This is a genomic window from Micromonospora sp. C97, assembly GCF_018070385.1.
GTDB classification, from domain to species: Bacteria; Actinomycetota; Actinomycetes; order Mycobacteriales; family Micromonosporaceae; genus Micromonospora; species Micromonospora parva.
In genome coordinates, this window is record NZ_JAGPXU010000035.1 from 1 (window position 1) to 57,671 (window position 57,671).

Below are 57,671 nucleotides of genomic sequence, written 5' to 3' on the forward strand. Positions count from 1 at the left end.
GGGGCCCCCGCCACCGCCGTCGTATCGGGCCGGACCGTCGCGAGCTGCGCTTGCGTGGTGTTTCCAGGGACTTGGATATCGGCATGGAGGGTGGTGTTGGCAGCGCGCGAATTGTGTCGGGCTATCAGGCGGCGGACAGCCCGCTAGTGTTTGGTGACGGCGGCCTGGCCGCCGATGGTCTGTCCTGCGCTACGAGGAGGCCCGTGATGGATTCCTTGCCGGAGTTGACCTTCGGGCAGCGGTTGAAGGTCTACCGCGAGCGGTCCGGAAAGACCCGTGCGGTGCTCGGTGGGTTGGTCGGGCGCAGCGCTGAGTGGGTCAAGGCAGTGGAGACCGATCGCATTTTGCCGCCGCGCATTCACATGCTGGATCGCATCGCGCGTGCGCTCAAGGTCGAGGTGTCTGCCCTGGCCGGTGAGTTGGGCGCCCGGTCTGCTGTGGTCAACGGGCCGGAGCATCCGGCGCTGGCGTCGGTCCGGGATGCGGTGAACCGTTTCGTCGTTTCCGAGGAGGCTTCCCCGGAGTCGTTGACGAGCCTGAGGGGTCGGCTTGCGACGGCGTGGCGGGCACGTCATCAGGCGTCGGATCACCGTACGGTGCTGGGCGGGTTGTTGCCGGGGCTGCTGCGCGACGTGCAGCGCGCCGCGTTGGCGTACGAGGGTGATGAGCGTCGGCAGGCTCAGGCCCTGTTGGCGGAGACGTTCGGGTTGACGCAGATGTTCCTTGCCTACCAACCCGCTGCGGAGTTGTTGTGGCGGGTCGCGGACCGGGCGATGGTGGCGGGGCAGGAGTCCGGCGATCCGGAGGCGCTGGCGTGCGCGGGGTGGTTCCTGTGCCAGGTGCATCGGGATGCCGGGGACTGGGACACCGCGATGGTGGTGACCCTGGACCTTCTGTCGGTGCTGGAACCGCGGACGGCCGACGGGAACACGAACCTGTTGGCGCTGTGGGGTGCGTTGAACTTCGAGGCTGCCTACACCGCCGCCCGCGCCGGTGAGGAAGGGCGGGCCTGGCGGTACTGGGATCGCGCGGACCGGGTGGCGCAGCGACTGCCGCAGGGCTTCTACCAGCCGCAGACGTCGTTCTCGCAGGTCATCATGGGCGCTCACGCGGTGACCGTGGCGGTGGAGTTGCAGAAGTCGGGTGAGGCGGTTCGGCAGGCACGCCGCCACGATTCGGCGGCGATTCCGTCGAGGCCGCGCCGGGCACGCCATCTCATCGAGGTCGCGCGGGCGCACTACGGCAAGGACGACAAGGAAACGGCCGTGGCGACCCTCCGTCAGGCGTACGAGTCGGCCCCGGAGACGATCCGCTTCAACGGGTACGCCCGACAGATCACCCTGGACCTGCTCGACGGCCCGCGGTCCACCCGCGATGATGCCCGTGACCTCGCGGTGAAGGTTGGCCTGGTCTCGTGATCTAAGGGGTAGGAACCTTACCCATTCCGCACTGCGACGGTACGTAGCGTCGCCCTCACGGGATGCGGCGGGCGGTGCGGCAATCGCCTGGTCGCCGCGTCCCCCTCAGGAGAGGGCGATGATGCCGCCCTCCTGATCGACGAGGGAGGGCGCATGCGGCGCGTCTCGTACGACGAGTACCTCTCGGCCACCGCGTTGACTTTTGCCCGGCGGCATCGGCCGGTGTGGTCGTGGGAGCTCTGGCGGCGTGTCTGCCGCTGCGGAGCCGACCTGCCCTGTCGCGGCCGGCACCGGATCCCGATCAGTCGAGGGCACTGGCCGCAGGTGGACGAGGAATGAACGGCGGCCAGGAGCAGACGATCCTCGCGGTGCACGTCCGAGGGCTGGACGGCATGTGTGTTGGTTGCCGGGCGTGGTGGGCTCGGCTCACGCCGTACCCGTGCTGGCAGGTCGACTGGGCGACCAGCCGGCAGGCACGGGCGATCACTGATCGCTTCCTGGCGGGTGTGCGGTGACCGTCCACGGTCCGGTCATGCCGATCTGGAGCTGCGGTGGCTGCGGCCTGCCCTGGCCCTGCCGGACCCGCAAGCGCGAGCTGCGGGCGGAGTATGCGGATGCCCCCGTGTCGCTGACTCTCTACCTCGGGTCCTACCTCGTGCAGGCGACCGAGGACATGCCGTGGACACCGGCCGGGGTGCTGCACCGCCGGTTCCTCGGCTGGACCAGGGATGCCGACCTGCCGAATCCAGCAGTGCCGCAACAGTGCCGGTCCGCCCGAGCCGAGCCCTAGTCGACCGACGCCCTGGCCGGACCCGTGCCGCCACCCGGCCTGTGCTTGTGTCGCGGCCGGATACCCTGAGCCGCGGTGTCGCGCACCACGTGAGCAGAGGAGTCGATGCGGGATGACGACGGGGCGACCGATCCCGACCCAGGACGACGTGCTCGGATACTTCGACACGCTGTCGAACTGGGGACGGTGGGGCGACGACGACGAGCGCGGAACGCTGAACCTCATCACCGACGACGTGCGGCTGGCGGCGGCGCGGGCCGTACGCCACGGCAGAAGCGTGTCCTGCGCGTGGGAGGTCGCCGTACCGGGCGACATGGACCGGTCGACGACGGTCTGCCCGTGCGCCGCCGACATGCCGGGCGCCGAGAACATGCCGGCGCACTTCCACGCCGACCGGCACTGGGGTTTCTCATCCGAGCGGCTCGGCATCACGTTCCACGGCAATACCCTCACCCACCTCGACTCGCCGTGCCACATCTTCTGGGACGGCTCCCTGTACAACGGACGGCCGCACTCGTCTGTCGACGCCGCGACGGGTTCGGCGTGGGCGGCCGTCACGGCGGCGGCGGACGGGATCGTCACCCGGGGTGTCCTGCTCGACGTGGCGGCGGCCCGCGATGTGCCGTGGCTGACGCCGGGGCAGGGGGTGTTTCCCGACGATCTGGACGAGGCCGAGCGTCGCCAGGGCGTGCGGGTGCGTCCCGGCGACGCGGTCCTTCTGCGCACCGGCTACGGCCGCTTCCGGCACGAGAACGGTGCGGCCAGCGGTTTCACCCAGGCAGGCTGGCACGCGTCCTGCCTGCCGTGGCTGCACGAACGCGGCGTCGCGCTGATCGGCGCCGACACCCCGCAGGACGTTCAGCCGTCGGGGTACGACGCCGTGTTGATGCCGGTCCACGCCGTGAGCCTGGTGGCGATGGGCCTGTGGCTGCTCGACAACTGCGACCTGGAGGCGTGCGCGGCCACGGCCACCGAACTCGACCAGTGGGATTTCCAACTGGCGGTCGCGCCGGTCCGCTTCGCCGGCACGTCCGGCAGCCCGGTCAACCCGATCGCCACCTTCTGACCCGGCTGGCCGGAGGTCTCCGGTGTCCGGTTCGGCAGGATCGCTGAACCGTCCACCGGAGACCTCGACGATCGCCGACCCGCGAGGGTCGGCCGGGCCAGGTCAGCTCAGAAGTTGCCTGCCGAGTCGCACTTCACGCCCTGGTCGAGACAGTTGCGCACCCGTGCGGCGAGCGCCTCGTCCCGCCACGCGTTGAAGAAGTCCGCGTGCATGGAGAAGGACGTGCCGGAGGCGAGGGTGATGCCGTCAGTGTTCGCGCTCAGCGGGTACGAGATCACGAAGGACACCGACGGCACTGGCACCGGGTGGCTCTTCGGGCAGGCCCCGGTGTGGTCCCCGTTGGCCATGTGCGCCTTGTGGTCGGGGCTGTCCAGGTGCTTGCCGTCCCAGCAGTCCGGGAAGGTGATCTGCCGGACGATGTTCGCGGTCTTGGCGCAGACCGGGAACGTCTTGTCGGCGCTGCGGCCGATCTCGCCGCCGATGCCGGCACACCAGAAATGGTTACCCTGCTTGTCCGGGGTGTCGACCTGGTTCTTGGCGTCACCGGTGATCATTCGCAGGCCGAACGGGAAGGGCTGGGTTCTGCTCGGGTCCTTCAGGCGGGAACCGTAGTAGACGGTCACCTCCTTCGGGTCCACGACCTTGCCGTTCTGGTACATCGTCGGCACCCAGTAGGCGGACTGGTCGTCCGGCGAGTTGCAGGTGGTCGCCTTCGACGCCCGCAGCGACTCGGCGGTCGAGGTGGCGTCTGTCGACCTGTTGCCCCAGAAGGTGTGGTTGTGCGAGGCGCCCACCAACTTGGGCAGCACGATCGGGTCGTCGCTGTTGTGGTGACTGGTCGTACAGCCGACGTTGAACTCGGGCACCGTGACCGGGTTTCCGGTCACCGGCTTGGGTTTGCGGGCGAAGAACGCCTTCGTCGCGGCGGCCTGCGCGGCCGCGTCGACCGTGATCCAGCCACCGGAGGCGGTGGGTGGGGCGGTGCTGGTCGCCGGGGTCGCCGGGGTCGCCGGTGTGCCCGGCGCGGACGGGGTGGCCGACGGGCCCGGGGCGCCCGCTGTGGCCGACGGGCCGCCCGGTGCGGTGGCCGTCGGCGCGTCCGGGCCGGGCGTGATGGTGCCGGTGCCGCTGGACGGGCCGGACGCGCCAGGAGCGGCCGGCGTTTCCTTGCAGCCGGCGGCGAGCGCCACGCCCACCACCAGCAGGGCGGTGACCCAACGGCGGTGTCGAGGGGTGGATAGGAAGTTCATCAATGGGGGCGCACCTTTCTTCCGAGCCCGAAGAATACGAGTCGGCCCCCTGCTCGTTTCCCACTGAAACGATTAATTCTCGCTTAAATAGCGCTCAGCGATCGCCTGTTCGGCTTTGTGGAGTCGTTTCGATGTCGACTCCATCTCAATTCTCTGTCTCTCTTCGAAAAACTGTAATCGGCGGCTGCGGCGGCACTCCACCTTCCGGGCCGGTCGGCGGGGCCCGGTCAGCAGCTGTCGCGCGCCTTGCGCAGGAACGCGTCCCGGGAGACGACCTTCGTCGAGTCACGTCCGTGCGGCGCGAGCACCTGGTCCGGCCCGATGCGCGGCAGGTCCGCGAGGGTGAAGTCCACCGAGATGGCGTCACGGCGACTCGACCCGCTGACGCTGTAGGTGACCTCGGGTCGAAGTTCGGTGAGTGGCTCGACGTCCACGTCCATGCCTGCCTCGGCCGCCGGAAGGTCGACAGGGTCAGCGACCTCCCAGCCCTGTGGCGGTTGGCCCAGCAGGGCGACCTCCACGACCTCGGTCGTGGGCCGGCCGGTGACTTTCCACCTGATGAAGGGGCGAGCGGACGCGTCGTTGGGGTGGTCGTTCTCGAACACGTCGAGCTGAGCGAAATCGTCGTCGCAGGTGACCAGCACGCCGACCGGTCGGCCATCCTGGACGGCGAGAGCGACCAGCGGCTCATGCGCCGGGGTGCAGGCGGTCAGCAGGAGGAGGGGGAGCGGTAGCAGAATCCATTGACGTCGTCTTCTCCGCATGTCGGCAGCATTCCATGGCACCATCACGCTTCGTTGTCCCGCGGGTCACGAAAGGGCGGCGCACCGGCGGCCGTCTCCGCCGGACGGTCCCACCTTCGTTGCGTGATTCCCGAGAAACAGCGCACCGCGTCGTCGGCGCGGAGAGAATTGCCGCCACGGAGAACACGAAGGCCGGGGGACGGTGGATGGGGATACGAAGGCGCATGGCGCTGGTGGCGGTGACCGTCGCGGCGACACCTCTGGTCCTCGGCGGGTGCACCGCCGAGCGGAAGCCTGCCGCCCGCCCCGCCGAGCGCGTGGCCCCGGCGCCGGAGTTGACCGTCGCGCCCGCCGACCTGTCCCGGGACGTGCCGCTCAGCGCCGAGGTGGTGCCGCTCGTCACGGGCGGGAAGATCACCGCCGTACGCCTGGTCGACGAGACCGGCGCGCTGGTCAGTGCGGAGCCACGGGAGGACCGCTCGGCCTGGGTGCCGACCGCTGCGCTGCGGCCGCGGCACACCTACACCGCGATGGTGACCGCCACCGCCGACTCCGGGCGGACCACCACCCGCACCACCACCTTCACCACTGCGGCGGCGTCGACGAAGCCGCAGGTGACCAGCACGTTGTCCATCGCCGACAAGCGGACCTACGGCACTGCCATGCCAGTGACCATCGGCTTCGAGCCACCCATCGCCCGCGAGGCCCGCGCCGACGTGCAGCGTCGGTTGTTCGTCACCACGAACCCACCCCAGCCGGGGGTGTGGTCCTGGGTGGACGACGGCAGTCAGGTCTACTACCGGGCTCGCGACCTCTGGCGGCCGGGCACGACCATCAGTGTCCGGGCCGGCCTGGCGGGTCTGCCGATCGGCGGGAGTCACATCGGTGACGCCGACCGCACCGCGACGTCCCGGATCGGACGGCAGGTGGCGCTCGACATCGACAACGCCACCAAGCAGATGCGCGTGCTGCGCGACGGCAAGCTGATCCGCACGATCCCGGTCAGCCTGGGCAAGCGGGGCACCCCCACGTCCAGCGGCAAGATGGTGATCATGGAGAAGCACCAGCAGACCACGTTCGACACGCGCGGCGAGCCGAACGGCGGCTACGTGGTGGACGTCGCTGACGCCCAACGGCTCACCTGGGGCGGCGAGTTCATCCACGGGGCGCCCTGGTCGGTGTCGGATCAGGGACACCGGAACGTCTCGCACGGCTGCACGAACATCTCGCCGGCCAACGCCGACTGGCTGATGGGCGTCACCCAGGTCGGTGACCTGGTCACCGTCACCGGCACCGAGGTCCGGCTCCAGCCGGGCAACGGCTGGACGGCCTGGAACACCAGTTGGGCCCAGTTCATCAAGGGCAGCGCACTACCCGTACCCACGGATCTTCGAGCGGCGCCGCCGGCCCGCGCGGTAGCGGACGGTGCACCGACGCCGGGGCCGTCCGCCGCCGGCGGCTGAATCAACCGGCGTCCGGCGGCGGACGCACCGCTTGTCCGGCGGCTCTACCCTCCGGGCCATGACGTACGAGCCGATGATGGTGCCCGGCCCGAGGCCCAACCGGACGCTTCGAACCGTCCTGATCGTCGTCGGCGCCCTGCTGGCGTTGTGCTGCGTTACTTCGCCCGGGTCCAGGGCGCGCAGTTGAAGGTCCGCAGTTACGAGATCACCGGGGTGAACGTCAGCAACTACAACGGTCGGGTCACCGCGACCGCCCACGTCGAGGCGGTCCAGGAGGTCACCGGCGCGCAGTTCAGCCAGGTGATGACGCTGGTCAAGGAGGACGGCGAGTGGCGGGTCTGCCAGTGAGGCACCGCGCCGTCGCGGCGCCTGCCTGACGGGCTCCCGGCCGGGTTGGGGACGAGCACCATACGAGCTACGGTGAAACCTGACGTTCATGTGAGGGGCGAGGTTGGGTGACTGCCGTCACCAGCCGGGGGAGGGGTCCATGCGGATCGGGGAACTCGCCACGAAGACCGGGGTGTCGGTACGAGCCCTGCGCTACTACGAGGAGCAGGGCCTGTTGACCGCCGCCCGAAGCGGTGGCGGCCAGCGCCACTACCTCGACGAGGCCATCGACCGGGTACGCCTGATCCAGATGCTGTACGCCGCCGGCCTGTCCAGCCGGACCATCCTGGACCTGCTGCCCTGCGTCGACGCGAAGGTCAACACACCGCAGTCGCGGGCCATGCTCCGCGCCGAACGCGACCGCATCGAGCGGCAGATCACCCAACTCCAGCAGGCGCGCGAGCGGCTCGACAGGGTCATCGCGCTCAGCGAGGGCCCGGCCAGCGGTTGCGCCTACACGGACACCGGTACACCGGACTCGTAGCGGTGCCGGTGGTCGGTGGTCAGCTCGCTGCCAGCGCCGGGATGCCGTAGTGCTGGTCGAGGACCTGTATCGCGGCGCCCGCGGCGATCACGTCCGCGCCCAGGCTGGACACTGTCACCCTCGTGCTGAGCCAGGCCGCACGCCGTGCGTCGGCCTGCACGGCCCCGGTGACCGCCGAGAGGTAGGTCTGCGGGTGCCGGAGGAGGTCCGCGCCCGCCAGCACCACGTGCGCGAGATCGAGGGTCTGGAGCAGGTTGACCACGCCCACGGCCAGCACCCGGGCGGCGTGTGCGACGTCCCCGGCCTCGGCGGCGTGCTGGTGCACGATCTCCAGACACCCGTGCCGGCCGCAGACGCAGCGGGGCCCGGTCAGGTCGACGACGGTGTGGCCGAATTCGCCCGCGTTGGTGTGCGCCCCACGGTGGGTCGCGCCGCCCAGCCAGAAGCCCGCGCCGATGCCGGACTCGACCATGATGAGGGCCGCGTCGCCGAACGTCGCGCCGTGCCGCCAGGCCTCCGCCGTGATCCCGGCGGTGACGTCCTTGTCCAGGTGGACGGGGAGGCCCAGGTGCTTCTCGGCGATCTCGCGCAGCGGTACGTCGTGCCAGTGCCGTAGGCCGTGGGCGTCGCGGACCAGGCCGTTGGCGTGGTCGAGTGGGCCGATCATGCCGATGCCCAGCCCGGTGAGCCGGCCCCGCAGGTCGCCGACGCCGGCCATCGTGTCGACGCCGGTGGCCAGGGCGTCGAGGAGCTGCTCCGGGGTGAAGTCGCGGGGCAGCGGGCTGACCGCCGAGTGGTGCACGGTGCCGGCCAGGTCGACCAGGACGAGCCGCAGTGTGCGCCGGGCCACGTGCGCGCCGATGGCGTACCGGCTGTCCGGGACGAGTTCGTAGACGACGGCGGGCTTGCCGATGCCCGGACGTCGGACACCGGCGGGGCGGATCAGGCCGTCGGCGGTCAGCCGGGCGATGACCTTGGAGACCGCCTGTGGCGTCAGGCCGGTGGCCTCGACCACCGTGGCGCGCTCGAAGGTGCCGGCGGTACGCCCCACCGCCATGACCAGTGCCTGGTTGTAGCCGCGCAGGAAGGTGACGTCGGCAGTGACGCGAGTCATCTCACCACCCTATTACGCAACGCTGTTGCTAAATTTTTTCGGTGATCGAGTTGAGCAGAGGTCGGCGGTTGGCGGCACTGGCCGCGCTGGCACTGGGTGGCGTCGCGGTCGGCCTGACCGAGTTCGTGGCGATGGGGCTGCTGCCCGACATCGCCCGCGGTCTGCTTCCGCACGAGTACGCGCAGTCGTCGTCGGACGCGGTCGCCCGCGCCGGATGGATGATCACCGCGTACGCGCTCGGTGTGGTCGTCGGCGCGCCGCTGATCGCCGCGTTGAGCGCGCGCCTGCCCCGCAAGAAGCTCGTCCTCGGGCTGCTCGTGCTGTTCGCCGTCGGCACCGTCGCCTCCGCGCTCGCCCCCACCTTCGACCTGGTGCTGGTGGCACGGTTCGCGGCGGCGCTGCCGCACGGCGCGTACTTCGGTGCGGCCGGTCTGCTCGCGGCGACCCTGATGGGCCCCGGCAACGAGGCGCGTGGGTTCGCCACGGTGCTCGGTGGTCTGACCGTGAGCAACCTGGTCGGCGTACCCCTCATCACGCGGCTCGGGCAGGCGGCCGGCTGGCGGGTGGCGTACCTGGTCATCGCCGGCTTCTTCCTGCTCACCCTGCTGGCGGTGCTGGCGGTCGTGCCGGAGGTCGCCGCGGCGGTCGACGGCTCGCCGGCGGCCGAGCTGCGGGCGCTGCGGACCTCGCAGGTCTGGCTGGTCGCCGCGACCGGCGCTGTCGGTTTCGCCGGCTTCTTCGCGGTGAACACCTACATCGCGCCGGTCACCACCGACGTCACCGGTCTCTCCGCCGCGACGGTGCCGTGGGCCCTGGTGGCGGTGGGTCTCGGGATGACCGTCGGCAATGCCCTGGGCGGTTGGTTGGCGGACCGCGACCTGCGGCGCAGCATGGTCATCGGCTTCGTGGCGATGATCGTGAGCATCGCCGTGTTCAGCCTCGTGGCGTCGACCCGCGTCGGTCTGTTCGTGGGCGCGTTCCTGGTCGGCGCGACCAGCCTCTATCTCGGTCCGGTCCTCCAGGCGCGCCTGATCACCGTCGCACCGGGAGCGCAGCTGATGGGCGCGGCGCTCAACCAGTCGGCAATGAACATCGCGAACAGCCTCGGCGCCGCCCTGGGCAGCGTTGCCATCGCCGCCGGCCTCGGTTACCTCGCGCCGGCCCGGGTGGGCGTCGTCCTGGCGGTCGTCGGGTTGGTCCTGGGGCTGGTCAGCTTCGCCGTCGGACGACGACAGCGGGTGCGCGTCCCGGCCACCGTCTGACAACCCCCCGGGCGGGTCCCGGCCATCCTCGCGGTTCGAGGTGGCCGGGCCGCCCCGGGGGACGCCGTCAGAAGTCGTCCACCGTGACCGTCACCCGGTCGGTGCTCGACTTCCAGTTCGGCACGTTGATCACCTCATGGCCACCACCGCGTTGACCCACGGTGATCCGCACCAGGCCGAGGTGTGCCGGCGTCGCCGGGATGAAGACGTCCATGCCGGTGATGAAGGTCTGGCTGAAGAACTCCGGCAGCGGGGCCGTCAGGTCCGTCACGCCATCGCTGCCGTCGTCGAAGGCGAAGATGCCGATCGTCCGCTTGGCGCGCGGGGTGTTCGCCGCGTTCAGGACATCAGTGCCGTTGATCCAGAGCCGGTCACCGGCGTCGCCCTGGTCGCCCCACCACTCCTTCTGCCGTTGGATGGTGAGCGCCGTGTGCCGGTCGCTGGTGTCGACCAGGGCGCTGAGGCCCTCGCCCGGCACGCTGGTCGCGAGGCGGACGAACGAGTCCGAGCGCAGGAACGGCTGGAAGTAGAAGTGGTGCGTCGCCGCGCCGGGGCGCACGATGGCGAACTCGTAGCGGGCCGTGGCGAGCACCGGGAGCGGGCCGAACGAGCCGTCGCCACCGAGCGACAGCCGATGCGCGGGCCGGTGTGACAGCCGGCCGCCGGTCAGCGGGCTGACCGGGTAGACCTCAAGCGTGGCACCGGTGACGCCGACGTTGCTCGGGAAGAGCACGGCGCGTCCGGAGACCAGGGCGGTGCCGAAGAGCTGGGGCACGATCCGCGTCGTGTGCGGCGCGCGGCCCCGCAGGAATCGGAAGACCTCGGTGAACGACTCCGCCGACGACACGGTCTGGGTGTGCGACTGGTCCGACAGGTGCACGTTGGTCGCGCCGACGATGGCGCGGGCCGGGTCGCCCTCGCCCCAGATCGCCAGGGTGGGCACACCACCCGGCGGGGCGGCGGCGGTGCGCCCGTCCAGGTTGACGTAGTGCGCGACCCGGGCGGCGCGCTCCGGCGAGCTGGTGAGGTAGCCCTGGGTGACGAAGGTGCCCAGCGAGTGCGCGACCAGGTCGACCCGGTCCGCGCCGCTGGTCGCCAGCAGGCGGGAGATCCGCGCGTCGAGTCCCGCGTACAGCTGGGGCAGGACCGCCGCGACGTTCGGGGAGTCGTACTCGTGAGCTTCGATGATGTCGATCGGGTAGCCGTTGCTGGCCAGCCGTTTGGCCTGGGACTCGAACTGGGCCGCCGACCCCGCGCTGCCGTGGATGAAGATCACCGGACGGTACGTCGGTGCGGCGGCGGCTTCGGCGGCGCGGGGGACGGCGACGGCGGACAGGCTGGCGGCGAGGGCCACTCCGACCCCGACCAGCACGGAGAGCAGTCTCCGGCGAGATGTGTGCATCGATCCTCCACCTGACGGACGAAGTATTTGCACTGCTAGCGCAAGTATCGTGTCAGGGTGTGGCGCGATGGTCCACACCGCACGGTCTCCCGACCCGGGTCGGACGCCCCGTCCGTGCACCGAGCCCCTGGACGCGTCGGTCGACACGGCGTCAGCTGGCAGACACAGGTCGTTGCCGTTCGTTTGGTTGTGCGACGATCGGCGGGCATCACGTCGAACGACCGTCCACCGGCCTGCCCCGCGCACGGACGCGGGCAGTGACCGGGGAGGGCACACACCTCGTTACCCCCTTGGAGAGCACGATGTCCCTCTCCCCATCCCGGGTCTTCGCTGAGCTGAACGCGGCTCGACCCCCTGACCAGCCGGCACCGACGATGGGAAGGGCCGTCGTGGTCGGCGGCAGCGTCGCCGGTCTGCTCGCCGCCCGGGTGCTGTCCGACCACGCCGACACCGTCGTCATCATCGACCGGGACGACCCGCAGGTGACCGGCGCGCGTCCCGGCGTACCCCAGGGGACGCAGCTGCACGCGCTGCTGCCCGGCGGCCTCTTCCAGCTGGAGCGGCTGTTTCCCGGTTTCCGCGACGAGGCACTGGCACGCGGCGCGATCGAGGCGCCGCCCACGGCCCGACGCAACTACCTCGACGGGCGGCTGAAGGTCGTCGTCCCCGACGACGCCGACAGCCTGGCGGGCAGTCGGCCGCTGCTGGAGGGCCTGATCCGAAAGCAGGTGCTCCGACTGCCCAACGTCAAGACGATCACCGCCCGTGCGACCGGCCTCACGTTCGACGACGACGCGGTCACCGGGGTCCGGTGCGAGGTCGCCAGGGTGCCCGGTGTCGAGCGCGGCGACCTCGTGGTGGACGCCATGGGGCGGTCCAGCAAACTGTCCGACTGGCTGGAGCGGGCCGACTGGGAGCGACCGGTCACCCGGCGGATGACAGTGCACCTCAACTACGCGACCGCCCTGTTCCGTCGTCCGGAGCCCACCCCGGCCTCCACCGTCGTGCTGGCCCTGAACACACCGGGAACGGGGCTGGACGTGGCCGGGGCGGCGTTCTTCGCCATCGAGGACGGCCGGTGGATGGCCATGATGGCCGGTTACGGCGACGACCGTCCGGGCCGCACCGCGGAGGACTTCGTCCGCCGCCTGCGGGAGCAGTTCCCACCGGAGTTCGGCGAGGTCGCCGACCAGGAGATGATCGGCGACGTCCAGACCTACCACCACGCCGACAGCCGGCGACGGGACTTCCACGCGCTCAAGCGGTTCCCGGCCGGCCTGGTCAGCGTCGGCGACGCGGTCGCGTCGTTCAACCCGGTGTACGGGCAGGGCATGACGGCGGCGGCCCTGCACGCGGCGTGCCTGTCGACGTACCTCCGGTCCCACCCGGACCTGCGGGCGCCCGCGCGCCACTACCTCGCGCTCCAGAAGGTCGTGGTCGACGCCGCCTGGTCACTGTCGACCTCGGCGGACCTGGCGTTGCCCCACGTCGACGGGCCCTACCCGCGCGGCCACCGGCTCTCCAGCTGGGCCAGCCGGCAGGTCATCGCCGCGACAGTCACCGACGTGCCGACCGCGCGACGGTTCAACGACGTCGTCTCCATGCGCGAGCACCCCAGCTCACTGGCCCGGCCGAGCGTGCTGCTGGGCGCACTGCGGGCCAACCGTCGCGCCCACTGAGCGGTGCCCAGCGACCTCGTCGCGAGGCCGCTGGATGGTGCCCGGCGGCCTCGTCGCGAGGCCGCCGGGACGGCCCTAGCGGGGGAGCTTGCGGAGGATGTCGACCACGAAGCGGTGGTCGTCCAGCTGCGGCAGCCCGGAGACACCGACCCAGCCCACGACGCCGGTGCCGCGCACCCGCAGGGGCAGCGCGCCCCCGGCCGCCGCGTACCGCGAGGCCGGCAGGCCGAACCGCTCGGCCAGCGTCACCTGCTTGTCCTGGCACAGTCGGGCCATGTAGAGCGACGAGTGCTCGAACCGCATCACCACCCGGCCCTTGCGGCGCAGCCACGCGTCGTTGTCCGCCGTCGACCCCGGCAGACCACAGTGGAACAGCTGCCGTCCGGCCCGCCACACGCCCACCGAGACCGGCAGCCGCTGCTCGGTGGCGGCGGTGACGGCGAGCATCCCCAGCTCGTACGCGTCGGTCTCGGACAGGCCCGCGAGCTCCAGCTCGCTCTCCTCGCGCAGCAGCTCGTCAAGCGTCGGCCACGATGCACTGTCAGCTGACATGTCTCTTCTCCTCATGGTGCAGAGGCGATCATCGGTCGATCACCAGGCGCAGGGCGCGTAGTCCTTCAGGAAACAGCCGTACAGGTCCTCGCCCTGCTCGCCGCGGACGATCGGGTCGTACACCCGGGCCGCGCCGTCGACCAGGTCCAGCGGGGCGTGGAAGCCCTCGTCGGCCAGCCGCATCTTCGTCGGGTGCGGGCGTTCGTCGGTGATCCAGCCGGTGTCGACGCTGGTCATCAGGATGCCGTCGGTCAACATCTCCTCGGCGCTGGTGCGGGTCAGCATGTTCAACGCCGCCTTGGCCATGTTGGTGTGCGGATGCCCCGGCCCCTTGTAACCGCGGCCGAACTGGCCCTCCATGGCCGACACGTTCACTACGTACTTGCGCCGGGCCGACGCGGCGGCCATCGCCGGGCGCAGCCGGCTGACCAGCACGAACGGCGCGGTGACGTTGCACAGCTGCACCTCGAGCAGCTCGACCGGATCGACCTCCTGCACGCGCTGGACCCAGCTGTTGACCGAGTCGAGGTCGGGCACCAGCCCGCCGGCGTCGATGGCGGTGGACGCCGCGATCCGGTCCGGTGAGGCCGAGCCGCTGGTCAGTGCCAGCGCGGTCAACGCGTGCGGGGTGAGCGCTGTCGACTGGGGCCCGGCGGTCAGGCTGCCCACCGGGCCGCCCGGGCCGTCCGGCTTGGCGAACGTGAGCAGCTCCGGCAGCGGACCGTCCGGCAGGGCCGCCGCCTCCGCGGCGATCAGCTGCGCGTACGCCCCGGGGGACCGGCGGACGGTCTGCGCCGCGTTGTTGATCAGGATGTCGAGAGGGCCCTGGCTGCTGACGTCGTCGGCGAGGGCGATCACCTGGGCGGGGTCACGCAGGTCGATCCCGACGATGCGCAGCCGGTGCAGCCAGTCCCCGCTGTCCGGCATCGCGGTGAAGCGGCGGACCGCGTCGTGCGGGAACCGGGTCGTCACCGTCGTGTGCGCGCCGTCGCGCAGCAGCCGCAGCGCGATGTACATGCCGATCTTGGCGCGTCCGCCGGTGAGCAGCGCGCGCCGGCCGGTCAGGTCGGTACGGGCGTCGCGGCGCTCCCGGTTGAGCGCGGCGCAGGACGGGCAGAGCTGGTGGTAGAACGCGTCCACCTGGCGGTAGCGCTGTTTGCAGACGTAGCACCCGCGCGGGTTGTGCAGGAAGCCCGCCGTCTCGCCCGCCACCGAGGACGCCAACGGAATGCCCTGCGTCTCGTCGTCGATCCGCCCGGGAGCGCCGGTGGCGGTGGCCTCCGTCACCGCCCGGTCGGCGGCGAGGATGGCGTCGCGCCGCTCCTCCCGCCGCCGCTGCTTGATCACCTTGTAGAGCCGGGCGGTGGCCCGCTGCACCCGCACCACGTCGGGATGGTCGGAGGGAAGTGCCTCCAACTCATCGAAGACGCTGAGGCAGGCCTCCAGCCGGCTCCGGTCAATACCGTGCTGACCGTTTTCGGTAATGTTGTCCACCGTCATGCGTCGTTGTCTCGTCCCGTATCCCGTGCCGGCTCCAGCCGGCCCGCCCCAAGTCCGACCCGAAACGGTACGCGCCTCACGGCCTCCGACGCACCTCGCGCCTGCCCGGCCGGTGCGCGGCGCGGTCAGCTGACGTCGGCCTGGCCGAGACGCCAGTAGCCCATGAAGGCCACCGCCCGCCGGTCCAGCCCCCGCTCGGCGACCAGGTGCCGGCGCAGGGTACGGATGACGCCGGCCTCCCCGGCCAGCCACGCGTACAGCGGCACCGGGGGCACCTCCTCCGGCACCTCCCACAGGATCTCCGTGTCCACGTCCACGTCCGGCACGGGCTGGGCGGCCCTCGACGCCTCGCTGGCCAGCAGCTCCCCGGCCGCGGCGGTGACGGCGGGCACCAGCCGGCTGCCGTACCCGCCGGTGCCCCGAGGTAGCCAGCGGACCTCGACGCCGGGCGGCGCGACCAGCGGCAACACGTCGGCCGCTTCCGGCACCTCCAGCACAACAGTGCCGCGGGCGTCCACCGGGAGCCGGGCACAGATGCCGCTGATCGCCGGCGCGGCGGTCTCGTCCCCGGCCAACAGCAGGGTGCTGCCGGCCGACTGTCGGAACTCGACCCCGCCGTGGTTGCCGTCGTAGCCGGCGTCCGGCCCGACGAGTGCGATCTCGTCGCCGACGGTGGCCCGCCGGGCCCAGCGCGTCGCCGGGCCACCGTCGCCGTGCAGCACCAGGTCGACGTCGACCTCGGCCAGGTGTGGTCGGACCGCCCGCACCGTGTAGGTACGGATCGGGTTGCGCAGGTGCTCCGGCAGGGCCCGCCACTGCGCGTACCAGTCCGCTCCGTGGGGCAGGGTCGCCGCGCGCTGACCGGCCAGCGGCAGCGCCAACTTGATCCGCTGGTCGTAGCCGTTGTCGGCGAAACGGTCCAGGTCCGCCCCGGTGAAGGTCACCCGGGTGAAGGACGGGCTGAGTCGGCGTACCGCGCGGACGGTGACGGTGAACACGCGCCACGGGGCGATGGGCAGGGTCTCGGTCATGGTGCCTCTCTCGACTCGGGTCGGCGTGCTACCGGGTGGTGCTCGCCACGGCGCGGGAGCGCCACAGCAGCCAGATGAAGTACGGGGTGCCGATCATGGCGGTGACCAGGCCGGCGGGGATCTGGGCCGGAGCGATGACCGTCCGGCCGAGGGTGTCGGCGATGCTGACCAGCGCCGCGCCGAGCAGGGCGGCCACCGGGAGCACCCGGGAGTGTCGGCCGCCGACGAGTGCCCGCGCGGCGTGCGGGGCGACCAGGCCGACGAAGCCGATGACCCCGACGGCCGAGACGGCGGTGGAGGTGAGCAGTGCCGCCGCGCCGAGCGCGATCAACCGGGTGCGTTCCAGGCGGACGCCCAGCACCCGGGGGGTGTCGTCGTCCAGTGCCATCAGGTCGAGTTCCCGGCGGGCGGCGACCACGGCCGGGGTGAACACCAGCAGGGCTATCAGCACCGGCAGCACCTGGGCGGGCATCCGGCCGTAGGTGGAGCCGGACAGCCAGGTCAACGCCTTCCCGGTGTTCCACGGGTCGAAGGCGACGACCAGGTACGTGATGACCGCCAGGCCGCCCTGCCAGGCGCCGAAGCCGATCAGCACCAGCCGGTCGGAGCTCAGCCCGCCGCGCCAGGCCAGGCCGTAGACCAGCGCGAACGCCACCATCGCGCCGAGCCCGGCGACGCCGGAGACGGCCCACACACCGGCCAACGGCACGAAGGTGAGCAGCCCGACCGCCCCGAGCCCGGCCCCGGCGGTGATGCCGAGGATGCCCGGTTCGGCCAGCGGGTTACGGCAGACCGCCTGCACCGTGGTGCCGGCGACCGCGAGCGCCGCGCCGGCCAGGACCGCCGCGGCGACGCGCGGCCACCGCTGGTCCAGCACGAAGGTGTACGCCGGCCCGGTGCTGCCGTTGACCCAGTTGAGCACGTCGCCGAGCAGCACCCAGGTGTCCCCGGCGAGCATGCCGACGGTGACGGCGGCGACGGTCAGGACGGCGCTGACGGCGACGACGCCGCGGTGGAAGGCGGCGGAGCGGACCGCCGCGTGCCCACCGGGCGGACGACGGGTGGGACCCGCGTCGCGGTGCCGGCGGGCCAGCCAGATGAGGATCGCCGCGCCGAGCATTGTGGTGACCACGCCGGTGGGGATGTCGACACCCGCCTGCCCGCCCAGCACGGCCCGCAGCAGCACGTCGGACCCGAGCACGATGATGACCCCGGCGATGCCGGACAGCGGCAGCAGGACGCGGTGCCGGTGCACCCCCGGCACCACTGGCGCGAGCAGTCGGACGATCACCGGGGCACACAGGCCGACGAAGCCGACCGGGCCGGTGAGGGTGACGGCCGCGGCGGACAGCAGCACAGCGAGGACCAGCACGGTGACTCGGGTGCGCCGCACGTCGAGGCCGAGCACGGTGGCGGTGTCGTCACCGAGGGCGAGGATGTCGAGGCGGTGCCCGAGCAGTACGAGCACGACGACGGCACCGACGATCACCGGGGCGAGTTGGGTCAGCGAGGTCAGGTCGCTCTGCACCAGCGAGCCGTTCCCCCAGGCGAACAGCCCGATGGTGGCCTGCTCGAACAGGAGCAGCAGCAGTGTCGTCACCGACCCGAGTGCCAGCGCGGTCGCCGAGCCGGCGAGGATCAGCCGGGTGGTGCCGGCCTGCCCACCGGAGGACATCGCCATCACCAGGCCGGCGGCGGCCAGTCCGCCGCAGAAGGCGAGGCCGCCAGCGGGCAGCGCGGGCAGCGAGACGCCGAACGCGGCGAAGGCGACGATCGCCAGGTGGGCGCCCGCGTTGACAGCGAGGGTGTCCGGTGAGGCCAGCGGGTTGCGGGCGATCGACTGCAACGCCGCCCCGGCGAAACCGAGCGCCACCCCGATGGCCAGCCCGGCGAGCAGCCGGGGTAACCGGGAGGCGACCAGGACGCGGGCCGCCTCGTCGTCGGCGCCGGTGGCGAGCCGCAGCAGGTCGAGGGCGCCGACGTTCGAGGTGCCCTGGGTGAGGTGCACAGCGGTCACCACGAGCAGCAGCAGGATGGCGGCGACGAAGACACCGGCGACGCGGGGCGCGGTGGGGCGCCCGCCCGGAGCCGGCCGGGTGGCCGGCTCCGGGCGAGGGGGCGCGTTCAGCACGCTCACACCGCGTACGTCTTGACGAGTTCGTCGATGTACTGCTTGCCGGAGAGCGGACCGCCGAAGGTCCAGATGCCGTTGGGCATCTTGTGCAGGTTGCCCTGCTTGACGAAGGGCAGCGACGTCCAGATGGCGTTGCCGGCGAGCCCGTCGGCGAACACGTCCTCGCCGTCGGAGGCGTTGTAGAACAGGTGCGTGTTCGGGTCCTTGAGGACGGTCATGCCCTCGACGTCGGTCTGGCCCAGGCCCCACACCTCGTCGGTCTTGCCGGTCCAGGCGTTGGTGAGGCCGAGTTGGATGCCGATCTGGGAGACCAGCGCGCCCTCGCCGAACATCCGGATGCTGACGGTGCTGCCCTCCTTCCAGCCGTCGGCGATGGCGAACGGGCGGCCGGCGGCCCCCGCGTCCGCGATCTTCTTCTTGCCGTCGGCGATGGCCGTGTCGAAGTCGGCGAGCAGCTTCTGCGCCTCGGTGGTCTTGCCGACCGCCTTCGCGATCATGTTGAGGTCGGTGCGCATCCGGCCGAGGTTGTCGGTGGCGTCACTGCCCTTGGCGACCAGGACGGGCACGAACTTCTCCAGCTGACTGACGATGGCGCCGCCCCGGTCGTCCTCCATCACGACGAGGTCGGGCTGGAGGGCGACGATGGAGTCGACGCTGGGCTCGCCGCGGACGCCGACGTCCTTGACGGTCGGGTCGAGCTTCGCGGAGGTGACCCAGGTGCCGTAGCCCTTGGGATCGGCGACACCGACGGGCATGACGCCCAGGCTGACCAGCAGCTCGACCTCGCCCCACTCAAGGCCGACGACCTTGGTCGCCGGCGCCTTGAGGGTGATCTCCTTACCCCGGCTGTCGGTGACGGTGACCGGGCCACCGGACGCCGGGGCGGAGGCCTCGGGGGCGGCGGCGTTCTCGGTGGTGCCGCAGGCGCCGAGTGTCAGCGCGGCCACGACGGCGATGAGGGCGGTGAAACGGGTACGGGTCATGACGGTCTTTCTCTGCTGGGGATGAGGGGTGTTCAGACCAGGGCGCGGATCTGGTGCCGCCCGACGGGGCGGGTGGTGACCAGTCCGCTGACCGGATCGGTGGTCACCTCGATGCGGATGCCGTAGGTCTCGGTGAGGGCGTCCTCGGTGAACACGGTGGCCGGGGTGCCGGTGGCGCGGACCCGGCCCTGGTGCAACAGGACCACCTCGTCCGCCACGGCCGCCGCCTGGTTGAGGTCGTGCAGCACGACGCCGACGGCGACGCCGTGATCGTCCGCGAGGTCACGGACCAGGTCGAGGATCTCCACCTGGTACCGCAGGTCGAGGAACGTGGTGGGCTCGTCGAGGAGCAGGACCGGGGTGTCCTGGGCGAGGCAGGTGGCCAACCACACCCGCTGCAACTCGCCTCCGGACAGTTCGTCGACCGGGCGATCGGCCATCGTGGCGACGCCGGTGACGTCCATGGCACGTGCGATGGCGGCGGGACCGTCCGGGTCCTCAGTGCGCCAGCGCCCCCGGTAGGGGTGGCGGCCGTAGCCGACGACGTCGCGGACGGTGACCCCGCTGGGCACCGGCCGGCTCTGGGCGAGCAGGGTGACCCGCCGGGCGAACTCCCGGGCGGCGAGACCGGCGGCGGTGACGCCGTCGGCGAGGTGCACTGTGCCGGCCTCGATCGGGTGCAGCCGGGCCAGGGCCCGCAGCAGGGTGGACTTGCCGCTGCCGTTGGGCCCCACGAGTGCGGTGACGGCGCCCTCGCGGAGGTCGATCACGGCACCGTGCACCACCGGCACACCGTGATAACCCAGACGGAGGTCGACGCCGGACAGGCGGCAAGCTCCGTTGGCCGACGCCAACTCGTTCTGCATGAGGTTAGGCTAACCTAACCAAACGATCACCTGTCAAGCCGGTCGTGGCCGTGACCAGCCGGGCGCACCGGTGGTCATCGGGTCCGTGCGCACGTGGGGGATGCTGGGTCCGTGCAGATCGCGACCCTCGGCCCCCTGGCCGTCGACGGCCAGCCCGTTCGGGGTGAACGGCTCGCGGCGGTGCTCCGCGAGCTCGTCGACGCGCGCGGGCGGGCGGTCTCCGTCACCCTGCTCGTGGACGCCGTCTGGGACGGCGCGCCACCCGACGACGCGACAGGCGCCGTCCAGGCGCTCGTGTCCCGGGTACGCCGCCTCGGCTTGCCAGTGGTCGCGGTGCCGGGCGGATACCGGTTGCCCGCCGAGGAGATCACCGTCGACGCGGTCGAGGCGCGCGCGCTCACCGACCAGGCGCGCACCGTGCTCCGGTGCGGTGACGTCCGGGCCGCCCGGGGCCTGGCCGATCAGGCCCGTGCCCTGTTCCCCGAGGTGCCGGAGTTGGTCGGCGCCGAGGACACCCGCCTGTTCGCCGACGTCGCCGCGCTGCGCGCCGAGGCGGCACTCGCCGGCGTGGGCCCGTTCGACGAGGCCGACCTGGGCCGGCTCGTCGCGCGTACGCCACCGGACGAGCCGTCCGCCGCCCTGCTCGTGCGGGTGCTGGCCGCCCAGGGGCGGGAGGCGGAGGCGCTGGAGCTGGTCGAGCGGCTGCGCGCCGACCTGGCCGACCGGTACGGCACCGACCCGTCACCGGTGATCACCGCCGCCCACCTGGCGTTGCTGCGCGGGGAACTCACCGCCCCGCCCGTCGCCACGCCACCCCGGCAACCGGCGCGGATCACGCTGCCCGCCGCGTGGCGTCGTCCGATGGCAGCCCTCGTCGGGCGGGAGGGGGACGTCGAGACCATCACCGGCGCTCTCACCGAGGCACCCGTCGTGACGATCGTGGCGACCGGCGGGGCGGGCAAGACCCGGCTCGCCGCCGAGGTGGCCAGGCGTACGGCGGCGGCCGGACGGGCGGTGCGCGTGATCGAACTCGCCGGCCTGCGCTCGCCGGACGAGGTGCTGCCCACTGTGCTCGCCGCGCTCGGTGGCGCGGACACCACGGCGACCGGCGGCAACCTGGGTCTGGAACGTCGGGTCCTCAACCCCGGGGAGCGGCTGCGTGCCGTCGCGCCGGACCTGGACGGGTTGCTGGTGCTGGACAACTGCGAGCACGTGCTCGACGCGGTGGCCGTCGTCGTCGCGGACCTGGTGGCCGCGGCCTCGCCGGAGGTCGCGGTGCTCGCGACGAGCCGCGCCCCGCTGGGCCTGGTCGGCGAGTTGGTGCACCGGCTGACCGCGCTGCCGGACCCCGACGCGCTCGCGCTCGTCGAGTCGCGGGCACGGGCCGGCGGCGCCGTGCCCACCTGGGACACCGAACGGGCGCTCGTCCTGTGCCACCGGCTCGACAACCTGCCGCTGGCGCTCGAACTGGCCGCCGCGCGACTGCGGCACATGCCGATCGACGACGTGCTCGCCGGGCTGACCAACCGGTTCGCGCTGCTCGACGACGCCCTGCGGGGTCTACCCGAGCGGCACGCCAGCCTGTGGGCGCTGGTCGACTGGAGCCGGGAACTGCTCGCCGAGGACGACCGCGACCTGCTCCAGCGGGTAGCTGTCATTCCCGCGCCGTTCACCGCGGACCTCGCCGCCGCCGTCGCGCAGGTCCCGGACGTCCGTCGCGGCCTGGCGACCCTTGTGGAGCAGTCCCTGCTGACCCTGGTCGAGGGGGACGGTCCGCCCCGCTACCGGATGCTCGAAACGGTCCGTGAGTACGGCGAGGCCCGGCTGGACGCGGCCGGCGACCGGGGCCGGGCCATGGCCGGCCTGGTCGGCTGGGCGCGGGAACAGGCCGTCGCGCTCGCCGGCCGCTTCATCGGACCTGACCAGGTGGAGGCGCTGCACCGGTGCGCCGCCGAGCAGGACAACCTGGTCGCGGGCCTGCGCTGGGCGATGCGGGAGGACGACGAGCCCGCCTCGGTCGACGTCGCCACCGCGCTGTTCCACCTCTGGTCGGTGCGCGGCCTGCACCTTGAGGTCCTGGGCTGGGCGCGCGGACTGCTGCACATCGACGACCCCCGGCGGCGGCTGCGGTCGGCGATCCTGCGGGGTGCGGCCAGCGGCCGGCCACTGCCCAACGCCGACCGGCTGGCCTGGACGTGCGTGGTGATCAGCGTGAACGCCGGCATCAGCGCCGACCTGCGGCCCGCCGTGCTCGCCCGCCGGGCCCTGCGGTTGGTCCAGGCCGAACGACCCGCCGAGGTGTCTTCCCGGCTGACCGCCCTCGCGGCGGCGCTGCCCGGCTTCGACACGTCCGACCTGGAGCAGAGCCTGAAGAACGCGACCGAGCTGGTCGCCCACCCGGACCCGTACGTGCAGGGGCTCGGGTTGTTCGCACGCGCGGCGGTACGCGAGAACGGCGGCCAGCCGGAAGCGTCGATCAGTGACGCCGAGCAGGCGTACCACCGCTTCGAGGTGGTCGGCGACCACTGGGGCATGGCGATGGCGGCAGGTGCCGTCGGGCAGTTCCTGGTCCCGGGCGGAGACGCCCGGTCGGCCGAGTGGCTGACGCGCAGCGTGCACCACATGGAGCTGGTCGGCGCCGCGCAGGACGCGCGGTCGATCCGGCTCCGACTGGACGTGCAGCTCGCCCTCACCGGCGACGCGGAGGCGGAACGGCGACTGGGCGAGACCGCCACACCGGGCCAGGCCGACCAGATGGACGCCGCGCAGGCGTTGCTCGGCCTGGGGCACCTCGCCTGGCAGCGCGGGCGCTACGACGAAACGCTCAGCCACGTCGACGAGATGACCCGCATCCTCGCCGGTTGGGCCGGGCCGCAGCCACAGCCGCGGGCGATGCTCCGGGCCGCGGCGGCCGTCCTCTGCCTGCGGGTTGCCGAGGCGCGACCGGCGTCGGGTGACGACCCGGCCGTCCAGGCGACCGCGATGCTGTCGCTCACCCGCGACGACGCGCTCAACTCACGGGACCTGCCGGTGATCGGGGCGTGGGCGTCGGGCGGCGCGGAACTCGCGGCGTACCGGGGCGACGCCGACACCGCCCGCGAACTGTCAGTCCTCGCCAAGCGGATCGGCACCCACATCGAGATGTTCTTCCCCACCGGGATCAGCGAACGGCTCAACGCCATCCTCGGGGACGAGGAGCAGCGTGAGCCGTTGCTGACCGGGTGGCGCGAGCGGCCACCCGCCGCGGCCGTCAACCGGATCCGCGAACTGATGGACGACCTGCTCGCCTGACTCAGATCTTCTTGCGGTACGCCCGCAGCGCCAACGGCATGAACAGCGCCACGAAGCCGGCGCACCAGGCGAGCGTCCACCACACGTGTGAGCCGAGCGGGGTGCCGAGGAACAGCCCGCGTACCGACGCCACCAGGTGGGTCATCGGGTTGACGTCCACGAACGTCCGCATCCAGCCCGGCAGGGTGTCCGCGTCGACGAACACGTTGGACGCGAAGCTCAGCGGCATGATCAGCGCGAACATCAGACCCTGGACGGCGCCCGGCGTGCGCACCTTCATCGACACCAGCACCGGCAACCAGCTCAGGCAGAGCGCGAACAGCACCGCGAGCAGACACCCGGCGACCGCCAGGAACGGGTCGGTCTCGATCCGGAAACCCATCACGTAGCCGATCGCGAGGGTCGACACGGTGACGATGACGTACCTGACGACGTCGCCGAGGACCGCGCCGACAAGTGGCGCGGAGCGGGGGATCGGCAACGACCGGAACCGGTCGAAGATGCCCTTGGCGATGTCGGTGTTGAGGTTGACGCCGATCGCGATGGCGCCGGTGGCGATCGTCTGCGCCAAAATGCCGGGCAGCAGGAACTGCAGGTAGTCGTGGGTCGAGCCGGCGACCGCGCCGCCGAAGATGTACACGAAGATGACGAGGAACAGCACCGGCTGCACTGTGACGTCGATGAGCGCCTCGGGCGTACGCCAGGTCTTGATGAGGCTGCGCTTCGCGAGCGCCAACGAGTGCCGGACCAGCCGCAACGGCCGTGGGTTCGGGGCGGTCGTCGACAGCCCGCGGCGGGTCGTGGGCGCTGTGTCGGTGAGGGTGCTCATGCCGCGACCTCCGTGGGGCGGGTGGTGTCGTCGTCGGACGCCGTACGCCCGGTGAGGGTGAAGAACACCTCGTCAAGGCTCGGCAGGTGCAGGGAGAGTTCGGTGACGGCGATGCCGGCGGTGGCGAACCGCGCGACGCTCTCGGTCAGGGCCGCGTCGTCGCTGACCGGCACCGCGAGTACGCCCTTGCGGATCTCGTCGGCCTGCGCGCCGGAACCGACCCGGGTCAGGATCTCCGCGGTACGGGGCAGGTGCGCCGGGTCGGACGGGCGAACCTCCAGGGTCTGCCCGCCGACCACCCGCTTGAGCCCTTCCGGGGTGTCGTGCGCGATGACCCGGCCGTGGTCGATCACCGTGATCGCGTCGGCGAGCGCGTCGGCCTCCTCCAGGTACTGGGTGGTGAGCAGCACTGTCGAGCCGTTGTTGACGAGCGACCGGACCACGTCCCACATGTCCTCGCGCTTGGCCGGGTCGAGCCCGGTCGTCGGCTCGTCCAGGAAGATCACGTCGGGGGAGCCGACCAGGCTGGCGGCCAGGTCCAGCCGCCGCCGCATGCCGCCGGAGTAGGTCTTCGCCGGCCGGTTCGCGGCGTCGGTCAGGTCGAACCAGTCGAGCAGTTCGGCGGCCCGTCGCCGGGCACCCGAGCGGCCCAGCTCCAGCAGGGTGCCGAACAGCTCCAGGTTCTGCCGGCCGGTCAGGTCCTCGTCGACCGAGGCGTACTGGCCGGTGAGGCCGATGCTCTGCCGAACGCGCTCGGCGTCCCGGACCACGTCGAAACCGCTGATCCGGGCGGTTCCGCCGTCCGGGGTGAGCAGGGTGGAGAGGATGCGCACGGCGGTGGTCTTGCCGGCGCCGTTGGGGCCGAGCACCCCGAGCACCGTCCCGCGGGGTACGGCGAGGTCCACGCCCTGAAGCGCCCTCGTCTTCCCGAATGTCTTCACGAGGCCCTCGGCCTCGATCACCAGGTCAGCTGTCATGCGCCGAGTCTGCGCGGGCCGGCTGACACCGCCCTGACACGCCACCGACATGGGCTGACATCGGGCGCGGCGGGCGAGGGCGGCCGGGGCCCGCACCGCCACGCCGACGGTCGGCGGCACGATATGCTGACGACGGCAGAGCGTCTGCCAGCGCCCGATGTGGTGGCCCACGCCCAACCGCATGCCCGGGGCCAAGAGTCTCCGACTCCGCGCCGATCTGTCGACTCCCGGCGTGCCGGTCGCGCCGCCTGTTCGGTGGAGTGCGTGGGGCTGCACCGGAGGCGTCATGTCTGATTCCATCCCCCGACGGACCCCAGCCCCGGGACGCGCCCGCAAGCGCGCCATCCGCGAACACGCCGTCCGGGCCGGCGTCGCCTACTCGGAGGCCGCCCGGCAACTGGAGTCGGTCGGCCTCCGGCCCGGCGAAACCCTCTCCAGGTACGGGCGGACGATCTATCCGATCGGGTTCGACCCGCATCGCCAACTGCTCGTCGAACGTCGTGAGCGGCGGTCGTTCGCGGAGCGGCTGTCGGACAGCAGGCGGGCCGCGATCCTGCCACACGGCCGGGCGCGGCATCTCGTCGAGCGGTTCCCGCCCAGCCGGGGGCGTACCGGCAGCGGAGTCGGCCCGCTCTATCACGGGGAGGGCCGCGAGGAACTGCTCGCGATGCTGTACATAGTGGTCGTGGCGGAGTCGCCAGGGTTGCTGCCCGAGGTGGGGGACCTCGCCTGGATCGCGGAACTCGGCGAGGACACCGCGCTCGACACGGCCTGCGCCGACATCGACCGCGAGGCCCGTCGCCTGCTCGACCAGGAGCCGATGGCCCTCTGGTCGCGCATCCAGAGGGCGCTGACCATCGCCGAACGGAGCGCGGACGGGCAGGTCCGCCAGGAGGCGGTCCGGCAGACCGCGCTGTTGAGCACGATGATGACGCCGCGTCTGGGACACGCGGGCGAGCCGTGGGTTCCGGGGCTGCCGGTCGCCGGTGCCCGGCAGATCCTCGACGCGCTGCTCATCGTCGCCGACGACGGACACGCGCCGGGCACCCGGGTACGCCTGCTTCCGCAGCCACATCACGGGAAGTCGGCCACGATCACCGGTGCCCGGTGGGGTCGGTCAGGTCCGCCGGTGGGTTATCTCGTGTGGCTCGACGGGGCGACGGCGCCGCTGTCGGCCAGCCCCGACGACCTGATTGTCCTGGCCGACCAGCAGACCATCCCCCGCTGAGCGAGCGAGGCCCGGCCCCACGAGGCCACCCCACCCCCACGCCGCGATCTTGCACTTTCTGTCCCGACATAGGGGTCATTCCACGCCTCTCGGCAACCGAAACTGCAAGATCGCGGGGGCGCGGGGCGCGGGGCGCGGGGGCGCGGGGGCGGGCCGGCCGGGCTCCCTCGCGGGGGAGCCCGGCCGGTGCGGTCGAGGCCGTCGGCGGGCTGTCCGGCCGGCAGTCGGGGGGTGCTGCGGCGGGAGAGGTACGGACGGCGCGACCGCGCTCCGCGCGGTGGTTCACCTGCTCAGCTCGGCAGGCGGCCCCGCGTGGAGACGAAGTGGTACGACATGACGGCGAACCCGGGGTCACGCAGCAGCCGCCGGAACGCGTTCAGTTGCTGGGGCGACAGCCCGGCGGCCAGCAGGTCCGGTTCCAACTGGCGGGAGTTGGTCTCGTACAGCGACGTTCCGGTCGACCCGCCGGCCCAGCTCTGCGAGTGGGTGATGGTGTCCAGGTCGGTCAGATTGGCGAGGGCCATCTCGGTGTGCACGTCCTGCGCCCAACCCAGGTCGGCGCCGTGCTCCTCCAGGACACCCATCATGGCGTCCATGACCTGCGCGAAGAGCTTCGCGGCGTCGTCGGTCGGTGCGGTGAGCACCCGCTGCGGTGCGGTGCAGTCGAACTCCTCGACCACCAGCCACCCGCCCGGCGCCAGCGCGCCGGTGAGGGTGCGCAGGACCCGGCGGCGATCGGGGAGGTGCAGCAGCACCAGCCGGGCGTGGATCAGGTCGAACGCGTCACCGGGTGGCGGTTCGGTGCGCACGTCGTGCCGGCGTACCCGCAGGTTGCCCTCGGCCACCAGGTGGGTGGGGTCGATGTCGGTGGCCAGCACGTGACCGTCGTCGCCGACCGCGCGGGCGATCCGTCGGGCCATCGAGCCGCCGCCCGCCCCGACCTCCCAGCAGCTCGCGCCCTGTCGCAGCACCGGGCCGGCCAGCCGGCGCGTGGTGATCGGATCCAGGAAGGACTCCAGCGCGTGCATCTGCGCGACGGCGTCCGGTGCGCCGTTGTCGAACGTGTACGTGTCGTCGCTCGTGACGGTTGTCATCGGTGTCTACCTCTCCGAGAAGGGTCGGGTGACTCGAGCACTGTCGGGTGCCTACGGGGTGTCGGCCCACAGCCGAGGGGTCGGTCGGTTGGGTGGGGGCGGCGCGACGGCGGCGATGCTCACCATCGCCGCCAGCGGGGCCGGATCGCGGCGGGCCTCCACTGTCGGCCGGTCGTAGACCATCCGGCCGTACTCCAGCACCGCCACCCGGTCGGCGATCTCGATGGCGTGTTGGAGTTGCTGCTCCACCAGCAGCACGGTCAGGCCGTCGGCGGCGAGATTGTTGACCAGCTCGCGGACCCGCGCCGCCAGATCGGGCGAGAGGCCCTCGCACGGTTCGTCGAGCAGCAGCACCCGGGGCTGGCCGAGCAGCGCACGGGCTATCGCCAGCATCTGCTGCTCGCCGCCGGAGAGTTCGCAGCCGCGGTGTCGCAGCCGCGCCGCCAGCCTCGGCAGCAGGTCCAGGGTCCGGGCGACCGTCCAGCCCTCGCCGCCGGAGGTGCGGGCCCGCCACGGCGCGGCCGCCAGGTGCAGGTGCTCGGCCACTGTCAACCGGGAGAAGACCCGCCGGCCCTGCGGTACCAGACCGACGCCGGCCTGGGCGATGCGGTGCGGTTGCCGGCCGGCGACGTGCACCCCGCCGACCTCGATGCGACCGCTGGACGGGCGGACCAGCCCGGCGATGGTGTGCACGAGCGTGCTCTTGCCCGCCCCGTTGCGGCCCACCACGGCCTGGATGCTGCCCTGGCGCACCCGCAGGGTGACCTCGTGCAGGACGGTTCCCCCGCCGTAGCCGGCGCAGAGACGATCCACAGTGAGCATCACGCCACCCCGTCCGCGTAGGCCTGCCGCACCAGCGGCGAGGTACGGATCTCGTCAGGTGTGCCGGCGGCCAGGGTCCGACCGTCGCGCAGCACCGTGACCGTGTCGGAGAGGGCGTACACCAGGTCCAGTCGATGTTCGACGAGCAGCACGGCGACGGCCCGGGGCAACGCCTGGAGCAGCTCGACCAGTCGGCCGACCTCGACGGCGGACAACCCGGCCGCCGGTTCGTCGAGGAGCAGCAGGCGGGGGCGACCGGCCAGGGCCATGGCGATCTCCAACTGGCGTCGTTGCCCGTGCGCGAGGTGCCCGGCGGGCACCGCCGCGACGGCGGTGAGCCCCATCTGTTCCAGCAGCGGACCGGCCAGCTGCTGCGCGGCGCGCCGACGTCCGGCCGGCCACCACCGGCGGCGGGGGATGACCCGTGGCAGCGCGGCCACCACCACGTTCTCCGCCGCGGTCAGCGTCGCGAAGACCGCCGGTCGTTGGTGGATGCGGTTGATGCCCCGCCGCGCCCGGCCCGCCGGGCCGAGCCGACCGATGTCCCGTCCGGCGAACCGCACCGTGCCGCGCTGCGGCCGCGTGGACCCACCGAGCACGTCGAGCAGGGTGCTCTTGCCGGCCCCGTTCGGGCCGATCAGCGCGTGCCGCTGACCGTCGTGGACGCACAGGTCCACGCCGTCGAGCGCGGCGAGTGAGCCGTACCGCACGCTCACCTCCTGGGCGTCGAGCAGGCCGGTCATCGGCCCACCTCCCCGACGGTGGCCCGCTCCTGGGCGGCGGGCGGGTCCGGCTGTGGCGCAGCGGCCTCCGACAGCCGAGACCGGGCCCGGTTGACCCCGGTGGGCAGCAGGTAGACAGTCGCCACGAACAGTGCGCCCAGCACCAGTGGCGCGTGGCCGGGCAGCACCCCGAACAACCAGTCCCGGACGGCGATGACCAGCGCCGCGCCCACCAGGGCGCCGCCCACCGAGGCGGTGCCCCCGATGACCACACCGAGCAGCAGCAGCGCCGACGTGTCGAAGCCGAAATCGGCGGGGGAGATGTACTGCTGGGCGACGACCAGGACCGACCCGGCGGCTCCGGCGATCGCCCCGGCCGCGATGTGCGCGCCGGACAGGTGCACCGCCACCCGGTGACCGCTGGCGCGCAACCGCGTCTCGTCGTCGCGGCCGGCCCGCAGTACCAGCCCGGCGCGGGTACGCAGCAGCACCAGCACCGCGCCGACAAGCGTGGCCACGACGACCAGGGCGTACAGGTAGCGACCCTGGTCGCTGGCGAGCGCCGGGAGCCCCCAGAACGGGCGGACCGCGGGGACACCGGCCAGCCCGTCCGTGCCACCGGTCACCGACCGCCAGCGCCCGAGGACGACGACCACGAGTTCGCCGATGGCCAGGGTGATCATCAGGACGATCACCCCCCGGGCGTGCACGACGAGCGGCACGATGAGCGCGGCCAACAGCGCCCCGGCGCCCGCCGCGACGACGAGCTGCACCACGCCGACGTCGGAGACCCGGCTGCCGACCACGGCGCAGGCGTAGGCGCCCGCCGCGTACGGTGCGGTCTGCCCGAGGGTGGGCATGCCGGCGACGCCGGTGAGCAGCGCCACGCTCACCCCGACCAGGGCCAGCGCCAGCGTCCGGGCGAGCAGCGCCGTGGTGTAGTCGTCGACCACCCAGGGCGCCACGACCAGGCCCACCAGGACGAGCGCCGCGACGGCACCGCGTGCCCGTCGGATCACCTCGCCGCTCATGCCGTCCGCCACCTGACGGCCAGGCCGCGCGCCCGCGCCGCCAGCACCGCCGCCATGGCGGCGAACAGCAGGAACGGTGCGGCGGCCGGCAGCAACGCCACGCCCAGCGTCTGGATCTCGCCGATCGCGAGCGCGGCCAGCAGGGTGCCGGCCATCGACCCGAGACCACCGAGGACGACGACCACCAGGGAGAGCAGCAGCACGGTGTCGGCGGTGTCCGTGCCGGGGCCGATGATGGGCGCGCCGAGGACCCCGGCCGCGCCGGCCAGCGCACCGGCGGCGGCGAGCACACCGGCCCGGATCCGCGCCGGGCTCACGCCCAGACAGGCGACCATCTCCGGGTCGTCGACGGCCGCCCGGACCAGCATCCCGGCCCTGGTGCGTCGCACCACCAGGTAGAGCGCGGCGGCGAGCACCGCCGCGACGACGATGAACACCAACCGGTACGCGGCGTAGCGGTGACCGGCGACCATCACCGACCCCTCCAGCGTGGCGGGCACCTGGACCTGCGGGTCGTCGGGCCCGAAGCCGGCGACGAGCAGGCTGCCGCCGGCCAGCGCCACCCCGAACGTCAGCAGCGCCTGACTCAGGTGACTGCCGGTGGCGACCGGTGTGAGCAGACCGGCCAACAGAACCCCCGCCGCGGCGGCGGCCAGCACCCCGACCGCCAACGCCAACGCCAGGCTCGCCCAACCACCGTCGAGCAGCGCCGCGGCGGTGTACCCGCCGATCGCGTAGAGCAGGCCGTGCGCCAGGTTGAGGATGTTGGCGACGCCGAAACAGAGGACCAGGCCCGACGCCGCGACGAAGACCAGCAGCCCGTAGGCGACTCCGTCCAACGCCGGGATCAGGTACGGGTCGATCCGGTTCGTGCCGAACGCCACCGCTGTCACCGGCCGACGGTCGCGAGGTCACCCACGACGGTGTTGGACAGCGCCCGGCCGTCCTGGCGGACCTGCCGCAGGTACCACTTCTGCACCGGGGAGTGCGTGGTGGTGGAGAACTGCCAGGTGCCGCGCGGGCTGGCGATCTGGCCGAGTTGGCCGATGGCCGTGTTGATGGCCTCGGGGGTCGGGTCGCTTCCGGCCGCGCCGATCGCCCGGTCCAGCACCGCCGCCGCGTCGTACGAGGCGAGCGCGTAGGTCGTCGGTGAACCGTCGTGCTTCGCCTTCCACGCCGCCACGAAGGCGCGGTTCTCCGCGTTGTCCAGGTCCGGCGAGTAGTTGAGCACCGAGTAGATGTCCCGGGCGGCGTCGCCCTGCGCGTTGAGCACCCCGCCCTCGGTGAGGAACCCGGCCGCGTACAACGGGATGTCCTTGATCTCGGACTGCGCGTACTGCTTGACGAAGTCGACGGCGGCGCTGCCGGCGTAGAAGGTGTAGACGGCCGCCGCGCCGGAGGCCTTGATGCGGGCGAAGTACGGGAGGAAGTTCGTGGTGGCCGGGAACGGCGTGAAGGTCGTCTTGCCGTCGGCGTTCGCGAGCTTCCCGCCGATCTTGCTGAACGCGTCGGTGAAACCGCGCAGCTCGTCCCAACCACCCTGGTAGTCCGGGCCGATCGCGTACACGGAGCCCTTCACGTTGTCGCGGACGTGCTGGGCGATCGCCGCCCCGGGCTCGTCGGACAGGTACGAGGTGTGCCAGATGCGGGAGACGTCCTTGAGTTCCGGCCGACCGTTCGAGCCGACCAGTGGCACCTTGGTCTCGTTGAGCACCGGGGTGACTCCGGCGACCGAGCCGCCGCCGACGATGCCGGTGAGCGCCGACACCCGGTCCTGCTTGAGCAGCTTGGTCGCCGCCGGGACGGCCGTCTGGGCGCCGTTGCCCTCGTCGGCGACGATGAGGTCGACCTGCCGGCCGCCCAACTTGCCGTCGTGGGTGTCCAGGTAGAGCTGGAAGCCGTCGCGGATCTCCGTACCGACGGCCTGGTACGTCCCGGACAGCGACGCGAGCAGGCCGATCTTTATCGAGCCGCCGGCGCTCGGGCCCGGCGCGTCGTCGCCGCAGGCCGTACCGGTGGTCAGCACGGCCGCGAGCAGCGCGGCGGTGAGGGCACGGCTGCGCCAAGGCGTGGTGAGAGGCATGTCTGACTCCAGAGGAAGGGGAAGGGTCTCCGGCGTGGGGGTGCCGGGGTGGTCAGCGAGTGCGGGCGAGCGCCGCTCGGGCAGCCGGGGTCAGTGCGTCCCCGATCCGGTTGGCCAGCTCGGTCATCTCGTAGGAGACCTTGCCCACGTCGCACTCGGGGGCGGCGAGCACCAGCAGCGAGGCGCCGTCGTTGAAAGCCATCGAGAACATGAACCCGCCCTCGAGCTGCGTGACGTTGGAGATCACCGCGCCGGCGTCGAAGAAGGCCGCCGCCCCGCGCAGCAGGCTGACCAGCCCGCTACCCGTGGCGGCCAACTGGTCGGCCCGGTCCGGTGGCAGGTCGCGGGTGGCGGCCACCATCAGGCCGTCGCTGGAAATGGCGATCGCGTGGCTGACCTCGGCCGCGCGCGCCGCGAAGTTGTCCAGCAGCCAGCCGAGATCCTGTTGGTCGCTCACGTGCTCTCCTGTCGCGTCATGAGTTGCCGCTGTTGATCGGGGTGCGCCGTCGGTTCGCCACGCCCCGCGCGTACGCGGCCATCGCTGTCGCCACCTGCGCCGGGTCGCGGTACTCGGACCGTTGCTGCTGCTGGGGCACTGTCACACCGCCGGGCACGAGGTGCCGTTGCGGCTGCCGTTTGGGCAGGCCGGAGTTGGTGGTGGTGGCGACCTCGGGGGTCTGCGCCTGGGCGGCGGTACGCCAGGCGTCGTCGGCGGGGCTGGACCACTGCCGGCCGTTCTGACCGTTCGGGACGTCGACGACGTCGCTCTGGAACCAGTGGTTGACCTGTTCGAAGATGAGGAGCTCCTCGGTGGGTGCGTCACCCCGGTCCGGCGGTGGGGGAGCCGACCGGAACACCGGCGCCGCCGGCAGGGTCCGCTCCGCCGCCGGGCGTCCGGCGGTGGGTTCGGGGCGCGGCTGGTACGGCGGCGGCGGGTTGGCCGTGCGCGCCGCTCGCCGCGACAGGCGTCCGGGTGCGAGCAGGTACTCCTCCGGTGGCAGGGACCGGATGACCGCCGCGGGCAGTGTCGCCTCGGCGAGGACGCCGCGTCGGGGACCGCGTCGCAGTTGGACGGTGGCGCCCAGCCGGGCCGCGAGCTGACCCACCACGACCAGCCCCATCGCCCGTACGGCGGCGACGTCGATGGCCGGTGGGTGGGCCAGCAGCTCGTTGAGTTGCTGCATCCGCTGTGCGGACAGCCCCACGCCCTCGTCGCTGATCTGGACGATGACGCGGTCGCCCAGGCTCCGACCGCTCACCCAGGTCTCACTGCCCGGTGGCGAGTACGTCGTGGCGTTGTCCATGAGTTCGGCGAGCAGGTGCACGACCTCGTCGACGGTCTTGGCGGCCACCGCGACGTCCCCGTCGATCATGCCGAGCCGGACCCGCGCGTAGTGCTCGATCTGGGACAGCGCCGCCTGGAGCACCTGTTGCAGCGGGACGTCGCGCTGGCGTACACGACCCACGCCGACACCGCCGAGCACCAGCAGGCTGGCGTTGATCCGGCCCATCCGGGTCGCCAGGTTGTCCAGCGTGTACAGCTGGTCGAGCCGGTCGGGGTCGGTCTCGTCCCGCTCCACCAGGTCGACCTGGGCCAGGACGGCGTCGACCAGCCGCTGTTCGCGGCGGCTCAGGTGGATGAAGATGTCGGCGGTGTTGGCGCGCATGACGGCCTGTTCGGCGGCGGTCCGCACAGCCGCCTGGTGCACGGCGTTGAAGGCCTGGCCCAGCTCGCCGATCTCGTCGTCGCTGGACGGTTCGAGGGCGGCACTGGACTGCTGGTGGGCCAGCTTCTGCGGGTCGACGGTGGCGCTGCCGGGCTGTTGGAGCTGGGCCACCACGGCGGGAAGCTGTTCGAACGCCACGGCGTTTGCCGCGTCCCGTAGGCGGCGTAGCCGTCGGGTGATCTGCCGGGCGACGGCCCAGGTCACCAACGCGGTCAGGATCAGGGCCAGGATGACGCCGGCCGCCTCGGCCACGGCCCGACGGCGCTGGTCGGCGTGCGCGGCCCGGACGTCGTCGCGGACCGCGTCGTCGACCCGGGCGCGCAGGTCGGCCAGGCGGGTGGCGCGCGTCTGGGTGGTGGACACCCAGTCGTCGGTCTCCAGTTTCAGCTGCGACCCCGGCTGTGCCCGGGACACCTCGTCCTGCATCCGTTGCAGGGCGAGCGCCTCCTTGCCGGTGCCGGCCTGCTCCCACCAGAGGCTCCACTCGGGTGGGGCCAGCGCCAGAAACGACAGGCTCGACTCGGTGTAGCTGGTGCGGGCCGCGGTGATGTCCTGCTGCATGGCCGGGGTCAGCTCGCCGCCCGCGACGGCGCGCAGCACCGCCACCTGCTGCTGACCGATGGCCTCGGCCGTCTTCGACAGTGCTGCCGAGGCGCGGATCCCGTCGGCGAGTTGGGCGTCCACCACGCCGTGGGAGACGTTCTCCCGCAGGTTGATGAGGTCGGCGATGGCGATGCGGTAGCTGAAGGTCATCGCGGACACCGACGCGTGGGTGGCGGTGCGGACCTGGGTGCGCAGCGGGGCGAGGCCGTTCAGCGCCGCGTCGATGCGCCGCATCAGCTCGGGGTTGGCGTCGTTGTCGGCGGACAGCCGGCCTCGCTGCGCGCGGTAGCGGGCGACGGCTTCGTCGGTGGCGGCCACCTCCGCGACGAAGGCGTCCTGCTGCTCCGGCCGGGCGTAGGTGAGCAGGTCGGCGGCGGCGATGCGCTCGCGTTGCAGGCGGTGGGCCAGGTCGCCGGCCTCGGCACCGACCTGTGTCAGGAGCTGGAGGTCGCTGGCACGGGCCGTCTGACGGGCGCTCTCGGTCAGTGCGAGACCGGCGAAGCCGATCACCGCGATGAGCGGGGCTGCCACGATGAGGCGCATCCGACCGGCTATCTTCCAGCCGCGTCGGCGCGTCGGGTAGGGTCTGGCCGCGTGGGACCGGGTGCTCGACGCCAAGATTGACTCCCACGACTCGTCGATGACGGTCTATCCGCACGTTGCCGAATGCAAGTCCCATTCGGCCGGAAGCCGCGCTCGTAGACCAGACCTGGCCGTGGTACAAACTGCCCGTACCAGCATCTGTACCCAACGTCAGCGACCGGTGACGCCGCGCGGTCGTGGCGGATCCGCCGGGTCAGCGCTGGTTGTCGGGGGGCCCGACCGGTGGGTGCCGCCGCTGCGGGTCGTCCGGTTCGGGTTGGCCGTTGAGCACCTGGCCGATCAGTTCGCGCAACTCGTCGATCGCGTCCACGACGGCCTCCGGGTCCCGCGCGTCGCGCCGCCCACGCTGACGCGGCACCCGCCGATCCAGCCGGGCCGGCTCCGACCCGCGCGGGCCCCGGCGACCGTCGGCTGCCAGCTGCTCGGCCGCGACCTGCGGCCAGAGCGCGGCCAGTCGTCCGCCGGTGCCGAGCACGTCGTCGCAGCGCAGCGCGAACTCGTGGCTGCCGAACCGGCGACCTGACTCGACCGCGGCGACCGTCTCCCGGCTGAACCGCACCAGATCCGCCAGGGCCCGTTGGGTCAGGCCCCGTTTGACGCGACAGTTGCGCAACTCCCACCGGAACCGTTGACTGGCCGCGGAGTGAGCCGAGCTCGACGGGGACGTGTGCTCCATGCGCTCACCTTCGTGGAACGGACATTCAGCGACCGATGAGGGATCGAGGCCGGCCAATGAGCGGGACATTCGCAGAGAGCAATTCTTAACCCATGATGCGGTGGGTGTGAAGACGTTCACCGGCATGGATCGTCGGGCAAAGCGCGAACGGCGCGGGCCGGACCGGTGCCGGCACGGAGATGCGCCGGGCGGAGCGGACAACCCTCGCACGTCCCCACCCCTCGACCCGTCGGTAGGTCGACATCGCCGGCGCTCAGCCGGCGCGCACTTCGGCCGTCGCGCCACCGCGTGCCACCGGCTCGTCCGAGGACGCCGGGATATCGATTGTCGCGAGCAGTCTGCGGTGCGCACGAAACGCGACATTGGGTTTGTATGAACGATGTTGCTCCGGCGACAGTCGGAGGCCGGGAATGGTTTGGGCGAGTCGGCTGATGGCGATGCCGGCCTCAAGTCGTGCCAATCCCGCGCCGATGCAGAAATGTGGACCGTGACCGAACGACAGGTGGTTGCCCACATCGGGTCGGTGTGGGTCGAACCGGTCCGGGTCCTGGAATGCCGCCGGGTCCCGGTTCGCCGCGCCGATCAACAGCAGGCAGCGTGCGCCGGCGGGGATCGTCACCGCACCCACTGTGACGTCGCGGGTGGTCACCCGGAGCCAGCCGTCGATGGCCGGCGCGAACCGGAGCGTCTCGGCCACGAAGGCGGGGACGAGCCCCGGATCCTCGGCGATCGCCGACCACCGCCGGGGGTCGGACAGGGCCTGGTCGAGAGTGTGGGCGAGCAACCCGGCGGTGGTCTCGTGCCCCGCGACCAGGAGGTTGAAGGCAAGGCTCGCCACCTCGGGCACCGTCAGGACGCTGTCGTCGTCGTCGCGGTAGGTCAGGGCCCGGCTGATGAAGTCGTCGCCCTGCTGTCCACTGTCCACCCGTCGGCGGACCAGCTCTTCGCAGTAGTGCCAGAACTCCAGCAGGCCCTGCGCCAGGCGTACCTGCTCGGCCGGGTCGGGCTGCCCCCAGATGAGGGCGATCTGACCGTCCGCCCAGCTCCGGATCCGCCCGATGTCCGCGTCGGGCACCCCGAGGATGTCCAGGACCACCAGCAGGGGAAGCTCGGTCGCGAAGTCCGGGACCAGGTCGACCTGCTCGCCCTGGCGGGCGGCGAGACGGGACACCAGCTGCTCGACCCTTCGCCGGACGATCGCCCCGTACTCGGCCTCGACCCGCTCGGCGGTGTTCGCGAAGGTCGCCCGCAGGGCCCGGCGGGTGCGTGGGTGCGTCGGTGGGTCCGCGGCGGCCGTCGTGGGTGGCGCGTCGATCTGCATGATCACGCTCAGTGCCGCCGGGCAGACCTCGTAGACCGGAACGAGGGTGAGGGCATTGGCGAATGTCGCGGCGTCAGCGAGGGCCCGCCGGACGTGTGCGTGTCTGCTGATCAACCACAGGTCCAGATCTTCGGCGTAGTGCGCGCCGTCGGGATCGTCGAGAATGCGCCGCCACACGCCAGCCGGGTCGGTGAGATAGACCCTACTGAAGGGATTCAGACGCATGGAAAGCCTCCTGACGCACGCGGCGCGAAACCGGCAGCGCCCCCATTTGGCGATCCACTTCGGCGATGCCGATAATGGCGCTCATCTGCCTCTGGCCCTTTACGGTGCGCTGGCCAGGCGTACAAGTCAAGATTGGTTTTCGTCTATTTATTGCTCGGCCTGATTGCGTGTTGCAACAGCCGGGCGAACCTGGCGGGATGCAACTTGCGGCACGGCCCTTGCCCGGAAAAGCCGACCCGGTCGGACGGTGCAATCGACTCGCCGATTCCCCTCATGACCGGGGAAACGACCCCCGGGACGACGAGTGACGCCGCCGGGCCGGTGACAACGGTGCGGGGGGTTCCAGCCCAGGCCGGAACCCCCCGCACGTCGGGTCGTGACGACCCGGTCAGGGCGCCCATGGAGCGGCGATGCTCCAGGTGCTGTCGGCGGTCCACAACGTCGGCGTGTTGTACGCGTCGCCGCCGGTGCCGTTGCTGAGCCAGACCTCCGCGTTGTAGTGCCGCAGGTACTTACCTCGGAAGTTGTACGACTCCAGCGACACACCGGTGCCGGTCAGCCCGGTACGGGCGCACCAGGTGGCGTCGGCGCGCAGCAACGCGGAGCCGTCGTCCGGCGAGTTGCGGACCCGGGAGTTCTGGTGGCGCAGGTACTGCCCGGGGAAGTTGACCGACTCGAACGAGTAGCAACCCGTGCCGGCCAGGCCGGGGCGGATGGTGTACGTGGCGTCGGCCTTGAGCAGGCTGGGGCTCGCGGCGTCGACCACCTCGGTGTAGGCCAGGCCGTCCTGGTGGCGCAGGTAACGGTTGGTGAAGCCGGGCGTGGTCACCTGCAACGATCGGCGGGTGTTGGTCGGCAGGGCGACGGGCCCCGAACTGCCGATGGTCTTCGAGGCGTTGATCAGTGCGGTGTTGGCGGCGCGCACCCGCGCCTGGTCCATCTTGATCACCCGCCGGTCGTAGGTGAGGAAGCCGTTCAGCTCACCCTCCAAATCGGTGATCTCGGTGTAGACGGAGGCGCTGAGCCCCTTGCCGAGCATCAGGTTCTGGCTGCCCTGCACCAGCCCCACGTAGCGGTCCGTGAGCGCTGTCGAGTTGGCCTGCCACTCGTAGGCGAAGAACTGACCGTTCGGGCTGTACTCGTGCCCCGGCGTGTGCAGGCCCAGGCCGCCGAACTCACCGAGCACGGCGATCCGGGTGCTCGACGGTACGGGGGAGTCCGGCCCGAGGTAGACGTGCCAGTCGTCGATGTCGCCGTTGCCGGGGTTGCCGAGGGACTGGCAGCAGTTGTGGCCGCTGTGCGGGTTGACCAGACGGGTCGGGTCCTGGTTCTTGATGTTCTGCGCGACCCGCCGGGTGTCGGCGAGGGACCGCTCGCCCCAGCCCTCGTTGTACGGCGTGTACGCGATCACGGCGGGTGAGCTGCGGTGCTCGTCGACGATCTCGCGCGCCTCGGCCTCGAACTGCGCCTGCTGCGCGTCGGTGGGGTCGACGTCCTGTGCGGTCAGCGACGGGATGTCCTGCCAGACCAGCAGGCCGAGCCGGTCGGCGTGGTAGAACCAGCGCTGCGGTTCGACCTTGATGTGCTTGCGCACCATGTTGAAGCCCAGGTCCTTGTGCTTCTGCAGGTCGAAGGCGAGCGCGGCGTCGGTCGGCGCGGTGTAGAGCCCGTCCGGCCAGAAGCCCTGGTCGAGGGTGCCGACCTGGAACACGAACTGGCCGTTGAGCTTGGGGCGCAGCACCCCGTTGACGAGACCGGTGGTGATCTCGCGCATGCCGAAGTAGTGCGTGGTCCGGTCCACCACGGCGCCGGCGGCGTTGCGCACCGTCACCCGGAGGTTGTAGAGGAACGGGTCGTCGGGTGACCAGCGGCGCGCGTTGGGCACGGGCACGGTGAACTCGGTGAAGCCGCCGGTGGCCGAGCCGACCACAGTGGCGCCGTTCAGCGCCTCGGCGAGCACGCTGTGGCCGCTCACGTCGCCCCTGGTGAAGACCCGGACCCGCACGGTGTTGGTGCTCAGGTTCGGGTAGAGGTCCACGCTGCTGATCGAGGCGGCGGGCACCGGCTCCATCCACACCGTCTGCCAGATGCCGGAGCTGGGGGTGTAGAAGATCCCGCCGGGTGTCTTGGTCTGCTTGCCGATGGCGGGCAGGCTGCCGTTCTGCCGGGTGTCGGTGGGGTCCCAGACCTTCACGACGATCTCGTTCGCCCCGGCGGTGAGCTGGGCAGTCACGTCGAAGGTGAAGGCGTCGTAGCCACCGGTGTGCGCACCGACCCGGACACCGTTGACCCAGACGGTGCTCTGCCAGTCGACGGCACCGAAGTGCAGCAGGGTCCGCCGGCCCGACCAGTTGGCCGGGATGGTGACGGTGCGTCGGTAGAACAGGTAGTTGCGGTTGTCGTTGGCGGCCCGTTGGATGCCGGACAGGGCGCTCTCCACCGGGAACGGCACGTTGACCCGCTCGGGCAGGTTGGTGCCGAATTGCGGGGCGTCGTCGGTGGTCGACTGGCGTAGCTGCCACTCGCCGTTGAGGTTGAGCCAGTCCGGCCGCGTCATCTGCGGTCGCGGGTACTCGGGCAGTGGGGTGCCGGCGAGGGCCTGGCTGGTCCAGGGGGTGGTCAGTGGCGGCGTCTTGGCCGGTGCGGCGGACGCCGACGAGGAGGGCGCGGCGAGAAAGCCGGCCACCACCGCGAGGACGAGCAGCAGGGGCAGGGCGGGGCGGATGGGGACGTGACGTGTCATGCCGTCTCCGAGGGGGGCGGGTTGCCACGGGCGGTGCAGCCAGGCCCGAAGCGCGTGGGTGGTGGGCATCGGGTGGTCATTGACGGGGGACGGGCGTCAGCGACGGACGTCGGGTGGGATCTCCACCCGCCGACGGTGGTCGGCATATTGACATCTGTCTTCGCCTGTATAACGTTATAGAGCCGCGCTGGGCGTCCCGTCAATGCTTGTTCGTCGATGCCCGGCCGGCCCGCCGGTCGACGTCGCGAAAGGGTGGTGGATGGGCGTCAGCCTGAAGGACATCGCCCAGCGCGCCGGTGTCTCGCTGGCTACTGTCTCGAACGTGGTGAACGGGTACCGCCCGGTGGGGGAGCGGACCCGACAACGGGTGCAGCAGGCGATCGACGAACTCGGTTACAGCCCCAACCTCGGTGCCCGGCACCTGCGCCGCGGTCGCACCGGCCTGATCGCCCTGGCTGTCCCGGAGCTGACCAACCCCTACTTCGCCGAACTCGCCGAGATCGCCATCTCCGAGGCCGCCGGGCTCGGCTACACCCTCGTCATGGAGAACACCGCCGCCGACCGGGAGGCGGAGCTGGCGCTCCTCGACGGCACCCGGCAGCGCGTCATCGACGGCCTGATCCTCAGCCCGGTGCGCATCGGCCGGGAGGAGGTGCTGGCCCGCACCGCCGGCGGGCCGCTCGTGCTGATCGGTGAGGGCGTCTACGACGTGCCGCACGACCACATCGCCATCGACAACGTCGCGGCCAGCCACGCGACGATCCGGCATCTCGTGGCGATCGGCCGTCGCCGGATAGCGTTCATCGGCGCCACCGCTGGCGGCGACCGGCAGTCGGCCCACCTGCGGGTCCGGGGCTACCGGGAGGCCCTGGCGGCGGCCGGCCTGCCGTACCGACCGCTGTTGGTCGCCCGCACCGACGCGTTCGGCCGGCTCGACGGCAGGCGGGCCATGCACGACCTCCTCGCTCGCGGTGACCGGCCGGACGCGGTGTTCGCCTACAACGACCTGGTCGCCATCGGCGCGCTGCGGGCGCTGGCCGAGGCCGGCCACCGGGTTCCCGAGGACGTCGCGGTGGTCGGCATCGACGACATCGAGGACGGGCGGTTCAGCGCACCGACCCTCACTACCATCGCCCCGGACAAGAGGGAGATCGGCCGTCTCGCGGTACGCCGTCTCGTCGCCCGCATCGAGGGCGCGGAGGTCGCGGGGCCGCTGAGCGTGCAGACACCGTTCCGCCTCATCCGCCGGGAGAGCACGGGCACCCCGGGCGGCTGACAACCGGTCGCACCGGCGCACCGGGCGAGATCCATAACGCCGGTGGTACGACCCAGAGAGGATGACCCGCGAGATCCATAACTCTCAATATGATGACCGCTATCTCGACTGCGGTGCGCTCACGAGGCGCGCCACCCTGATGCGGAGGAATGCATGGTTCGCTGGCGTACCCTCACTGGCCTGCTGGCCACCGCGTTGGCCGCGGTGACCGCGGCCAGCCTCACCCTCACCGCGCCGGCCGCCGCGGCCGACAGCCCCGTGACGCCGACCGTCGTCGGCGGCACCCGCGCCGCGCAGGGCGAGTTCCCGTTCATGGTGCGTCTCTCGATGGGCTGCGGCGGGGCGCTGTACAGCCCCCGGCTGGTGCTCACCGCGGCGCACTGCGTGGGCTCGACCGGCACCAACACCAGCATCACCGCGACGCTCGGGACGGTCGACCTCCAGTCGTCCAGCCGGATCACCGTCCGGTCCAACTACGTCTACCGGGCCCCCGGCTACAACGGCGCGGGCCGTGACTGGGCGCTGATCCGCCTGGCCAGCCCCGTCACCGGGCTGAGCACGCTGCCGATCGCCACCACCACCGCGTACGACAGCGGCACCTTCACCGTCGCCGGCTGGGGTGCCGCGCGGGAGGGCGGCGGCCAGCAGCGGTACCTGCTCAAGGCGACGGTGCCGTTCGTCAGCGACTCCGTGTGCAACGCCAACTACGGCGGCGACCTCATCCCCGCCCAGGAGATCTGCGCCGGCTACGCCAGCGGCGGCACCGACACCTGCCAGGGCGACTCGGGTGGCCCGATGTTCCGCCGCGACGCCAACAACGCCTGGATCCAGGTCGGCATCGTCAGTTGGGGCAACGGCTGCGCCCGGCCCAACTACCCCGGCGTCTACACCCAGGTGAGCTACTTCGCCTCGTCGATCGCCTCGGCCGCGGCCAGCCTCGGCGGCTGACCGTACGACCGCGGCCAGCCTGAGCGGCTGACCGCACGCCCACTCGGGCGGTCCGGACGGCACGGTCCGGGCCGCCCGTTCGCGTCGTGCCCACGGGCGGGCGGCGAGTGGGCCACCCGACAGAAACGGCGGGCCGTCAGTGCGACGCCGGCCGCAGCGGCGATGATGGGCCGGTGAAGATCCTGTCCATCCAGTCGTCGGTCGCCTACGGCCACGTCGGCAACTCGGCGGCGGCCTTTCCGCTGCAACGCCTCGGGCACGAGGTCTGGCCGGTCCTGACCGTGCACTTCTCCAACCACACCGGGTACGGCGCATGGCGGGGCCCGACGCTCCCCGCGGCGGACGTGGCGGAGGTGATCGCCGGAATCGGGGACCGCGGGGTCCTCGGCGACGCCGACGCGGTGCTCTCCGGCTACCAGGGCGACCCGGCGGTGGGCGCGGTGATCCTGGACGCGGTGGCGACGGTGAAGGCCGCCAACCCGGACGCCGTGTACTGCTGCGACCCGGTGATGGGCGACGCCGGCCGGGGCATGTTCGTCCGGCCCGGAATTCCGGAGTACCTCCGCGACACCGTCGTGCCCCGTGCGGACATCATCACGCCGAACCACTTCGAGCTGGACTTCCTCGCCGGCCGCACGACGACATCGCTGGCCGAGGTGCTCGACGCTGTCGACGTGGTGCGCGCGAACGGGCCACGGCACGTCCTGGTGACCAGCGTGCTGCACGGCGACCTGCCGCCGGACTCGCTGGAGGTGGTGGCGGTCTCCGACGAGGGCGCCTGGGCGGTGACCACACCGCTGCTGCCGATCAACCCGAACGGTGGGGGCGACGTCACCGCGGCGCTGTACCTCGCGCACCTGTGCACGACCGGCTCACCCGCGACCGCGCTGGAACGCACCATCGCCTCCGTCTACGCCGTGCTCGAGGCGACTGTCGCGGCCGGCACCCGGGAGATCCAGCTGATCGCGGCGCAGGACGTGATCGCCGACCCGCCGACCCGCTTCGCCGCCCGCCGGCTGCGCTGACGGCGGTCGGGCCGCACGGGTCGGCGACGGTCAGCGGCCCTCGGGGACGGCCATCTCACCGAGCAGCGACCAGTCCTCCTGCGGCACCGTGGCGTTCACGATGCGCGGGGTCTCGGCCAGGTGCGACGGAAGGGTCTCCTGGGCCGCGCGGAAATGGGCGGACTGCACGTGGGCCGCACCGGCCTGGTCGTCGCGGAACGCCTCGACCAGCACGTACTCGGTCGGGTCGTCCACACTGCGGGACCAGTCGAACCACAGGCAGCCCGGCTCGGCGCGGGTCGCCTCGGTGAACTCGGCGGCGATCTGCGGCCACCGGTCGGCGTGCTCGGGCCGGATCCGGAACTTGGCGGTAATGAAGATCATGGCCTCAGGCTACCCAGCCGGGCGGGCCCGGGCGACGACCTCCTCGGGGGTCAACGGCGCCTTCGGGTGGTGGGTCAGGCACAGCGGGGTGCGGACCTTGACGAACGAGAATCCCTCCCCGGCGGCGTAGAACTCACCGCTGTTGAGCAGGCCGATGTCCGGCAGCCGTCCACCCTTGGCCTCGGCGAGCTGCCGGGCCGCGTCGATCTGCGCCGGCGCGTTGAGCAGCCCGAAGAACTGCGTGGTCGCGTTGCCGGAGATCTGGTTGTGCAGACCCTTGGGCGCCTGCGTGGCGAAGACCAACCCGAGCCCGTACTTGCGGGCCTGCGAGGCCAGCGCGATCGTGCTGGCGGTGCAGGCCGTGGTGGCGGTCGAGGGCGCGAGCGTCTGCGCCTCGTCCATCACGAACAACCCACCCAGCGGTCGGTCGCCGGCGGGGTGCCGTTTGATCCACGCGAAGAGCGCCATCTGCAACTGGTTGACGAAGCTCTGCCGCTCCTGATCGGAGGTGAGGCCGACGAAGCTGATCACCGACACCCGGGCCCGTCGCCCGGCCGACGGTGTCAGCAGCAGCCCTGGATCGGCAGGTGCGCCCACCCCGCCGAAGAGGGGATCGGTGACCATCGCCGCCTTGAGCGCCTCGGCCAACTCCTCGGCGAGCTTCCCGGCACGGGCCAGCCGACTGACCCCGTCGGGCAGATCGGTGAGGAACTCGGTGAAGCCGGGCAGGCCCACCATCCCGCTTCGCGCGTACGCCTGGAGGGCCTCGGTGAGGACGGCCTTGCCCTGCTGGGCGAGCCGGCTGGAGCGGTCCACGCCGGCCCGAGGCGCGAGCGCTTCCACGGCGGAGCGGACGGCCTGGTCGAACTCGTCCGGCCAGTCCCGCAGGGAGGTGAAGTCGGGCAGCGGCTGGAAGCTCAGCGGCCGACCGGCGGTGACCCGGGGCGTCCAGACCACCACCTCGGTGTGCGCGAGGTAGTCGGTGGCCCGTTCGGCGTCGCCGGGGCCCCAGCCGTCGGGCGGGTCGGGCCAGGCGTCACCGAGCCGGGCCAGGTCGTTGTTGGGGTCGAGAACGATCGCGGAGACACCCGCGCGGGCGCACTCCTCGACCAGCCGACGGATGAGCACGGTCTTGCCCGAGCCCGAGCCGGCGAACACCACGGCGTGCCGGCGCAGCGACTCCAGGGGCACCGTGAACGGGTGACCACCGTCGACGGTCCGCCCCAGCCCGACGGCCCGACCGCCCTCGTCGACAGCGGGGTCGACCGGGTCCGCGGGCGCCGAGCTGCTCGACTGACCGGCTGCCACCTCGCCGACCGGCGTGTCCGCGGCGTCGGGACCGGGGCCACCCGACGGTGGCTCGCCGTCGTCGGGCGTCGTCGACCCGGCCGCACCGCGCGTCCCGTCGGGCCCGGGCAGGACCGTCCGGAACAGCTCGGTGCCGCTGGCCGGACGGCGGGCCACCAGCCACTCCTGCAACGCCGTGGACGGCTCGGCCGCCATCACCCGCAGTGCCGCGAAGACCCGCAGGTCCGCCTCCGGCACGGCGCACCGCAGACCGCCGGCCGCGTCGAAACCGGTCAACACCTCGGTCGTACGCTTCCCGGTCGGCCACGGACCATTGCGCAGCAGGACCAACCGCCGTTGGGGCAGGTCCCGGTCCAACCCGGCCAGGGTGCACGCCGCCTTGACCCGGGCGGTCACGGCGATGGCATTCGGGTGCGCGATGGCCCGGAAGCACCAGTGCGCCTCGTTCTCGGTGGCCTCGTCGAGCACCTCGATCAGCCGCCCGTGCAGCGCGGGCTTGCGACCGGGCGGCGGATCGTACTTGTAGGTGGCGCCGGTCGGCGCCTGCTCGGCGATCCACGCGGCCAGGCCGGCGGCGAGCAGCGGCGGCATGTGCACGTCCTCGCCGGCCGGGTCGACGGCGGCCGACACGTCCGCGGCCGCGACCAGATCGGCGAACCGTGCGTCCAACTCGTGCAGGCGGCGCTCGTCAGTCGTCGGGTCACCGGAAGCGGCACGGACGGCGCTCACCGCCGGCGTGGACTCGGCGCCGTCGATGAGCCGGTCCAGCTCGACCACCTCGTCGCGGTCCCGGCACCAGGCGAGGTGGCGGTCCACCCGGCGAAGCAGCGCGCGTGGGGTCAGGGTGGGTGCGTCGGCGAAGGCGGCGGGTGCGATCGGCCAGGTGGGGTGCGGTGGCACGAAGCGTGGGCCGGCGAAGGCGGCGGCGAGACGCTTCGCCACGATCGCCTGCCCGATCTCCGGGGTGGGGATCCGGTCCGGCAGGGTCGCCGTGCGGAAGCGGTCGCCGACCGGGGTGGGCGCGGTGCGGGTCATCAGCACCCAGGTGTCCGGCAGGCACGAGACCACGACAAGCGTGCGGCGGGTGATGTCGCGGAGCTTGAGCAGGCCGTCGGCGATCGGGCCGAGCACCTTGGCCTGGCCGTCCTCCAGCCCCTGGTGCTGGTTGAGCAGTGACGTGCTGGTCTGGGCGAACAGCGTGTCGAGCTGGTCCACGGCGATGACCGTCGGGTCCAGGGTCAGCGCCATCAGCCGGGAGATGTCCTGCACGACCTGCTGCGGCGTGCGGATCGCGGCGCTCAACCCCCACGCCGCCCGCGCCGCCGGGTCACCCGGTTCGGAGATCAGGTGGGCATAACCGACGTCCTGCGCCTCGAAGTCGACGGCACCGTGCAGGACGAGCGCCCGAGCGGTGTCCTGGGCGTCCCGCCCGACCTCCCGATCGCGCTCACGCAGCGCCCAGATGAAGGTGTCGAGCTGGGCGCGGGTCACCGGCCGGGCCCCGGCGACCGCGTCGCGGACCTCCACCGGCAGGCCGAGCTGCGGGGTGAGCCTACGGAGGAAGGTCTTCAGCTGGGTGCCCCAGCCGACATGGGCGCGGCCCATCCCCTCCACCAGGGCCAGGGCCACACTTTCCCAGAACGTCTTGCCACTGACCATGTCGACCAGGAAGAAGTAGCCACCGTCGCGCTGGATCCGTTCGCGCACCGCCCCGAGCAGGTGCGTCTTGCCGGCGCCCGCGCGGCCCTGCATGGCCACCCCGAGCGGCATGCTCGTGTCGTCGGTGCGGGCCCGCGCCACCCCGCGCAGGATCTCGGCGGCCACCTTCTCGTGCAGCTCCGGCACGTTGTGCGGGCTGGGTCGCCAGACGTCGTCCGGGGTGACCGCCGGGTTGAGACTCACCGCTTCCAGCGCGGCCCGCTGGTCGTCGGAGATCATGCCGGGCCGATCGCCAGGGCGTGGTTGTCCTCGTTCCCGATGCGGACGGCCGCGGCCCGGTCCCGTGCGGTCAGCGACTTGGTGTTCGCCACCGGAATGATGCGGACGTCCTCCCGACCGACCATCGCCCGCAGCGCGGCGTCCAGGGCATCCCGGTCGGTGTCGGCGAGCTGCTCGCGGACGTCGGCGAGGCCGACCCAGGCGCCCGGGGCGGTGGCCAGATCACGGTACGCCGACCGGACCAGCGCCTCGACCTCCGCTGCGGGCACCGGTGTGACCGCAGCGGGGGCCGGTGCCTCGTGCCGAGGCTCACTGGCCGCCAGCGCCGGTGCCCCGGTCTGCTTGAAGAAGTCGCCGTGGCTGACCCGCAGCCGGTCCAGCGAACGGTGCAGGTTGGACAGCACGACGAAGAGCGACCGCGTGGTCGAGCCGCCCTGCTTGGGCGGCGCGGAGCTGTGCAGCTGACGGGCCACCCGCCAGCCCTCGTCGGTCAGCTCGTGGGCGAACGGTCGGTGCGTCCGATCGGTGTCGACCAGGCCCAGGTCGACGAGCTTCGTGTTGTCCTTACCGGTCAGCGTGAAACCGGCCAGCTCTTTCAGCTCGACGTTGGTGAGTCGGCGCGCCTCGACCATCAGCACCACGAGGGCGTTGATCTGGTTCGGCGTCAGGTGCGGGACGTCCGCCGGGCTCGTCATGATGTCTCATCTCCGTGGGGGTGCGTGCCGCCCGCGCGTCGCCGGGCCAGCAGCCGACGGATCCCGTCGACCACCGCCGGCGCGTCGGTGAGGACCTGCTCGTTGGTGAAGCGGAGCACGTCCAGCCCGAGGAGTTGCAGCTGCACGTCCCTCCGCCGATCGTTGGCGAAAGCGATTCGCCCACGATGCTCCGGGCCGTCCACCTCGACCGCAAGACCCTCCGTGGGCCAAAACAGATCCAGTCGGTACGCCGTACCCAGGACATGCCACTCGTAGGTCTGGTTCCACCGCCGGCCGCGGGCCCAGTCGTGCGGTGCGAGCGCGCGTTCCAACGCCTGCTCGGCGGCGCTGTCGCCGCGCGGCACGCCCGCGATCGGCGGCCAGGCCAACACCGTCGACCCCGGCTCGGCGGGGGTGGCCGGAAGCCGTTCGATAGTGCTGGTCAGCTCGGCGAATCGTGGCGGCAGCAGCAGCGGCACCGACCGCACCCGGTCGGCATGGCGCAGTGGCCCGCCGGCCAACCAGACCGTGACGTCGCCGTGCCGCACCAGCCACTCGGCGGCGGCCACCAGTGTCCGCTCGGCGTCCGCCTCCAGATCGGGCAGGGCCACGATGAGCAGGCAACTCTCCCGGTGGTACGCCTCGGCGATCACCCGCGCGAGCCCGGCGGCGCGTACCCCGGGGGCGAAGCGGGACCGGCCGGCGGGGTGGCGCGGACCGCGCAGCCCTCGCTCGGCGAGGTCGGCCAGGAACGGGCCGAAGTGTCGGGAGCGGGCGGCGGTGCGGGCCGCGAGGGCGCGCACCGCCGCCATGCCGAGGCTGCCCTCGCTGTCGACATGGTCGGCCCCGGTCAGCCATCGGGGGAACATCGTGAGGGCCGCGGTGTCGAGTTGGTCGAGCAGGGCGTCCACGAGGTCGCCGAGCGGACCCACCAGCGTGGGCCGGTAGTGCACGATCGCGGGCGCCGCCGCCGGCAACGGGTCGAGTGCCACCCGCAGCAACTCCGGGTCGACGCCCGGCAGGTGACTCACCCGCCGCGTCGGTGGGGCTGCCCACCAGGCACCGATGGCGTCGCCGTTGGCCCGGACGGGGTGCGCCATGCCGGCACCCTACGACAGAGGCGGGCCCGACCGGGCCCCCTCGGTGTGCTCGCCGTCAGCGCAGCCGGCGGATGTCGCCGTACGCGCGGTAGTAGCCACCGCGGCTGGACTCCCGCACCTCGGTCACCAGGTAGCGGGCGCCCGGCTCGCGGATCCCCTTGGGGAACTGCACGGACCAGTCGCGCCGGTAACCGTCGGACAGCACCTGAACCCGCAGCCGCCCCCGATCGTCCAGGCACTGCACCACGACGCCCGCGCCCGCGTCGCTGGTCACCTCGACCATCGTCGGTTGCACCGGCTGGGGCGCCTGACGGGGGGCCTTGATGTCGCGCACCTGCGGCACGTCCCCGGCCTGCGCCGCGCGGATCGCCGGCTCGCTCGCGTCGATGCAGGCCAGGTGCCCACCGGTGGTGACGACGTAGAGCCGGTCGTCGTGGTACTGCATGGAGTACGCCGAGCCGCAGCCGGTGCCGAGCTTCCACAGCCGGGTGCCCGCCGAGTCGAAGCAGTAGATCGAGGACTGGCTGTCACCGGCGAAGACGTACCGGCCGCCCTCGGCGGTGGCGCAGGAGAAGACCGGGGCGTCGCAGCGGTAGGTGCGCTCGTGCCGACCCGACTTGGACAGCCGCACCACCTCGCGGGTGCCCGTCCCGGCGAACACACTGCCCTGCTCCTGCCAGCCGAAGAGCACCGAGCCGGTTCTGGTGTGCCACAGCTCCCCGCCGGTACGCCACTCGTAGCCGGTCACGCCCTGCGAATGGCCGTGGTAGATGGCGTTGTCGTCGCAGCGCACCATCCAGGCCGAACGCCCCCGCCCGGGGCGTCGCCACAGGAACTCGTCCTCGTGGTCGACGGCGGTGATCCCGCCGTCGGCGTCGGAGACGCCGAGGACGCCGTCGTGGATGTCGAGCCAGTAGATGTCGATCTCCGGGGCGATCGCGTACGCCACCCGGGGCACCTTGCCGGACAGGTCGTAGACGTTGCCGTCGTCGCAGCCGGCGTAGATCCAGGCGTCGTCGGCGACGATGCACTTCACCCCGTCGGGCAGGCGGACCTGGCCGCGCACCTGGGCGTCGTGGTCGAGCGTGGTGATGACGCCGTGCTCGTTGCCGACCATGCAGTGCTGCCCGTCGACGAAGATGCCGAAGGCGGGAGCACCGGAGTCGTAGCGCCAGAGCACCGGGGCGGTGTGGGCGGTGGAGCGGGTGCTCACGATCTGCCGCCGTGACACGGTGCGCTTCTGACGGACGCCGGGGACGGCCGGCGCGTAGCCCTTGCGGATCTTCTCCCCGATCTTCTTCGCCGCGGCGGCCCGGGCCCGGGCGTTGTCCGGATAGGCGCTCGCCTTGACCTGCCCCTGGTCGCCGATCCGGCCGTAGCGCACCGTCAGCGTGGCGTTGTCGACGATGACCTCGTAGAACTTGTGCGCACCGTCCACTTCGGACAGTTCGAGGTAGGTCGTCTCCTGGGACATGGGGGGCCTCCGAGGGTCAGCGAGCGGCCAGATCCGGCCGGCGCGGCGACAGTGACCACACGTTAACGGCGACCTCCGACAGAATCGGCGTGCGGAAATCGCAGCGCGTCGTCGCGGAGGACGGCGTGCGCGCCGACGGTCTGGTTGACGATCTGCGTCACCCGTACGTCGACAGCGATGCTGGCCAGCGCCACCGCGTCCGCGCGGCTGAGGCCGTGCAGCCGCTGCATCAGTGTCAGCATCGACTCCAGGGCGGTGAAGGTGGCGTCGTCGAGGGAGGCACCGACGCCCAGGGTCAGCCACGCGTCGGGGGTGCGGGCCACCGGACCGGTGACCGGGAAGTCGTCGCGTACGTCGAAGGTCAACGTCACCTCGTCCATCGGGCACTCGATCGCGGTGCCGCCGACCTCGCCGTCACCCTGTGCGGCGTGACCGTCCCCGACGGAGAACAGCGCGTCGTCCACCGGGATCGGCAGCAGCAGGGTGCTGCCGGCGGTGAGGTCCCGGCAGTCCAGATTGCCGCCGTAGGGGCGCGGCGGGATCGTCGAGTGTCGTCCCGGCTCGGCGGGTGGCATGCCGAGCACTCCCATGAAGGGCCGCAGCGCGACCGAGTGGCCATGCTGGTTGCGGCCGGTCATCGTCTCCGGGTCCAGCGTCCAGGCGTGCACCACAGGTTGTTCCTGCACGCCGTAGCGCTGGTTGAACACGCTCGGCCAGCCGCCGGCCACCGTGGTTCCCCAGGTGGCCGGGGTGATCGCGTCGATGCGTACCGCGAGGGTCTGGCCGGCGCGCGCACCGCGGACCGCGACCGGACCGATCAGGGCGTGTCCGTGGTCGGGCCGGTGCTGCGCGACCCGGGGGCGGTCCCGGTTCGGCCCGCCGGGGTACGGGCCGGCGGACCACCAGCAGTCCAGCGTGCGGTAGGTGACGGTGTCGCCGGGGTCGATGGTGAGCACCGGCGGGAGATCGGGGGAGAAGTGGCCGTGCAGGCTGTCATCCCCGGGGATGAGGGTGTGTCGCATCAGTGCAGGCTAGTGGCGGCTGGTCCGCGCGCCGGGCCGCCAGGTGCGCGGTGGGTGCCGGGCGCACCCACCGCGCACGTCTCAACCTGGGCGATGTCAACCCGAGGTGCAGGAGCGGATCTGTGGGCGGGCGCTGCTGTTGCCGTTGGTCATCGTGGTGAAGCCGAAGGTGTTGCCGCTGCCGTTGGACCGCATCGTCATGACGGTGCCGCTGCTGTCCCAGGTGGCGGTGCCGTTCCAGACGGTGGAGATCCGTTGGGGTGAGGTGATGGCCACGACGACGGTCCACGTGTTGGCGCCGCTGACAGTGACCGACGTGTTGTACCGGTCGCCCCAGACGTTCGTGGTCGCGGCGGTCGCGGTGCAGGTGCCGCCGGCGGGCGGCGGGGTGGTGGTGGGCGGCGGCGTGGTGCCGTCCGGCGCGACGGCGCGGCCGGTGGACGGCGAGATCATGCCGGGGCACAGGTTGCGGCTGGTCAGGTTGGCCATGATCTGGGGGATCGCGTCGCGGGTGTTCTGGATCCCGTCGTGCATCAGGATGACCTGACCGGCCTGGAGCCGGCTCGCGTTGGCCACGATCTGGCTGACGCTGGCGCCGTTCCAGTCCTGGGAGTCCACGTCCCAGATCACCTGACGCATGCCCAGTGACGACGCGACGGACTGCAGGGTGGAGTTGGTCTCGCCGTAGGGCGGCCGGAACAGAACCGGTCGGCTGCCGGTCGCCGACTGGATCGCCGAGCTGGTCTGGGACAGGTCCGACTGCATCTGCGCCTGGGGCATCGAGGTCATGTGGGCGTGGTTCCAGCTGTGGTTGGCGACCCACATGCCGGCGGACACCTGGGCCTGCGCGGCCGACCGGTTGTTCTGGACGTTCTGCCCGACGTTGAACATCGTGGCCCGTACGCCGTTGGCGCGCAGCACGTTCAGCAGCGCGCTGGTGCTGCCGGTCGGACCGTCGTCGAAGGTGAGGCCGACGTAGCCGTTGCAGGTGGCGGCGCTCGACGGGGTCGAGGTGGCCGCGAGGACGACACCGCACATGGCGACCGCGGTGGCGAGGACGGCGAGCGCCGCGCGCAACCGCCGGGACCACAGCGCCGTGCGGGGGAAGAGCCTGCTCATCTGGTGCCCCTTCGCGCAGACCCGGACACGCCCTGGATGCGGGCAGCACAGTCCGGACAGGTGTGGATGGGTGGGTAGCTGGAGCCGATACCACAGCGAAGCCGATCGCATTGACCTCAGTGGATCGGAGTATTACAGCGAGAATTCCAACACGTCAACAAGTTCCGGAAAATCACCGGAACAACTCAGGCGCGCATCCGGGTGTTGGCCAGGCATGTCGTGATCGGGTCCGAGTTCTCGCGGCATCCCGGTCTCGCGGGTCGACGCGGTCAGGGGCGCTGTGCTCCGGAAAGTGCCTGGAAGTACCGGTCGTCGGTCGCCGGGCCCGCCCTCACCCGGTCATCACCGGAATAGTAAAGGTTGTGAACAGAAGATGTTACAGTCATCCCGGTCGATGTCCGCCCGGATTTCGGCCAGTGAGGTCCCAGGAAGGAGTGATCACATGACAAGACTGCGCGCGCTGGTCGCGCTGGTGGCACTGATCGTCGCCGGTGGACTGGTTGCGGTCATCCCAGCCACCGCCGCGTCGGCAGCGGCCTGCTCGGCATCGTGGCAGGCCTCGGCCGTCTACTGGGGAGACGCACAGGTCTCTCACAACGGCCGCAACTACCGGGCGAAGTGGTGGACCCAGAACGAGGCCCCGCCGGGTACGACAGGCGTCTGGGAGGACCTCGGAGCGTGCGGCGGAGGCACCACGCCACCCACCGGGGGGACCTGCAGCTACCCGAACTGGACGGCCGGAACCTGGTACGCCGCCGGGGCGATCGTGCGGTACACCAACGGTCTCTACTACATCGCCGAGCACGACAATCCCGGGTACGACCCGATCGTCAGCACCTGGTACTGGGAGCCCTACACCTGCGGCGGCCAGCCCCCGACCACCCCGCCGCCCACCAACCCGGGCGGCTTCGTGGTGACCGAGGCCCAGTTCAACCAGATGTTCCCGGGCCGCAACTCGTTCTACACGTACTCCGGACTCGTCGCCGCGCTCAGCGCCTACCCGGCGTTCGCGCGCACCGGCAGTGCCACCGTCCAGCGGCAGGAGGCCGCCGCCTTCCTGGCCAACGTGTACCACGAGACCGGCGGGTTGGTGCACATCGTCGAGCAGAACACCGCCAACTACCCGCACTACTGCGATCCCGGCCAGTCGTACGGCTGCCCCGCCGGGCAGGCCGCCTACTACGGGCGAGGGCCGATCCAGCTCAGTTGGAACTTCAACTACAACGCCGCCGGTAACGCCCTCAACCTGCCGCTGTTGACCAACCCGTGGCTGGTGCAGACCGACGCCGCGGTGGCCTGGAAGACCGGTATCTGGTACTGGATGACCCAGAACGGGCCGGGCACCATGACCGCCCACAACGCGATGGTCAACGGCGCCGGGTTCGGGCAGACGATCCGCAGCATCAACGGCTCGATCGAGTGCAACAACGGAAACCCCGCCCAGGTGCAGAGCCGTGTCACCAGGTACCAGCAGTTCGTCGGCATCCTCGGCGTGCCCGCCGGAGCCAACCTCTACTGCTGATTCGTGCCCGGGCCTCGGCGTACGTCCTCGGACGGCGTCGAGGCCCGGCACGTCGGCCGCCGGGCCCGGTGCGGGCGGTGGCCGTTTCGACCCGGTCAACCCGTTGACACGGCCGTGTTGCGCCCGGAACTATCAGCGGCAGTCCACTGCCCCGATCTTGTTGCTCACGAACTCTGATGACAACGATGTCAGGGCCTGACCCCCATTCGCTCCACACTGCCCAGACGTTCGACGTACTCGACCCCGTTCGAGTCGAAAGGCCCCGTCCCTCATGTCGCACAGACCACTTGCGAGCCCCCGCTCGCCCCGCCTGATCGCGGCGACGACAGCCGCCCTGCTACCGCTGGGCCTGCTCGTCGCCGCGCCCCTGGCCAACGCCGCGACCCCGGCAACGCCGGGCGACTTCGCGTCCTCGTTCGAGTCCGCCGACCCCAAGCCCGCCACCGGCACCGTCGAGGTCGGCGCGAACGGACAGCCGATCCAGGGCAACCTGAGCGGCAACGTCTCCACGCTGCCCGGCAGCCAGCTCGGCCAGGTCACCGCCGTGACCGCGAGCGATGAGCACCTGCCGAGGGAGATCGCCGCTAACCTCACCGACGAGGAGCCGTCGACCAAGTGGCTCACCTTCGCGAAGACCGGTTGGGTGACCTACCAGCTCGCCAAGCCGACGACGGTGGTCCGCTACTCGCTGACCGCCGCCAACGACGCACCAGGGCGAGACCCCAGGGACTTCGTCATCCAGGGGTCGAACGACGGCAGCACCTGGACCGACCTGGACAAGCGCACCGGCGAGAAGTTCCGCGGGCGCTTCGCGACGAACAAGTACAGCTTCACCAACACGACCGCGTACGGCTTCTACCGGCTGAACGTCACCGCCAACTCCGGTGACACGCTCGTGCAGCTCGGCGACTGGAACATCAGCGACGGCTCGGATGTCCGCCCGCCGACCACGCCCATGGTCAGCGTGGTCAGCGCCGGTCCGTACGACGGGTACACCACGAAGCCGGACGCCGGTTTCACCGGGCTCGCCGCGCTGCGCTACGCCGGCGGCGCCCTGGCCGGTGGCCGCTCGTACGGGACCAACAAGCTCTTCGACGTGAACATCCCGGTCGGGCCGAAGACCCGCCTGTCGTACAAGATCTTCCCTGAGTTCACCGATGGGGACGGTCAGTACCCGTCCACCTACGCCGCGCTCGACCTGCACTTCACCGACGGCAGCTACCTGAGTGGGCGCTCACCCGTCGACCAGCACGGCAACCTGCTCACCGGCCCCGGTCAGGCTGCCTCGAAGGCACTCTTCGCCGACCAGTGGAACCTGGTGCAGACCGACCTCGGCACCATCGCGCGCGGCAAGACGATCGACCGCATCCTGCTCGCGTACGACCACCCCAAGGCCACCGGGGAGACCCGCTTCCAGGGCTGGCTCGACGATGTCGAGGTGGAGGCCAACCCGGCGTCCATCGACGGCTCGAAGCTGACCAACTACGTCGACACCCGACGGGGCACCAACTCGACGAGCGGTTTCTCGCGCGGCAACAACCTGCCGATCACCGCGGTGCCGAACGGCTTCAACTTCTTCACCCCGGTGACCGACGCGGACTCCGACTCCTGGGAGTACGAGTACCACCGGATCAACAACGCGGCCAATCTGCCGATGCTGCAGGGCCTCGCGATCTCCCACGAGCCGAGCCCATGGATGGGTGACCGCAACCAGATGTCGGTCATGCCGGTCGCCGGCGACCGGTCACTCACCGGTGATCCCGCCAGCCGCGCCCTCGCCTTCAGCCACGACGACGAGACCGCGCAGCCGGACCTCTACCGGGTGAAGCTGGAGAACGGCCTGATCGCCGAGGTGTCGCCCACCGACCACGCCGGGATCATGCGGTTCACCTTCCCCGCCGGGCAGGCGACCGGAAGCCTCGTCTTCCACAACGGCACCTTCACCATCGGCACGGACGGCACGTTCACCGGCTGGGTGGACAACGCCAGCGGCCTGTCGGCCGGTCAGACCCGGATGTTCGTCTCCGGCGCGTTCGACCGGGCGCCGACGGCGAGCGCCGCGACGTCCGCCACCTTCGACGTCACCAGGAGCCGGGAGGTGACGATGCGTCTCGCGACGTCGTTCCTCTCCGTCGACCAGGCGCGCAGGAACCTCGACTTGGAGGTCACCGGCAAGAGCTTCGACCAGATCCACGCCGCCGCCACCGCCGCCTGGAAGGACCGGCTGGGCCGCGTCGAGGTGCGGGGCGCCACCGAGGCGCAGCTGGTCTCGATGTACTCGAACCTGTACCGGCTGAACCTCTACCCGAACTCGCAGTCGGAGAACACCGGCACCGCCGCCGCGCCGCGCTGGCAGTACGCGAGCCCGGTATCGGCCCCGACCGGCACGTCGACAGCCACCCACACCGGCGCGAAGATCGTCGACGGCCAGATCTACGTCAACAACGGTTTCTGGGACACCTACCGCACCGTGTGGCCCGCCTACTCGCTGCTCTACCCGGACATCGCCGCCAAGATCTCCGACGGGTTCGTCCAGCACTACCGCGACGGCGGCTGGATCGCCCGCTGGTCCTCGCCCGGTTACTCCGACCTGATGACCGGCACCAGCGCCAACGTGGCCCTGGCCCAGGCGTACCTCACCGGGGTCAAGCTGCCCGACCCGCTCGCCGCGTACGACGCCGCCGTCAAGGACGCGACCGTCGCGTCCGGGCGTCCCGAGGTCGGCCGTAAGGGCATCGAGAACTCCCTGTTCCTCGGCTACACGCCGACCTCCACCGCGGAGTCGGTGTCGTGGGCGCTGGAGGGCTACATCAACGATTACGGCATCGGCAACATGGGTGCGGCCCTGGCCAAGGACCCGGCCACGCCGAAGTCGGAGCGCGCCCGGCTCAAGGAGGAGTCGCGCTACTTCCTGGAGCGTGCCCGCAACTACGTTCACCTGTTCGACTCCAAGACGAAGCTCTTCCAGGGCCGTGACGCCGCTGGCACCTTCCGTGCCGACGACCCACTGGACTGGGGTGGCGTCTACACCGAGACGAACGGGTGGAACTTCGCCTTCACCGCGCAGCAGGACGGTCAGGGTCTGGCCAACCTGCTCGGCGGGCAGAAGGCGTTGCGCGACAAGCTCGACACCTACTTCTCCACCCCGGAGAACGCCGACCGCCCCGGCGGTTACGGCGGCATCATCCACGAGATGGTGGAGGCCCGGGCGGTACGGATGGGGCAGCTCGGCATGAGCAACCAGCCGTCGCACCACATCCCGTACATGTACAACTTCGCCGGCGCGCCGTCGAAGACCCAGGAGGCGGTCCGGGAGATCCTGCGCCGTCTCTACGTCGGCAGCGAGATCGGCCAGGGCTACCTGGGCGACGAGGACAACGGCGAGATGTCGTCCTGGTACATCCTCAGCTCGCTGGGCATCTACCCGCTGCAGGCCGGGTCGTCCGAGTGGACCATCGGCTCTCCGCAGTTCACCAGAATGACAGTGCACCGCAGCAGCGGCGACATCGTCGTCAACGCCCCGAACAACAGCGTCGCGAACGTGTACGTGCAGGACGTCAAGGTCAACGGCAAGAAGCAGCGCGGCCTCTCCCTGGACGTGTCCGCGTTCGCCAAGGGCGGCACCATCGACTTCCAGATGGGCCCCAAGCCGTCGTCGTGGGGCAGCGGCAAGAACGACGCGCCGCCATCGCTGACCAAGGGTGGCGAGGCGCCGAAGCCGTTGCAGGACGTCACCGGCCCCGGTCTCGGCACCGCGACCGCCACCGGCGGTCAGGACGCGT

45 protein-coding genes and 1 pseudogene (1 of these 46 running past the window's edge) are annotated in these 57,671 nt (G+C 71.7%); 16 read left to right on the forward strand and 30 right to left on the reverse strand.

Annotation, left to right across the window (positions count from 1 at the left end):
* Window positions 1-206: 206 nt before the first annotated feature.
* From KBX26_RS29150 to KBX26_RS29165, 4 genes and pseudogenes are all read left to right on the forward strand, one after another.
* Window positions 207-1,418 (forward strand): helix-turn-helix transcriptional regulator, encoded by a 1,212-nt coding sequence (locus tag KBX26_RS29150; protein ID WP_210866881.1) that lies wholly within the window; start codon window positions 207-209, stop codon window positions 1,416-1,418.
* 164 nt (window positions 1,419-1,582) lie between these two features.
* Window positions 1,583-1,933, forward strand: a pseudogene (locus tag KBX26_RS33105) (hypothetical protein); the annotation flags it as partial.
* A gap of 17 nt (window positions 1,934-1,950) precedes the next feature.
* Window positions 1,951-2,208, forward strand: coding sequence for a hypothetical protein (locus tag KBX26_RS29160; RefSeq protein ID WP_247681203.1), 258 nt, complete (start codon window positions 1,951-1,953; stop codon window positions 2,206-2,208).
* Between the two features lie 112 nt (window positions 2,209-2,320).
* Complete coding sequence (locus KBX26_RS29165) at window positions 2,321-3,274, forward strand: cyclase family protein (RefSeq protein WP_247681204.1); 954 nt, start codon at window positions 2,321-2,323, stop codon at window positions 3,272-3,274.
* A 107-nt stretch (window positions 3,275-3,381) separates the two neighbouring features.
* Here KBX26_RS29165 and KBX26_RS29170 read toward each other — a convergent pair whose 3' ends face one another.
* Both KBX26_RS29170 and KBX26_RS29175 read right to left on the reverse strand, forming a co-directional pair.
* Entirely contained in the window at window positions 3,382-4,524 is a 1,143-nt protein-coding gene (locus KBX26_RS29170) for a DUF1996 domain-containing protein (RefSeq protein ID WP_210866858.1), read from the reverse strand.
* Between the two features lie 227 nt (window positions 4,525-4,751).
* Complete coding sequence (locus tag KBX26_RS29175) at window positions 4,752-5,288, reverse strand: hypothetical protein (protein WP_210866859.1); 537 nt, start codon at window positions 5,286-5,288, stop codon at window positions 4,752-4,754.
* Window positions 5,289-5,473: 185 nt separating this feature from the next.
* On the opposite strand from KBX26_RS29175, the gene KBX26_RS29180 reads away from it, so the two are divergent.
* The 3 genes from KBX26_RS29180 (at window position 5,474) to KBX26_RS29190 (ending at window position 7,601) form a co-directional block, all read left to right on the forward strand.
* Window positions 5,474-6,730, forward strand: coding sequence for an Ig-like domain-containing protein (locus KBX26_RS29180; RefSeq protein WP_247681205.1), 1,257 nt, complete (start codon window positions 5,474-5,476; stop codon window positions 6,728-6,730).
* A 147-nt stretch (window positions 6,731-6,877) separates the two neighbouring features.
* Window positions 6,878-7,078 carry a nuclear transport factor 2 family protein gene (locus KBX26_RS29185; protein WP_210866860.1) on the forward strand — a complete coding sequence of 67 codons (201 nt, stop codon included), beginning with the start codon at window positions 6,878-6,880 and terminating at the stop codon, window positions 7,076-7,078.
* A 139-nt stretch (window positions 7,079-7,217) separates the two neighbouring features.
* Window positions 7,218-7,601, forward strand: coding sequence for a MerR family transcriptional regulator (locus KBX26_RS29190; protein ID WP_030337651.1), 384 nt, complete (start codon window positions 7,218-7,220; stop codon window positions 7,599-7,601).
* Window positions 7,602-7,620: 19 nt separating this feature from the next.
* Here KBX26_RS29190 and KBX26_RS29195 read toward each other — a convergent pair whose 3' ends face one another.
* Window positions 7,621-8,715, reverse strand: a complete 1,095-nt coding sequence (locus KBX26_RS29195) for an ROK family transcriptional regulator (RefSeq protein WP_030337650.1) — start codon at window positions 8,713-8,715, stop codon at window positions 7,621-7,623.
* A gap of 41 nt (window positions 8,716-8,756) precedes the next feature.
* Here KBX26_RS29195 and KBX26_RS29200 point away from each other — a divergent pair, with 41 nt between their 5' ends.
* Window positions 8,757-9,977, forward strand: a complete 1,221-nt coding sequence (locus KBX26_RS29200) for an MFS transporter (protein WP_036412593.1) — start codon at window positions 8,757-8,759, stop codon at window positions 9,975-9,977.
* 67 nt (window positions 9,978-10,044) lie between these two features.
* Here the strand turns inward: KBX26_RS29200 and KBX26_RS29205 are convergent, their stop codons facing one another.
* Entirely contained in the window at window positions 10,045-11,379 is a 1,335-nt protein-coding gene (locus KBX26_RS29205) for an alpha/beta hydrolase (protein WP_210866861.1), read from the reverse strand.
* A gap of 302 nt (window positions 11,380-11,681) precedes the next feature.
* On the opposite strand from KBX26_RS29205, the gene KBX26_RS29210 reads away from it, so the two are divergent.
* Complete coding sequence (locus KBX26_RS29210; protein ID WP_210866862.1) at window positions 11,682-13,058, forward strand: NAD(P)/FAD-dependent oxidoreductase; 1,377 nt, start codon at window positions 11,682-11,684, stop codon at window positions 13,056-13,058.
* 75 nt (window positions 13,059-13,133) lie between these two features.
* On the opposite strand, the gene KBX26_RS29215 is transcribed toward KBX26_RS29210, so the two are convergent.
* The 6 genes from KBX26_RS29215 to KBX26_RS29240 form a co-directional block, all read right to left on the reverse strand.
* A complete protein-coding gene (locus tag KBX26_RS29215; RefSeq protein ID WP_030337646.1) occupies window positions 13,134-13,610 on the reverse strand; it encodes a heme-degrading domain-containing protein in 477 nt (158 codons plus the stop codon).
* A 39-nt stretch (window positions 13,611-13,649) separates the two neighbouring features.
* On the reverse strand, window positions 13,650-15,110 hold the full coding sequence (locus tag KBX26_RS29220) for an SDR family oxidoreductase (RefSeq protein WP_210866863.1): 1,461 nt from the start codon (window positions 15,108-15,110) through the stop codon (window positions 13,650-13,652).
* Between the two features lie 125 nt (window positions 15,111-15,235).
* A complete protein-coding gene (locus tag KBX26_RS29225; protein WP_210866864.1) occupies window positions 15,236-16,141 on the reverse strand; it encodes a siderophore-interacting protein in 906 nt (301 codons plus the stop codon).
* A 28-nt stretch (window positions 16,142-16,169) separates the two neighbouring features.
* Window positions 16,170-18,269: an iron ABC transporter permease gene (locus KBX26_RS29230; RefSeq protein WP_210866884.1), complete on the reverse strand. Its 2,100-nt coding sequence runs from the start codon at window positions 18,267-18,269 to the stop codon at window positions 16,170-16,172.
* A gap of 5 nt (window positions 18,270-18,274) precedes the next feature.
* Complete coding sequence (locus tag KBX26_RS29235) at window positions 18,275-19,258, reverse strand: ABC transporter substrate-binding protein (protein ID WP_030337642.1); 984 nt, start codon at window positions 19,256-19,258, stop codon at window positions 18,275-18,277.
* 32 nt (window positions 19,259-19,290) lie between these two features.
* On the reverse strand, window positions 19,291-20,124 hold the full coding sequence (locus tag KBX26_RS29240) for an ABC transporter ATP-binding protein (RefSeq protein ID WP_030337641.1): 834 nt from the start codon (window positions 20,122-20,124) through the stop codon (window positions 19,291-19,293).
* A 111-nt stretch (window positions 20,125-20,235) separates the two neighbouring features.
* On the opposite strand from KBX26_RS29240, the gene KBX26_RS29245 reads away from it, so the two are divergent.
* On the forward strand, window positions 20,236-23,415 hold the full coding sequence (locus tag KBX26_RS29245) for a BTAD domain-containing putative transcriptional regulator (protein ID WP_210866865.1): 3,180 nt from the start codon (window positions 20,236-20,238) through the stop codon (window positions 23,413-23,415).
* Between the two features lies 1 nt (window position 23,416).
* On the opposite strand, the gene KBX26_RS29250 is transcribed toward KBX26_RS29245, so the two are convergent.
* Both KBX26_RS29250 and KBX26_RS29255 read right to left on the reverse strand, forming a co-directional pair.
* Window positions 23,417-24,244 carry an ABC transporter permease gene (locus KBX26_RS29250; RefSeq protein WP_210866866.1) on the reverse strand — a complete coding sequence of 276 codons (828 nt, stop codon included), beginning with the start codon at window positions 24,242-24,244 and terminating at the stop codon, window positions 23,417-23,419.
* Window positions 24,241-25,221 (reverse strand): daunorubicin resistance protein DrrA family ABC transporter ATP-binding protein, encoded by a 981-nt coding sequence (locus KBX26_RS29255; RefSeq protein ID WP_030337638.1) that lies wholly within the window; start codon window positions 25,219-25,221, stop codon window positions 24,241-24,243. The genes KBX26_RS29250 and KBX26_RS29255 overlap by 4 nt, the downstream gene beginning before the upstream one ends.
* A gap of 286 nt (window positions 25,222-25,507) precedes the next feature.
* On the opposite strand from KBX26_RS29255, the gene KBX26_RS29260 reads away from it, so the two are divergent.
* On the forward strand, window positions 25,508-26,449 hold the full coding sequence (locus KBX26_RS29260) for a hypothetical protein (RefSeq protein ID WP_210866867.1): 942 nt from the start codon (window positions 25,508-25,510) through the stop codon (window positions 26,447-26,449).
* Window positions 26,450-26,739: 290 nt separating this feature from the next.
* Here KBX26_RS29260 and KBX26_RS29265 read toward each other — a convergent pair whose 3' ends face one another.
* The 11 genes from KBX26_RS29265 to KBX26_RS29315 form a co-directional block, all read right to left on the reverse strand.
* Window positions 26,740-27,543: a class I SAM-dependent methyltransferase gene (locus tag KBX26_RS29265; protein WP_210866868.1), complete on the reverse strand. Its 804-nt coding sequence runs from the start codon at window positions 27,541-27,543 to the stop codon at window positions 26,740-26,742.
* Window positions 27,544-27,594: 51 nt separating this feature from the next.
* Window positions 27,595-28,365, reverse strand: a complete 771-nt coding sequence (locus KBX26_RS29270) for an ABC transporter ATP-binding protein (protein ID WP_030336254.1) — start codon at window positions 28,363-28,365, stop codon at window positions 27,595-27,597.
* The gene (locus KBX26_RS29275; protein ID WP_036412301.1) at window positions 28,365-29,108 is read right to left on the reverse strand and encodes an ABC transporter ATP-binding protein; all 744 of its coding nucleotides are present in this window, start codon (window positions 29,106-29,108) and stop codon (window positions 28,365-28,367) included. The genes KBX26_RS29270 and KBX26_RS29275 overlap by 1 nt, the downstream gene beginning before the upstream one ends.
* Window positions 29,105-30,118, reverse strand: a complete 1,014-nt coding sequence (locus KBX26_RS29280; protein WP_156057879.1) for a branched-chain amino acid ABC transporter permease — start codon at window positions 30,116-30,118, stop codon at window positions 29,105-29,107. Before KBX26_RS29280 ends, KBX26_RS29275 begins: the two co-directional genes overlap by 4 nt.
* The gene (locus KBX26_RS29285; RefSeq protein WP_210866869.1) at window positions 30,115-31,011 is read right to left on the reverse strand and encodes a branched-chain amino acid ABC transporter permease; all 897 of its coding nucleotides are present in this window, start codon (window positions 31,009-31,011) and stop codon (window positions 30,115-30,117) included. Before KBX26_RS29285 ends, KBX26_RS29280 begins: the two co-directional genes overlap by 4 nt.
* The gene (locus KBX26_RS29290; RefSeq protein WP_030336258.1) at window positions 31,008-32,201 is read right to left on the reverse strand and encodes an ABC transporter substrate-binding protein; all 1,194 of its coding nucleotides are present in this window, start codon (window positions 32,199-32,201) and stop codon (window positions 31,008-31,010) included. Before KBX26_RS29290 ends, KBX26_RS29285 begins: the two co-directional genes overlap by 4 nt.
* Window positions 32,202-32,253: 52 nt before the next feature.
* The gene (locus KBX26_RS29295; RefSeq protein ID WP_030336260.1) at window positions 32,254-32,658 is read right to left on the reverse strand and encodes a roadblock/LC7 domain-containing protein; all 405 of its coding nucleotides are present in this window, start codon (window positions 32,656-32,658) and stop codon (window positions 32,254-32,256) included.
* Between the two features lie 16 nt (window positions 32,659-32,674).
* On the reverse strand, window positions 32,675-35,074 hold the full coding sequence (locus KBX26_RS29300; protein ID WP_210866870.1) for a nitrate- and nitrite sensing domain-containing protein: 2,400 nt from the start codon (window positions 35,072-35,074) through the stop codon (window positions 32,675-32,677).
* Window positions 35,075-35,327: 253 nt separating this feature from the next.
* Entirely contained in the window at window positions 35,328-35,810 is a 483-nt protein-coding gene (locus KBX26_RS29305; protein WP_210866871.1) for a helix-turn-helix transcriptional regulator, read from the reverse strand.
* 253 nt (window positions 35,811-36,063) lie between these two features.
* On the reverse strand, window positions 36,064-37,356 hold the full coding sequence (locus KBX26_RS29310) for a cytochrome P450 (protein ID WP_210866872.1): 1,293 nt from the start codon (window positions 37,354-37,356) through the stop codon (window positions 36,064-36,066).
* Between the two features lie 388 nt (window positions 37,357-37,744).
* Window positions 37,745-40,099, reverse strand: a complete 2,355-nt coding sequence (locus KBX26_RS29315; RefSeq protein WP_210866873.1) for an AbfB domain-containing protein — start codon at window positions 40,097-40,099, stop codon at window positions 37,745-37,747.
* Window positions 40,100-40,358: 259 nt separating this feature from the next.
* Between KBX26_RS29315 and KBX26_RS29320 the strand changes: the two genes are divergently transcribed.
* The 3 genes from KBX26_RS29320 (at window position 40,359) to pdxY (ending at window position 43,348) form a co-directional block, all read left to right on the forward strand.
* Entirely contained in the window at window positions 40,359-41,375 is a 1,017-nt protein-coding gene (locus KBX26_RS29320; protein ID WP_210866874.1) for a LacI family DNA-binding transcriptional regulator, read from the forward strand.
* Window positions 41,376-41,528: 153 nt separating this feature from the next.
* Complete coding sequence (locus tag KBX26_RS29325) at window positions 41,529-42,323, forward strand: trypsin-like serine protease (protein ID WP_030336270.1); 795 nt, start codon at window positions 41,529-41,531, stop codon at window positions 42,321-42,323.
* A 173-nt stretch (window positions 42,324-42,496) separates the two neighbouring features.
* The gene (gene pdxY / locus KBX26_RS29330) at window positions 42,497-43,348 is read left to right on the forward strand and encodes a pyridoxal kinase PdxY (RefSeq protein ID WP_030336272.1); all 852 of its coding nucleotides are present in this window, start codon (window positions 42,497-42,499) and stop codon (window positions 43,346-43,348) included.
* Between the two features lie 30 nt (window positions 43,349-43,378).
* Here pdxY and KBX26_RS29335 read toward each other — a convergent pair whose 3' ends face one another.
* The 7 genes from KBX26_RS29335 to KBX26_RS29365 all read right to left on the reverse strand — a co-directional run bounded on the left by KBX26_RS29335 (window position 43,379) and on the right by KBX26_RS29365 (window position 52,367).
* Entirely contained in the window at window positions 43,379-43,711 is a 333-nt protein-coding gene (locus tag KBX26_RS29335; RefSeq protein WP_210866875.1) for a putative quinol monooxygenase, read from the reverse strand.
* A gap of 9 nt (window positions 43,712-43,720) precedes the next feature.
* On the reverse strand, window positions 43,721-46,957 hold the full coding sequence (locus KBX26_RS29340) for an ATP-binding protein (RefSeq protein WP_210866876.1): 3,237 nt from the start codon (window positions 46,955-46,957) through the stop codon (window positions 43,721-43,723).
* Complete coding sequence (locus tag KBX26_RS29345; protein ID WP_030336277.1) at window positions 46,954-47,652, reverse strand: hypothetical protein; 699 nt, start codon at window positions 47,650-47,652, stop codon at window positions 46,954-46,956. The genes KBX26_RS29340 and KBX26_RS29345 overlap by 4 nt, the downstream gene beginning before the upstream one ends.
* A complete protein-coding gene (locus tag KBX26_RS29350) occupies window positions 47,649-48,752 on the reverse strand; it encodes an endonuclease domain-containing protein (protein WP_051708786.1) in 1,104 nt (367 codons plus the stop codon). The genes KBX26_RS29345 and KBX26_RS29350 overlap by 4 nt, the downstream gene beginning before the upstream one ends.
* 55 nt (window positions 48,753-48,807) lie before the next feature.
* A complete protein-coding gene (locus KBX26_RS29355; RefSeq protein ID WP_210866877.1) occupies window positions 48,808-50,226 on the reverse strand; it encodes a WGR domain-containing protein in 1,419 nt (472 codons plus the stop codon).
* A 62-nt stretch (window positions 50,227-50,288) separates the two neighbouring features.
* Complete coding sequence (locus tag KBX26_RS29360; RefSeq protein ID WP_210866878.1) at window positions 50,289-51,248, reverse strand: acetamidase/formamidase family protein; 960 nt, start codon at window positions 51,246-51,248, stop codon at window positions 50,289-50,291.
* A 96-nt stretch (window positions 51,249-51,344) separates the two neighbouring features.
* Window positions 51,345-52,367, reverse strand: a complete 1,023-nt coding sequence (locus KBX26_RS29365; RefSeq protein WP_210866879.1) for a polysaccharide deacetylase family protein — start codon at window positions 52,365-52,367, stop codon at window positions 51,345-51,347.
* A 442-nt stretch (window positions 52,368-52,809) separates the two neighbouring features.
* On the opposite strand from KBX26_RS29365, the gene KBX26_RS29370 reads away from it, so the two are divergent.
* Window positions 52,810-53,889, forward strand: coding sequence for a glycoside hydrolase family 19 protein (locus tag KBX26_RS29370; RefSeq protein ID WP_210860349.1), 1,080 nt, complete (start codon window positions 52,810-52,812; stop codon window positions 53,887-53,889).
* A gap of 271 nt (window positions 53,890-54,160) precedes the next feature.
* A protein-coding gene (locus KBX26_RS29375) for a GH92 family glycosyl hydrolase (protein WP_210866880.1) crosses the window boundary here: on the forward strand, window positions 54,161-57,671 show its 5' portion. Its footprint extends 2,102 nt past the window's final position; the window shows 3,511 of its 5,613 coding nt (coding positions 1-3,511); the start codon lies at window positions 54,161-54,163; its stop codon lies beyond the right edge, outside the window.

Coding starts and splice junctions, on each gene's coding strand:
- KBX26_RS29150 (WP_210866881.1), top strand. CDS start 207: ATGGATTCCTTGCCGGAGTTGACCTTCGGGCAGCGGTTGAAGGTCTAC.
- KBX26_RS29160 (WP_247681203.1), top strand. CDS start 1,951: ATGCCGATCTGGAGCTGCGGTGGCTGCGGCCTGCCCTGGCCCTGCCGG.
- KBX26_RS29165 (WP_247681204.1), top strand. CDS start 2,321: ATGACGACGGGGCGACCGATCCCGACCCAGGACGACGTGCTCGGATAC.
- KBX26_RS29170 (WP_210866858.1), bottom strand. CDS start 4,524: ATGAACTTCCTATCCACCCCTCGACACCGCCGTTGGGTCACCGCCCTG.
- KBX26_RS29175 (WP_210866859.1), bottom strand. CDS start 5,288: ATGCGGAGAAGACGACGTCAATGGATTCTGCTACCGCTCCCCCTCCTC.
- KBX26_RS29180 (WP_247681205.1), top strand. CDS start 5,474: ATGGGGATACGAAGGCGCATGGCGCTGGTGGCGGTGACCGTCGCGGCG.
- KBX26_RS29190 (WP_030337651.1), top strand. CDS start 7,218: ATGCGGATCGGGGAACTCGCCACGAAGACCGGGGTGTCGGTACGAGCC.
- KBX26_RS29195 (WP_030337650.1), bottom strand. CDS start 8,715: ATGACTCGCGTCACTGCCGACGTCACCTTCCTGCGCGGCTACAACCAG.
- KBX26_RS29205 (WP_210866861.1), bottom strand. CDS start 11,379: ATGCACACATCTCGCCGGAGACTGCTCTCCGTGCTGGTCGGGGTCGGA.
- KBX26_RS29210 (WP_210866862.1), top strand. CDS start 11,682: ATGTCCCTCTCCCCATCCCGGGTCTTCGCTGAGCTGAACGCGGCTCGA.
- KBX26_RS29215 (WP_030337646.1), bottom strand. CDS start 13,610: ATGTCAGCTGACAGTGCATCGTGGCCGACGCTTGACGAGCTGCTGCGC.
- KBX26_RS29220 (WP_210866863.1), bottom strand. CDS start 15,110: ATGACGGTGGACAACATTACCGAAAACGGTCAGCACGGTATTGACCGG.
- KBX26_RS29225 (WP_210866864.1), bottom strand. CDS start 16,141: ATGACCGAGACCCTGCCCATCGCCCCGTGGCGCGTGTTCACCGTCACC.
- KBX26_RS29235 (WP_030337642.1), bottom strand. CDS start 19,258: ATGACCCGTACCCGTTTCACCGCCCTCATCGCCGTCGTGGCCGCGCTG.
- KBX26_RS29240 (WP_030337641.1), bottom strand. CDS start 20,124: ATGCAGAACGAGTTGGCGTCGGCCAACGGAGCTTGCCGCCTGTCCGGC.
- KBX26_RS29250 (WP_210866866.1), bottom strand. CDS start 24,244: ATGAGCACCCTCACCGACACAGCGCCCACGACCCGCCGCGGGCTGTCG.
- KBX26_RS29255 (WP_030337638.1), bottom strand. CDS start 25,221: ATGACAGCTGACCTGGTGATCGAGGCCGAGGGCCTCGTGAAGACATTC.
- KBX26_RS29260 (WP_210866867.1), top strand. CDS start 25,508: ATGTCTGATTCCATCCCCCGACGGACCCCAGCCCCGGGACGCGCCCGC.
- KBX26_RS29265 (WP_210866868.1), bottom strand. CDS start 27,543: ATGACAACCGTCACGAGCGACGACACGTACACGTTCGACAACGGCGCA.
- KBX26_RS29270 (WP_030336254.1), bottom strand. CDS start 28,365: ATGCTCACTGTGGATCGTCTCTGCGCCGGCTACGGCGGGGGAACCGTC.
- KBX26_RS29275 (WP_036412301.1), bottom strand. CDS start 29,108: ATGACCGGCCTGCTCGACGCCCAGGAGGTGAGCGTGCGGTACGGCTCA.
- KBX26_RS29280 (WP_156057879.1), bottom strand. CDS start 30,118: ATGAGCGGCGAGGTGATCCGACGGGCACGCGGTGCCGTCGCGGCGCTC.
- KBX26_RS29290 (WP_030336258.1), bottom strand. CDS start 32,201: ATGCCTCTCACCACGCCTTGGCGCAGCCGTGCCCTCACCGCCGCGCTG.
- KBX26_RS29300 (WP_210866870.1), bottom strand. CDS start 35,074: ATGCGCCTCATCGTGGCAGCCCCGCTCATCGCGGTGATCGGCTTCGCC.
- KBX26_RS29305 (WP_210866871.1), bottom strand. CDS start 35,810: ATGGAGCACACGTCCCCGTCGAGCTCGGCTCACTCCGCGGCCAGTCAA.
- KBX26_RS29310 (WP_210866872.1), bottom strand. CDS start 37,356: ATGCGTCTGAATCCCTTCAGTAGGGTCTATCTCACCGACCCGGCTGGC.
- KBX26_RS29315 (WP_210866873.1), bottom strand. CDS start 40,099: ATGACACGTCACGTCCCCATCCGCCCCGCCCTGCCCCTGCTGCTCGTC.
- KBX26_RS29320 (WP_210866874.1), top strand. CDS start 40,359: ATGGGCGTCAGCCTGAAGGACATCGCCCAGCGCGCCGGTGTCTCGCTG.
- KBX26_RS29325 (WP_030336270.1), top strand. CDS start 41,529: ATGGTTCGCTGGCGTACCCTCACTGGCCTGCTGGCCACCGCGTTGGCC.
- KBX26_RS29335 (WP_210866875.1), bottom strand. CDS start 43,711: ATGATCTTCATTACCGCCAAGTTCCGGATCCGGCCCGAGCACGCCGAC.
- KBX26_RS29340 (WP_210866876.1), bottom strand. CDS start 46,957: ATGATCTCCGACGACCAGCGGGCCGCGCTGGAAGCGGTGAGTCTCAAC.
- KBX26_RS29345 (WP_030336277.1), bottom strand. CDS start 47,652: ATGACGAGCCCGGCGGACGTCCCGCACCTGACGCCGAACCAGATCAAC.
- KBX26_RS29350 (WP_051708786.1), bottom strand. CDS start 48,752: ATGGCGCACCCCGTCCGGGCCAACGGCGACGCCATCGGTGCCTGGTGG.
- KBX26_RS29355 (WP_210866877.1), bottom strand. CDS start 50,226: ATGTCCCAGGAGACGACCTACCTCGAACTGTCCGAAGTGGACGGTGCG.
- KBX26_RS29360 (WP_210866878.1), bottom strand. CDS start 51,248: ATGCGACACACCCTCATCCCCGGGGATGACAGCCTGCACGGCCACTTC.
- KBX26_RS29365 (WP_210866879.1), bottom strand. CDS start 52,367: ATGAGCAGGCTCTTCCCCCGCACGGCGCTGTGGTCCCGGCGGTTGCGC.
- KBX26_RS29370 (WP_210860349.1), top strand. CDS start 52,810: ATGACAAGACTGCGCGCGCTGGTCGCGCTGGTGGCACTGATCGTCGCC.